This window comes from Aeromicrobium sp. 50.2.37, assembly GCF_024655735.1.
Lineage (GTDB): Bacteria > Actinomycetota > Actinomycetes > Propionibacteriales > Nocardioidaceae > Aeromicrobium.
Genome location: NZ_JANLGG010000028.1, coordinates 1 through 40,422, shown reverse-complemented (window position 1 = coordinate 40,422; position 40,422 = coordinate 1). Strand labels below are relative to the sequence as shown.

The 40,422-nt window shown below is 72.1% G+C and carries 40 protein-coding genes and 1 tRNA gene; 15 read left to right on the top strand and 26 right to left on the bottom strand.

All coding sequences use genetic code 11. The features are described 5' to 3' along the window. Positions 1-195 precede the first annotated feature (195 nt). From NUV38_RS14280 to NUV38_RS14265, 4 genes are all read left to right on the top strand, one after another. Positions 196-2,388 (top strand): carbon starvation CstA family protein, encoded by a 2,193-nt coding sequence (locus NUV38_RS14280; protein WP_257729760.1) that lies wholly within the window; start codon positions 196-198, stop codon positions 2,386-2,388. Further along, the gene (locus NUV38_RS14275; protein WP_257729759.1) at positions 2,385-2,570 is read left to right on the top strand and encodes a CstA-like transporter-associated (seleno)protein; all 186 of its coding nucleotides are present in this window, start codon (positions 2,385-2,387) and stop codon (positions 2,568-2,570) included. The genes NUV38_RS14280 and NUV38_RS14275 overlap by 4 nt, the downstream gene beginning before the upstream one ends. A gap of 76 nt (positions 2,571-2,646) precedes the next feature. Then, on the top strand, positions 2,647-4,035 hold the full coding sequence (locus NUV38_RS14270; protein ID WP_257729758.1) for an APC family permease: 1,389 nt from the start codon (positions 2,647-2,649) through the stop codon (positions 4,033-4,035). A 31-nt stretch (positions 4,036-4,066) separates the two neighbouring features. Then, positions 4,067-4,531 carry a universal stress protein gene (locus NUV38_RS14265; protein ID WP_257729757.1) on the top strand — a complete coding sequence of 155 codons (465 nt, stop codon included), beginning with the start codon at positions 4,067-4,069 and terminating at the stop codon, positions 4,529-4,531. A 4-nt stretch (positions 4,532-4,535) separates the two neighbouring features. Here NUV38_RS14265 and NUV38_RS14260 read toward each other — a convergent pair whose 3' ends face one another. The 3 genes from NUV38_RS14260 to NUV38_RS14250 all read right to left on the bottom strand — a co-directional run bounded on the left by NUV38_RS14260 (position 4,536) and on the right by NUV38_RS14250 (position 7,797). Continuing rightward, positions 4,536-5,093: an antibiotic biosynthesis monooxygenase gene (locus NUV38_RS14260; RefSeq protein WP_055961209.1), complete on the bottom strand. Its 558-nt coding sequence runs from the start codon at positions 5,091-5,093 to the stop codon at positions 4,536-4,538. A 9-nt stretch (positions 5,094-5,102) separates the two neighbouring features. Then, complete coding sequence (locus tag NUV38_RS14255; RefSeq protein ID WP_257729756.1) at positions 5,103-5,840, bottom strand: phosphatase PAP2 family protein; 738 nt, start codon at positions 5,838-5,840, stop codon at positions 5,103-5,105. A gap of 157 nt (positions 5,841-5,997) precedes the next feature. Continuing rightward, complete coding sequence (locus NUV38_RS14250; protein ID WP_257729755.1) at positions 5,998-7,797, bottom strand: DUF853 domain-containing protein; 1,800 nt, start codon at positions 7,795-7,797, stop codon at positions 5,998-6,000. A gap of 49 nt (positions 7,798-7,846) precedes the next feature. Here NUV38_RS14250 and NUV38_RS14245 point away from each other — a divergent pair, with 49 nt between their 5' ends. Both NUV38_RS14245 and NUV38_RS14240 read left to right on the top strand, forming a co-directional pair. After that, positions 7,847-8,149, top strand: coding sequence for a type II toxin-antitoxin system VapB family antitoxin (locus NUV38_RS14245; protein ID WP_257729754.1), 303 nt, complete (start codon positions 7,847-7,849; stop codon positions 8,147-8,149). Then, positions 8,146-8,670: a LytR C-terminal domain-containing protein gene (locus NUV38_RS14240; RefSeq protein ID WP_257729753.1), complete on the top strand. Its 525-nt coding sequence runs from the start codon at positions 8,146-8,148 to the stop codon at positions 8,668-8,670. The genes NUV38_RS14245 and NUV38_RS14240 overlap by 4 nt, the downstream gene beginning before the upstream one ends. 56 nt (positions 8,671-8,726) lie before the next feature. Here NUV38_RS14240 and NUV38_RS14235 read toward each other — a convergent pair whose 3' ends face one another. Beyond that, positions 8,727-10,217 (bottom strand): potassium/proton antiporter, encoded by a 1,491-nt coding sequence (locus NUV38_RS14235; RefSeq protein WP_257729752.1) that lies wholly within the window; start codon positions 10,215-10,217, stop codon positions 8,727-8,729. Positions 10,218-10,311: 94 nt separating this feature from the next. On the opposite strand from NUV38_RS14235, the gene NUV38_RS14230 reads away from it, so the two are divergent. Further along, positions 10,312-11,187: a S9 family peptidase gene (locus tag NUV38_RS14230; protein WP_257729751.1), complete on the top strand. Its 876-nt coding sequence runs from the start codon at positions 10,312-10,314 to the stop codon at positions 11,185-11,187. Here the strand turns inward: NUV38_RS14230 and NUV38_RS14225 are convergent. The 4 genes from NUV38_RS14225 to NUV38_RS14210 form a co-directional block, all read right to left on the bottom strand. After that, positions 11,129-11,725 (bottom strand): hypothetical protein, encoded by a 597-nt coding sequence (locus NUV38_RS14225; protein WP_257729750.1) that lies wholly within the window; start codon positions 11,723-11,725, stop codon positions 11,129-11,131. The two genes, NUV38_RS14230 and NUV38_RS14225, sit on opposite strands and share 59 nt — an antisense overlap. Before the next feature lie 504 nt (positions 11,726-12,229). After that, positions 12,230-12,607, bottom strand: a complete 378-nt coding sequence (locus NUV38_RS14220; RefSeq protein WP_257729749.1) for a hypothetical protein — start codon at positions 12,605-12,607, stop codon at positions 12,230-12,232. Continuing rightward, a complete protein-coding gene (gene aroQ, locus NUV38_RS14215; RefSeq protein WP_257729748.1) occupies positions 12,604-13,059 on the bottom strand; it encodes a type II 3-dehydroquinate dehydratase in 456 nt (151 codons plus the stop codon). Before aroQ ends, NUV38_RS14220 begins: the two co-directional genes overlap by 4 nt. Before the next feature lie 28 nt (positions 13,060-13,087). Continuing rightward, complete coding sequence (locus NUV38_RS14210) at positions 13,088-14,431, bottom strand: glycoside hydrolase family 16 protein (protein ID WP_257729747.1); 1,344 nt, start codon at positions 14,429-14,431, stop codon at positions 13,088-13,090. A gap of 205 nt (positions 14,432-14,636) precedes the next feature. Between NUV38_RS14210 and NUV38_RS14205 the strand changes: the two genes are divergently transcribed. Both NUV38_RS14205 and NUV38_RS14200 read left to right on the top strand, forming a co-directional pair. Further along, positions 14,637-15,023, top strand: a complete 387-nt coding sequence (locus NUV38_RS14205) for a universal stress protein (protein WP_257729746.1) — start codon at positions 14,637-14,639, stop codon at positions 15,021-15,023. Then, positions 14,990-16,387, top strand: coding sequence for an FAD-binding oxidoreductase (locus NUV38_RS14200; RefSeq protein WP_257729745.1), 1,398 nt, complete (start codon positions 14,990-14,992; stop codon positions 16,385-16,387). Before NUV38_RS14205 ends, NUV38_RS14200 begins: the two co-directional genes overlap by 34 nt. A 179-nt stretch (positions 16,388-16,566) precedes the next feature. On the opposite strand, the gene NUV38_RS14195 is transcribed toward NUV38_RS14200, so the two are convergent. Beyond that, complete coding sequence (locus NUV38_RS14195) at positions 16,567-18,258, bottom strand: acyl-CoA dehydrogenase family protein (protein ID WP_257729744.1); 1,692 nt, start codon at positions 18,256-18,258, stop codon at positions 16,567-16,569. 74 nt (positions 18,259-18,332) lie between these two features. On the opposite strand from NUV38_RS14195, the gene NUV38_RS14190 reads away from it, so the two are divergent. Continuing rightward, complete coding sequence (locus NUV38_RS14190) at positions 18,333-19,097, top strand: PaaX domain-containing protein, C- domain protein (protein ID WP_257729743.1); 765 nt, start codon at positions 18,333-18,335, stop codon at positions 19,095-19,097. On the opposite strand, the gene NUV38_RS14185 is transcribed toward NUV38_RS14190, so the two are convergent. Further along, on the bottom strand, positions 19,061-20,227 hold the full coding sequence (locus NUV38_RS14185; RefSeq protein ID WP_257729742.1) for a DUF4185 domain-containing protein: 1,167 nt from the start codon (positions 20,225-20,227) through the stop codon (positions 19,061-19,063). The two genes, NUV38_RS14190 and NUV38_RS14185, sit on opposite strands and share 37 nt — an antisense overlap. A 33-nt stretch (positions 20,228-20,260) precedes the next feature. Between NUV38_RS14185 and NUV38_RS14180 the strand changes: the two genes are divergently transcribed. Next, entirely contained in the window at positions 20,261-21,247 is a 987-nt protein-coding gene (locus tag NUV38_RS14180; protein ID WP_257729741.1) for a hypothetical protein, read from the top strand. Between the two features lie 8 nt (positions 21,248-21,255). Here the strand turns inward: NUV38_RS14180 and NUV38_RS14175 are convergent, their stop codons facing one another. The 9 genes from NUV38_RS14175 to NUV38_RS14135 all read right to left on the bottom strand — a co-directional run bounded on the left by NUV38_RS14175 (position 21,256) and on the right by NUV38_RS14135 (position 28,306). Continuing rightward, entirely contained in the window at positions 21,256-22,329 is a 1,074-nt protein-coding gene (locus NUV38_RS14175) for a hypothetical protein (protein ID WP_257729740.1), read from the bottom strand. Positions 22,330-22,376: 47 nt separating this feature from the next. Next, entirely contained in the window at positions 22,377-23,165 is a 789-nt protein-coding gene (yidC, locus tag NUV38_RS14170; protein ID WP_257729739.1) for a membrane protein insertase YidC, read from the bottom strand. A 51-nt stretch (positions 23,166-23,216) separates the two neighbouring features. Next, the gene (locus NUV38_RS14165; RefSeq protein ID WP_257729738.1) at positions 23,217-23,492 is read right to left on the bottom strand and encodes a hypothetical protein; all 276 of its coding nucleotides are present in this window, start codon (positions 23,490-23,492) and stop codon (positions 23,217-23,219) included. A gap of 39 nt (positions 23,493-23,531) precedes the next feature. Next, complete coding sequence (locus tag NUV38_RS14160) at positions 23,532-23,810, bottom strand: helix-turn-helix domain-containing protein (RefSeq protein ID WP_257729737.1); 279 nt, start codon at positions 23,808-23,810, stop codon at positions 23,532-23,534. Beyond that, complete coding sequence (locus NUV38_RS14155; protein ID WP_257729736.1) at positions 23,807-24,211, bottom strand: VOC family protein; 405 nt, start codon at positions 24,209-24,211, stop codon at positions 23,807-23,809. Before NUV38_RS14155 ends, NUV38_RS14160 begins: the two co-directional genes overlap by 4 nt. A 161-nt stretch (positions 24,212-24,372) precedes the next feature. After that, positions 24,373-26,664, bottom strand: coding sequence for a catalase (locus tag NUV38_RS14150; protein WP_257729735.1), 2,292 nt, complete (start codon positions 26,662-26,664; stop codon positions 24,373-24,375). A gap of 187 nt (positions 26,665-26,851) precedes the next feature. Further along, positions 26,852-26,938 (bottom strand) — tRNA-Ser (locus tag NUV38_RS14145). Positions 26,939-26,981: 43 nt separating this feature from the next. Further along, positions 26,982-27,968 (bottom strand): permease prefix domain 1-containing protein, encoded by a 987-nt coding sequence (locus NUV38_RS14140; protein ID WP_257729734.1) that lies wholly within the window; start codon positions 27,966-27,968, stop codon positions 26,982-26,984. Then, positions 27,965-28,306 carry a PadR family transcriptional regulator gene (locus NUV38_RS14135; protein ID WP_257729733.1) on the bottom strand — a complete coding sequence of 114 codons (342 nt, stop codon included), beginning with the start codon at positions 28,304-28,306 and terminating at the stop codon, positions 27,965-27,967. The genes NUV38_RS14140 and NUV38_RS14135 overlap by 4 nt, the downstream gene beginning before the upstream one ends. Positions 28,307-28,400: 94 nt before the next feature. On the opposite strand from NUV38_RS14135, the gene NUV38_RS14130 reads away from it, so the two are divergent. Continuing rightward, a complete protein-coding gene (locus tag NUV38_RS14130; protein WP_257729732.1) occupies positions 28,401-29,030 on the top strand; it encodes a nucleoside/nucleotide kinase family protein in 630 nt (209 codons plus the stop codon). A gap of 4 nt (positions 29,031-29,034) precedes the next feature. On the opposite strand, the gene NUV38_RS14125 is transcribed toward NUV38_RS14130, so the two are convergent. After that, entirely contained in the window at positions 29,035-29,880 is an 846-nt protein-coding gene (locus NUV38_RS14125; protein WP_257729731.1) for a hypothetical protein, read from the bottom strand. A 16-nt stretch (positions 29,881-29,896) separates the two neighbouring features. Then, positions 29,897-31,048: a MalY/PatB family protein gene (locus NUV38_RS14120; RefSeq protein ID WP_257729730.1), complete on the bottom strand. Its 1,152-nt coding sequence runs from the start codon at positions 31,046-31,048 to the stop codon at positions 29,897-29,899. 179 nt (positions 31,049-31,227) lie between these two features. Here NUV38_RS14120 and NUV38_RS14115 point away from each other — a divergent pair, with 179 nt between their 5' ends. Then, the gene (locus NUV38_RS14115) at positions 31,228-32,310 is read left to right on the top strand and encodes a dipeptidase (protein WP_257729729.1); all 1,083 of its coding nucleotides are present in this window, start codon (positions 31,228-31,230) and stop codon (positions 32,308-32,310) included. A 31-nt stretch (positions 32,311-32,341) separates the two neighbouring features. Next, positions 32,342-34,054, top strand: a complete 1,713-nt coding sequence (locus NUV38_RS14110) for an AMP-binding protein (protein ID WP_308219702.1) — start codon at positions 32,342-32,344, stop codon at positions 34,052-34,054. On the opposite strand, the gene NUV38_RS14105 is transcribed toward NUV38_RS14110, so the two are convergent. Both NUV38_RS14105 and NUV38_RS14100 read right to left on the bottom strand, forming a co-directional pair. Continuing rightward, positions 34,051-35,142: a hypothetical protein gene (locus NUV38_RS14105; protein ID WP_257729728.1), complete on the bottom strand. Its 1,092-nt coding sequence runs from the start codon at positions 35,140-35,142 to the stop codon at positions 34,051-34,053. The two genes, NUV38_RS14110 and NUV38_RS14105, sit on opposite strands and share 4 nt — an antisense overlap. Positions 35,143-35,204: 62 nt before the next feature. Next, the gene (locus NUV38_RS14100; RefSeq protein ID WP_257729727.1) at positions 35,205-36,446 is read right to left on the bottom strand and encodes an ATP-binding protein; all 1,242 of its coding nucleotides are present in this window, start codon (positions 36,444-36,446) and stop codon (positions 35,205-35,207) included. Positions 36,447-36,578: 132 nt separating this feature from the next. Here NUV38_RS14100 and NUV38_RS14095 point away from each other — a divergent pair, with 132 nt between their 5' ends. After that, on the top strand, positions 36,579-37,799 hold the full coding sequence (locus tag NUV38_RS14095) for a S9 family peptidase (protein ID WP_257729726.1): 1,221 nt from the start codon (positions 36,579-36,581) through the stop codon (positions 37,797-37,799). 279 nt (positions 37,800-38,078) lie between these two features. Here NUV38_RS14095 and NUV38_RS14090 read toward each other — a convergent pair whose 3' ends face one another. From NUV38_RS14090 to NUV38_RS14080, 3 genes are read right to left on the bottom strand one after another with little or no spacing between them, the layout of a single operon-like run. After that, positions 38,079-38,381, bottom strand: a complete 303-nt coding sequence (locus tag NUV38_RS14090) for a DUF2277 domain-containing protein (protein ID WP_257729725.1) — start codon at positions 38,379-38,381, stop codon at positions 38,079-38,081. A gap of 40 nt (positions 38,382-38,421) precedes the next feature. Next, a complete protein-coding gene (locus NUV38_RS14085; protein ID WP_257729724.1) occupies positions 38,422-39,030 on the bottom strand; it encodes a CE1759 family FMN reductase in 609 nt (202 codons plus the stop codon). After that, positions 39,027-40,133, bottom strand: coding sequence for an LLM class flavin-dependent oxidoreductase (locus NUV38_RS14080; protein ID WP_257729761.1), 1,107 nt, complete (start codon positions 40,131-40,133; stop codon positions 39,027-39,029). The genes NUV38_RS14085 and NUV38_RS14080 overlap by 4 nt, the downstream gene beginning before the upstream one ends. Positions 40,134-40,422: the final 289 nt, after the last annotated feature.

Genomic DNA, 40,422 nt, shown 5'->3' with positions numbered 1-40,422 from the left:
AGCCGACGTGCTGCGGTTGCCGATCCACCGATGCGCGTCCAGATGTTGCTCATCCACCGATGGTGGGCCGCTCGTCGCCGGGACGGTGCCGCTCGGCGCGACGCAACGTACGCAACTGGCGTGAGCGGCGTCACCCGTGGTCCGATGGGTCGGCGCGGTGGTCTCGCGCGCCGTCACGCGTCCTGAGGGGGAACCATGAGCACCCGAGCTCCGTCCGCACCGAGCCCCGCCGACACCGGCGGCAACCGGCTCCGCACGATCGTCGTCTGGTCGGCCGTCGCCCTCGTGGGAGCGGTCTGCTGGGCCGTCCTCGCGCTCTCGCGCGGCGAGGACGTGTCGGCCCTGTGGATCCTGTTCGCCGCCCTGTCGTCCTACGCCATCGCCTACCGCTTCTACGCGCGCTTCATCGCCCGCAAGGTGCTCCAGGTCGACGACACCCGCGCCACGCCGGCGGAGCGCCTCGACAACGGCGTCGACTACGAGGTCACCGACCGCCGCGTGCTCTTCGGCCACCACTTCGCGGCCATCGCCGGTGCCGGACCGCTCGTGGGACCGGTGCTCGCCGCCCAGATGGGCTACCTGCCCGGCACGATCTGGATCATCGTCGGCGTGATCCTGGCCGGCGCCGTCCAGGACATGGTCGTCCTGTTCCTCTCGATGCGTCGCGACGGCAAGAGCCTCGGCCAGATGGTGCGCGAGGAGATCGGCGTCATCGGCGGCACGGCGGCGCTGATCGCGGTCTTCGCGATCATGATCATCATCCTCGCGGTTCTCGCGCTCGTCGTCGTCAACGCCCTCGCCGAGTCGCCGTGGGGCGTCTTCTCGATCGGCCTGACCATCCCGATCGCCCTGTTCATGGGCTTCTACCTGCGCTACATCCGGCCGGGGCGCGTCCTGGAGGTCACCGTCATCGGCGTCGCGCTGCTCCTGCTCGCGATCGTCGGCGGTGGCTGGATCGACCAGACCGGCCTGGCGGACACGCTGACGCTCAGCAAGGAGAGCCTCGTCGTCGCGCTGGTCGTGTACGGCTTCGTCGCCTCGATCCTGCCGGTGTGGATGCTCCTGACGCCCCGCGACTACCTGTCGACGTTCATGAAGATCGGCGTCATCGTCCTGCTGGCCGTCGGCCTCGTCATCGCCGCACCCACCCTGCAGGCCGACGCGGTCACGAGCTTCGCCACCGACGGCGACGGCCCGGTGTTCGCGGGCAAGGTGTTCCCGTTCGTGTTCATCACGATCGCCTGCGGCGCACTCTCGGGCTTCCACGCACTGATCGCCTCCGGCACGACGCCGAAGATGATCCAGAAGGAGACCCACGTCCGGATGATCGGCTACGGCGGCATGCTCATGGAGTCGTTCGTCGCCATCAGTGCCCTCATCGCCGCGGTCGTCATCGACCAGGGCTTCTACTACGCCATGAACGCTCCTGCCGGCGCGACCGGCGGCACGCCCGAGGGGGCCGCGGCGTTCGTCAGCCAGCTCGGCTTCACCTTGTCCCCGGGCGACCTCACCGCGGCCGCGGCCTCGATCGAGGAGTCGACCATCATCTCGCGCACCGGCGGCGCCCCAACCCTCGCCTTCGGTCTCTCGCAGATCTTCTCCGACGCGTTCGGCGGCGGGCTCCGGGCGTTCTGGTACCACTTCGCGATCATGTTCGAGGCGCTGTTCATCCTCACCGCGGTCGACGCCGGCACCCGCGTGGGTCGGTTCATGCTGCAGGACACGATCGGCAACGTCTGGACCCGCTTCGGCGACGTCTCCTGGCGTCCTGCCGCGTGGGCCGCCAGCGCGGTCACCGTGGGCGCCTGGGGCTACTTCCTCTGGATCGGCATCAGCGACCCCCTCGGCGGCATCAACCAGCTGTTCCCGCTGTTCGGCATCGCCAACCAGCTGCTCGCCGCGATCGCGCTCACCCTGTGCGTCACGCTGTTCATCAAGCACGGCAAGGTGAAGTACGCCTGGGTCCCGGGCATCCCGCTCGCGTGGGACCTGATCGTGACGATGACGGCCAGCTGGCAGAAGGTGTTCAGCGACAACCCCGCCATCGGCTACTTCGCCCAGGCCGACCGCTACCGCACCGCACGCGACTCCGGCGAGGTGCTGGCCCCGGCCGCCGACGCGAGCCAGATGGACCAGATCATCCGCAACTCCACGACCAACGGCGTCATCCAGGCCACCTTCGCCCTGCTGGTGATCGTGATCGTGGCCAACGCGGTGGTCATCTGGGTGCGGGCGATCAAGGCCGGGTCGCTGCCCACGACGGAGGTGCCGCACACCCCGTCGCAGATCGTCGCACCGGCCGACTTCATCGCCACTCGCGAGGAGAAGGAGGCCGTGGCCGCGTGGGAGAGCAAGCGCGATCTCTCCCGGACGGGGGGCCAACGATGAGCACTCTCGTCCGGCGGCTCTCCGGCCTGCGACGGCTCGTCCGCGAGTTCACCGGCGAGGCGGCGTGGGACGACTACCTCGACGCGTGCGAGCGCGACGGGGTGGAGCCCACCACCCGCCGGGCGTTCGAGCGGCACCGCGCCGACCAGGTGGAGCACGCCCCCATGGCGCGCTGCTGCTGATCCGACCCCGGCTGGGGTTGCGGACCTGCACGGGCGGGGCCACGATCATCGGACCACGCGATGCGGGAGGGGCGTCATGTCCGAGCGGACCGACACCACGCCGGGGGGCCAGCAGGAGGAGCTCAAGCGCTCCATCTCCGGTCGCCTGCTCTTCTTCTACGTGCTGGGCGACGTGCTCGGCTCCGGCATCTACGCGCTCATCGGGGTCATGGCGTTCACCGTCGGTGGCGCGTTCTGGCTGTCGTTCGTCATCGGCGTCACGGTCGCGCTGCTCACCGGGTTCGCGTACGCCGAGCTGATCACCAAGTACCCGCAGGCCGCGGGCGCCGCGCTCTACACGCACAAGGCGTTCGGCAACCGGTTCCTGACCTTCATGGTCACGTTCTGCCTGCTGGCGGCGACGATCGCGGCGGCCGGCACGCTGGCGCGGGTGTTCGGCGGCACCTACTTCACGTCCTTCGTCGAGGGGATCCCCGTCACGGTCGTGGCGATCGTCTTCATCGTGGCGCTGTCGCTGCTGAACTTCCGCGGCATCACCGAGTCGGTCTGGACCAACATGGTCATGACCATCATCGAGACGACCGGCCTCCTGATCATCCTGGCCGTCGGCGCGGTCGTGGTGGCCGAGGGCGACGCGAACCTCGAGCAGCCGTTCCAGCTCAACGACGGCAACCCCGCCATCGTCGTGCTCAGCGGTGTCGCGCTGGCGTTCTTCGCCATGACGGGATTCGAGAACGCCGCGAACATCGCCGAGGAGACGCAGGACCCGACGAGGAACTTCCCGAAGGCCCTCCTCGGCGGCATGACGCTCGCCGGCGTGCTCTACATGGTCATCGCGTTCATCGCCTCGATGGTGGCGCCGATCGACGAGCTGGCGGCCAACCGCGGCGAGGACGGCAGCCTCCTGACCGTCGTGCAGGCCGGGCCCATCCCGGTGCCCGAGATGGTGTTCTCGGCCATCGCGCTCGTGGCGGTCACCAACACGACGCTGGTCTCGCTCGTCGCGCAGTCGCGCATCATGTACGGGATGGCGCGCCAAGGGATCGTGCCGCGGGTCTTCGCCCGTACCCACGCCACGCGGCGCACGCCGTGGGTCTCGATCATCTTCACCGCCGGCCTGGTGTGCCTGCTGCTGGCCATCGCCGACGTCGACCGGCTCGCCACCGTGACGGTCCTGTTCCTCATCGTGGTCTACGGCATGGTCTGCCTGGCGGCGATCAGGCTCCGCGGGACGCCGGTCGAGCACGACCACTACTCCGCACCGATGCTCATCCTGTACGCGGGCGTCCTCGCGAACGTCGCGATCCTCGTCCACACGATGATCGACGACCCCGGCTCCATCGTCTGGTGCGCCGCGATCCTCGCGATCGGGGTCGCCATGTACTTCGTCAACGCCTTTGCCATGAAGGCCGATCCGCACTCGTCGGACCCCGAGCCCCTCGACCCCAGCGACCTCGCCGGATAGTCTCCCCGCACCGACCCACTCAGGAGTAGCCATGCACGTGCTCGTCGCCACCGACGGCTCGAAGCAGTCCCTCGAGTCCGCCAAGTACCTGCGCAACCTCGTCGACGCCGAGGCCGTCACGAAGGTCAGCGTCGTCGCCGTCGTCAGCCCCCTGGCCGCGGTCCCCTTCGCCACCGAGGGCAGCAAGGACGGCGGCGGCGTGGAGATGTCGTTCCGCCGCGAGGCCGAGCAGGCCACGCTCAAGGTGGCCGAGACACTCGACGGATGGGGCCCGACGGTCACCACCCACGTCTACAGCGGCTCCCCGGCCAACGAGATCATCAAGGCCGCCAAGCGCTTCGACTCCGGCCTGATCGTGCTGGCCAGCCAGAGCACCCGCACCCAGGCGGTGCTGATGGGCTCGGTCTCGCACAAGGTGCTCAACCAGGCCACGTGCCCGGTGCTCGTGCACCGTCCCGGACCCAAGCCCGCCCGACGCGCCAAGAAGAAGGCGTAGCGCCTCAGGTCCGGTGCAGCCAGGGCGCCAGCAGGCGGGTGATCCACGGCAGCAGCACGTAGGTCATGAGCGGCGTCATGACGCACACGGTGAGCAGCACGCGCCACGGCAGCCACAGGTCCGGCACGAAGTGCGCGCCCAGCGCGTTGGCCGCCAGGCTCAGCGGGAAGAACACCAGGAAGATGGAGACCATCTGCTTCCAGCGCGGTGGTGCCGAGACGGGCGGGCGCAGGTCCTCCACGTCGACGCCCGAGGGCTCGTCGAACCAGCCCTCGATGCCGGTGCGCTTCTCCAGGCGCGACTCGTCGACGATGCCCTGGGCGCTGTCGAGCCACCAGCGTCGCTGGCTCGACGACATCCACACCTCCAGGTCGTCGGCGCTCGCGAAGCGGAACAGCATGTGCCACTCGCTCGAGGTGGGTGCCGGACGCACCCAGCCCGAGCCCAGGAAACCGTCGAAGCGCTCGGCCAGCTCTGACCCGGCGCGCAGCCAGGCGAGCATCTGGTCCTCGTGTGCCGGATCGACGTGGCGCGTGACGGACACGGTGACGGGGACGCTCATGCGCCCAGCCTAGGAAGTCGGTGACCCCACGCGGTCGCCGACCGCTCCCCGCCGGTGCACCACGATCTCCACGACCACCCAGGCCGCGGCGACGACCGCCCAGCCCCCCACGACGTCGAGCATCCAGTGGTTGCCGGTGCCGACCACCACGAACGCCGTCACGAGGGCGTAGACCCCGCCGGCCACGCGCCAGGCACGATGCACCCCGGCGTGCGCGACCACGATCGCCACCCACAGCGCCCAGCCCGCGTGCAGCGACGGGAACGCGGCGAGCTGGTTGGTGATGTCGCCCAGCCCCTTGGGGGCCGATGCGTCGCCGCCCCACCACCCGGCCTGGGAGTGCAGCGCGAGCACGTCGGAGTAGCCCTCGACGAACCGCGGCGGCGCCGTCGGCATGGCGAGGTAGCACGCCAGGCCGGCCAGCGAGGCCACGACCAGGGCCGTCCTGGCGCGTGGATAGAGCCCGGGGCGGCGCACGAACAGCCAGATGAGCACGGCTGCCGTGACCAGGTAGTGCGTCGTGGCGTACCAGTAGCTCGAGGCCACGGCGAGGAGGTCGTGCTGCGCGAGCCAGCTGTTGAGCGCCCGCTCGACGTCGAGGTGCCAGGTCTGCTCGAGGCCCAGCAGGGCGCGAGCCCGGTCGAGCGCCTCGGCCCGGTCGTTGGACGCCAGGAGCCGCGAGGCGCTGTAGCCCACGTAGAGCACGGCCAGCAACGAGACCTCGAGCACCACGAAGCGTCGCGTCACCCGCGATCCACGGGCGAGTCGCGTCCTGTTCACCGCTCCAGCATGGCGCGACTGTCCACGCGCGCACCTCGGGGACGACCCCCGTCCACCACCCACACCACCCCGGGACGGTCTCAGGGTGCGTCGAGGTCGAGACCGCAGGAGCGGCGGAGGGCGGTCAGCGCCGGCGGCCGAAGATCCGCTTGCCGATCTCGCGTGCGATCACGCGGGACGCCTCGTCGAGGGCGGACTGACCGGGCTCGGACCGCCTCGAGCGGGTCGTGCGTCGGGTCCGCGGCGCCCGCCCACCCGGCTCCCGGGCGATGCGGTCGGCCTCGCGCGCCACCCGCTCCGCCTCCTTCGACGCCTGCTCGGCCCGGGCGTCGGCCTCGGCCTGCGCCGCCGCGGCGGCACGGTCGGCGTCGATGGCCTCCGACGCGGACGGGGGGTCGACGGGCGTGCCGTAGCGGGCCATGAGCGGCGAAGCCTGCACCGCGGCGGCGACGTGAGCGGCCGGGGCCGGGTCCATCGAGCCCTGAGGTGCCCGCACCCTGGTCCACGCCACCGGCGTGGGTGCGCCCTTCTCGTTCATGACCGTGACGATGGCCTCGCCGATGGCGAGCTGGGTGAGCACCTCCTCCAGGTCGTACGTCGACGTCGGGTAGGTCGACACGGTGGAGCGCAGGGCCTTGGCGTCGTCGGGCGTGTGCGCCCGCAGCTGGTGCTGGATGCGCGAGCCGAGCTGGGCGAGGACGTCGGCCGGGACGTCCTTCGGGGTCTGCGTCACGAACACCACGCCGACGCCCTTGGACCGGATCAGCCGCACGGTCTGCGTGACCTGGTCGAGGAAGTCCTTCGAGGCGTCCTTGAACAGCAGGTGGGCCTCGTCGAAGAAGAACACCAGGCGCGGCTTGTCGGTGTCGCCGACCTCGGGCAGGGTCTCGAACAGCGTGCTCAGCAGGTACAGCAGGAAGGTCGAGAACAGGGCCGGCTTGTCCTGGACCGACGGGACCTCGAGCAGCGAGACGGTCCCCCGCACCGATCCGTCCTGGCCGTCGGGCACGGTGCGCAGGAAGTCGGCCACGTCGATCTCCGGTCGCCCGAAGAACACGTCGGCGCCCTGGTCGGAGAAGGCGATGAGCTCGCGGAGGATCACCCCGGCGGTGGAGGCCGACAGCCCACCCAGCTCCTTGAGCTCCGGCTTGCCGTCACCGGTGAGCCAGGTGAGCACCGACCGGAGGTCGCCGAGGTCGACGAGGGCGTGCCCCTTGTTCCTGGCGTAGTGGAAGACGAGCGCCAGCGACGACTCCTGCGTGGCGTTCAGGCCCAGCACCTTCGACAGCAGCAGCGGCCCGAACGAGTCGATGCTCGCGCGGATCGGCACGCCCGTGCCGAGCCCGCCGAGGGTGAAGAACTCGGTGGCCGACGCGGTCGGCTGCCAGCTCTGGCCGATGCTCTCGCACCGTGCGGTCAGCTTCTCGTTCGGCGTCCCCGGTACGGCGATGCCCGAGAGATCGCCCTTGATGTCGGCGGCGAACACGGGCACGCCCTGGGCCGCCACCTGCTCGGCGAGCACCTGGAGGGTCTTGGTCTTGCCGGTGCCGGTGGCCCCGGCGACCAGGCCGTGCCGGTTGAGCATGCCGAGCGGGATCCGCACCTGGGCGCCGGGCACCGGGACGTCGGCCTCCACGAGCGCGCCGATCTCCAGCACCGAGCCCTCGAAGGCGTAGCCGCTGCGCACCAGCTCGGCGTACTCGCTCAGGTCGCCCGCGACGGTCGGCTCGGTCTGGGTCGGCTCGGTCTGGGTCGTCTCTGTCTGGGCCCGCTGCTGCTCCTGCTCCGCGGCGGCGCGAGCGAGCTCGTCGGCGCGGCGCCTGGCCTCCGCGGCTGCGGCCTCCGCGGCGGCAGCAGCCTGCGCGGCCTCCTCGGCGGCCTGCTGGGCGGACTGCGGGGCTCCGACCTCGTCCGGGCTGCTCATGCCGGTCAGGCTACCGCTCGGCGACGGCACACCTGTCTACACTGACGAGGTGATCTTTCGGAGGGTGAACGACGGGCGGCCGTACCCCGACCACGGCCTGTCGCAGCGTGAGTGGGCCGACGTCTCGCCCACCCAGGTCCGGCTCGCCGACCTCACCACCACCAAGACGCAGCTCGACCTCGAGAACCTGCTCGACGAGGACTCCACCTACTTCGGGGACCTGTTCGCCCACGTCGTGGCCTGGAAGGGTGAGCTGTTCCTCGAGGACGGGCTGCACCGTGCGGTCCGCGCGGCCCTCCAGCAGCGGGCCATGCTCCACGCCCGCGTCTACACCCTGAGCGGGTCCCGATGAGCGCCCGCAGCGGGGCCGCCGGACCACTCGTGCTGCTCGGCAGCGCCGTGGTGCTCGTCGCCGGACTCTTCGTGGGGTTCCGCCTGCTGACCGCGTCGGCCGAGACGATCGACGCCGGGCCCACGTGCGAGACGCGGGTGGTCGCGGCCGAGGACGACGTCACGAGCAACCTGATCTCCGTCGACGTCTACAACGCCAGCTCCCGTGCAGGCCTGGCCAACCGAGTCAGCATCAACCTCCAGCGTCGTGGGTTCCTGGCCGGCCAGATCGGCAACTCCACGAGCAAGGTCGACGCCGACGTCGCCGTCGTGCTCACCAACGACCGCGACGACCCGCGCGTCCGGCTGGTGGCCGCGCAGTTCGGCTCCAAGGTCCAGTTCGCCGAGCCCGACATCGAGGTCGACGGCGACTCCGTGACGGTGATCGTGGGCGACGACTTCGAGAAGCTCGGCAAGGACGTGCGCAAGACGACGAACGACCGTCGCTTCACGGTCTGCCTGCCCACCGTCCCAGCCGTCTGACCCAGCCGTCTGACCCAGCCGTCTGACCCTGCCGTCCCACCCGCCGCCCGACCCGGTCAGGGTTCCTCGCGGTCCCAGCCCGCGAGCCGACCGTGGCGCCCGACGGCGAGCAGCCGTTGCTCCGTGGCCTCGCGCACGTCGCGCGTGGCCACGACCAGCAGGTCGTCGCCCCGGACCAGGCGGGTGGTGCGGTGCGGCACGAACGGCTCGCCGTCGCGCACCACGAGCGAGACCGACGCACCCTGCGGCAGCCGCAGCTCGCCCACCTCGACGCCCGCGAGCCGTGACTTCCTCGGGACGTGCACCTGCAGCAGGTCCGCCGAGATCCGCTCGAGAGGTGCCGCCTCCACCTCGACGTCGCGCACCTCGTCGTGGAGCACCCCGCACCACCTGGCCAGCCACGACAGGGGTGCGGCCTGGACGAGCGTGTAGACCACCACGGCCACGAACACGATGTCGAAAAGGTCGCGCGAGCCGGGCACGTCGGCGGCGAGCGGGATCGTGGCCAGGATGATCGGCACCGCGCCACGCAGGCCGGCCCACCCCACGAACAGCTGCTCGCGCCATCCCACGCGGAACCAGACGGCACAGCTGGCGACCGAGAGCGGCCGGGCCACGAAGGTGAGCACGGCACCGACGACCAGACCGGTCCAGATGTGCCACAGGGTGAACTCCGAGGGGCTCGCGAGCAGGCCCAGCATGACGAACAACCCGATCTGGGCGAGCCAGCCGACACCCTCCACGAACGAGCGGGTCGCCACGCGGTGCGGCAGCTCGGTGTTGCCGAGCACCAGGGCGCACAGGTAGACCGCCGCGAAGCCACTGGCATGGCCCAGCACCGCGAGTCCGTACGCCAGGACGGTGAACGCGAGCACGATGAGCGGGTAGAGGCCCGAGGCCGGCAGTGCCATGCTGCGCAGCAGCCGGCCCGCCCCGAAGCCGACGATCAGGCCGATGATGCCGCCGACGACGATCTCGAACACGATCAGCCCGGCGAAGCTCGCCACGCCTCCGTCGGCGATCTCGCCCGCGCTGATCGCGGTGACGAGCACGACGATGGGCGCGTCGTTGAGGCCGGACTCCGCCTCCAGCACCCCCTTGACGCGTGGGGTGAGCGGCACGGCTCGCAGCACCGAGAAGACCGCGGCCGCATCGGTGGGGGTGAGGACGGCGGCGAGCAGCACCGCGATCTCCCACCGCAGGTCGAGCACGTAGTGGGCTGCCGTGGCGACCACGAGCACGCTGACCACCGAGCCGAGCGTGGCCAGCAGCAGGCCCAGGCCGATCGACGGCCGCACGTGCTCCCAGCGCGTGGTGAGACCGCCCTCGGCGAGGATCAGGACGAGTGCGCCGAAGCCCATGGCGAGGGCCAGGTCGGCGTCGTCGAACTGCACGCCGAGCCCTTCCTCGCCGATGAGCAGGCCGATGCCCAGGTAGACCAGGAGGGAGGGGAGCCCGGCGGTGACCGAGAGGCGCACGGCGAGGATCGCGGCGATGAGGACGGCCGACCCGACGAGCAGGAACGCGTCGAGGTCGTGGATGTCCATCTCCGGGCCTCCCGCGCTCGCCGAGTGCTGATCCTATCGGCCACCGACGGCTCGTTGACCTGCAGGGACGCGCCGCGTGCGGTGAGATGGGCGGATGCGTCGACGTCGGTTCCTGTCCCTCGGCTCCGCGGTCGTCGGCTCGACGGTGCTGGGCGGAGGCCTGCTCGCAGCCTGCTCCTCCGGAGGCGGCCCCAGTGGCGGGAACAGCGGCGGGGGCGACGGTGCGACGATGGGCTCCGTGGAGCGCATCACCTACGGCACCGACCCCTCGCAGTTCGCGGAACTGACGCGGCCGACCGGCGAGTCACGCGGCGTCGTCGTCGTGATCCACGGTGGGTTCTGGCGGGCGGAGTACGACCTGTCCCTCGGACGTCCGCTCGCGGCGTCGCTCGCGGAGGAGGGCTGGACGGCCTGGAACCTCGAGTACCGACGGGTCGGGAGCGGCACCGGTGCAGGCGGCGGCTGGCCGCAGACACCCGACGACGTGAGTGCCGGCATCGACGCCCTGGCCGACGTCGAGGGGCTCGACCTCTCCCGGGTGGTCACCCTCGGGCACTCCGCCGGTGGGCACCTCGCGGTGTGGGCCGCCGGACGTCAGCGCCTCGACCGCTGGCGCGACGCACGCGTGCCCGTGACGGCGGCCGTCTCGCAGGCGGGCGTCCTCGACCTCGTGGGAGCCGTCCGTGAGGACCTGGGCGCCGGAGCGGTCGAGGGCTTCCTCGGTGCACCGGTCGCCGACGTCCCCGACGCCGACCCCCTGCAGCAGGTCCCCCTCGACGTGCCGGTCTGGTGCGTGCACGGTCGCGCCGACACGAACGTGCCGTACTCGCAGTCGCGCACCTACGTCGACGCGGCGCGGGCCGCAGGTGCCGACGCGAACCTCGCGCCGGTCGACGGCGACCACTTCGTCGTCATCGACCCGCAGAGCGAGGCGTGGGCGTCGACGCTGACCGTGCTCGAGGGGCTGTAGCGACCACGAGCCACGTCCAGCCCGCGGCGAGCAGCACCATGGAGAGCACCCCCCACGGACGGTAGACGTGCTCCTGCCAGAACATGACCGACCCGACGAGCACCAGCACGGCACCGGGCAGTGCCCGCACGACCCCGGCCCGGCTGGCCACGCCGACGGCCAGCGCGGTGGCACCGATGTAGGCGTAGGAGCCGATCGCCCCCAGGTCGCCCGCGACGGGGAACACGATGCCCAGCCCTCCGGCCTCCGCGTCCTTGATGGCACCGCCGGCGATTCCGGCCAGCACGTCGAGGCTCGTGTAGAAGCAGGCGTAGACGTAGGCGAGCACGCCCACGACCACCCCGACCACGCGGTCGTGCGTGCGCGCCACCAGCCACGGCCCGAGGGCGAGCAGCGGGAAGACCGGCAGCAGCACGGTGTGCATCATCTGCCAGTGCGCGGCGTCCTCGACGGTGAGCACGGCCGGGTGGGTCAGCCCCAGGACCGCCGTGAACAACGGCGGCACGGCCACGGCGACGATCATCAGGTAGCGGCTCATCCGCCCACGGTAGGCACGTTCGGCCCCTCCCGCCGGACGAGCGGGCCCGGCCCTGCGGCTGCGCTGCCCTCGCTCGGGCTGGACCTGCGGGTGCGCTGCCTCCACTCCGTGCGGGCTCGGTCTCCGAGAGGCCCCGACGGAGCGGGGGCGCCCGGTGCGGCCGAGCACGCCGCCCCTCGGTGGATCCTCAACCTCAGGACGGCTTTTGCGGTTGACGATCGACCGATGACTCCCCCGAGCGGTGACTTCTCCACCGAATCCCCGCCCGAGCGGTGGATCCTCCACCGTCTCAGCGCTCCGAGGGTGGAGAAGTCACCGGCGGTCCGCGGCATCGTCGTCATTCGGTGGAGAAGTCACCGCTCGGGGGTGGGACAGCGCGACGGCAGCCCGCAGACCCTGCCCGATGCGCGAGATGCCGCCCGGTCGAGGCCTTTTCGGAGACCAACCTGACGACGGACAACAGCAGCGCAGCCCATGCACCACGAAGACCCGGAGCGACGCCGGTCAGGACTGGTCGTCGACCCAGCCGTGGGTGCGGGAGTGCAGCTCCTCACAGACGGCCCGGTAGAAGCGCTCGACCTCGGGGCCGGAGAAGTCCGTGGCCCCGGAGAAGGTGTCGGAGCGGGCCTGGAACCACAGCGCCGCGCGCAGCAGCGCGATGCCAAGGGAGCCGTCGAGGTCGTCCCCGCGCTCCACCGCGTCGAAGGCGGGCCGGTACGCGGTCTGCACGATCGTCGCGGTCGAGGACGACAGGAAGAACGCCGCGTCGAAGGTCTGGGCGAACGCGTGCAGCGCCGACCAGTCCGCGTCAGGTCCGGGCACCCGAACCCGCCGCGAGACCGCCAGCTGCTTCTTGTGCGGGACGTTGCGCGGGCCGCTCACCGGGACTCCAGCTGCGCCACGAGCTCGCGCACGGCGCGGGCGTACCCGTCGACCCCTTCGCCCACCACGGTCAGGGCGGCGACGTCGGTCAGGTACGAGAAGTGCCGGAACTCCTCACGGGCGTGCACGTCGGACACGTGCACCTCGGCGAACGGGATCGCCACACCGGTGAGCGCGTCGCGCAGCGCGACCGACGTGTGGGTGAGCCCCCCTGGGTTGATGACGATGCCGGCGCAGGTGCCCCGCGCGTCGTGGATCGCGTCGATGAGCACGCCCTCGTGGTTGCTCTGCACTGCGCTCACCGCGTACCCGAGCTCGTCGGCCGTGCGCTCCACGAGCGCGACGACGTCGGCGAGCGTGGCGGCGCCGTAGACCTCGGGCTCGCGCGTGCCGAGCAGGTTCAGGTTGGGGCCGTTGACCAGGAGCAGGCGGCGGGCAGGTGCATCGTTCACGTGGTCACGCTATCGGCCCCCGCTCACCTCACTGCCAGACGCGTACGTGGTCGACCTCCATCGTGGCGGGGAGCTCAGTGGCGGAGGTCGGCGCGTTGGCCCCCGTGCCCAGCATCTGGGTGAGGTTGATCGTGTAGTCCTGGTCGAAGGGCTGGCCCTGGAGGAGCTGGCCCACGGGGTCGATCTCGTGGTCGAGGCAGGTCTGACCGTCGTACTCGACCCGGATCCGCTCGCGGTCCCACTCCAGCGCGTAGGTGTGCCACTGGGTGGGGTCCTGGACCATGCAGAAGTAGTTGGTGTAGCCCGGCGACGTCGTGGCGTAGTGCATGGTCGGGATGAGCCGGTCCGGGTACTGCGAGTAGAACTCGGCGATGTCCATCTCGCCCGAGCCGGCGACGTCCCAGTACTTCATCGTCTCCGGGAAGAGCCAGAGCGCGCTCTGCACGCCGGGCTGGGTGGTGGTGGGCATCTTGGCGCGGATCTCGACGCGTCCACGGTCGACGGTGTACTTGCCCCAGGTCGTGACGGACGCCGACGTGTAGCGACTGGTGACGGGCTGGCCGCCGGCGGTGCACGTGACCGGCTCGTCCTTCATCCGCGTCGTCAGGCGCAGGCTGCCGTCCGCGACGCTCAGGTTCTCCGGGCGGTCCACCCAGCAGTCGCCGTACGTCAGGCCGGTGGCCTCGGTCGTGGCGACGAGCCACTTGCTGCTGTCGAGGGCGTCGCCGTCGAAGTCGTCGCTGAAGGTGCAGCTCCAGGCCGAGCCGTCGGTCTTGAGCCGGGTCGGGCCGCACGCGTCCTCGGTGCCTCCCTCCGGGGCCGGCGTCGGCTCGGGTGTGGCCGTGGGCTCCGGGGTGGGGGTGGGAGTCGGCTCGGGGATGGGAGTCGGCTCCGGGGTGGGAGTCGGCTCCGGGGTGGGAGTCGGCGGCGGCTCCGGGGTCGGGGTCGGCGTGGGTGTGGGTGTGGGTGTCGTGGGCTCGGTCTTCTCGGCGGCCTTCGCAGCGGTGATCGCGCGCGAACGGGCGACCGAAGCTGCCGTGCGGGTGGCGCTGTCGATCGCCCGCTTGCGAGCGACCGACCGCGCCTTCGACACGGCGCGGGACCGCGCGACCGACGTGGCCTTCTTCTTGCTCGTGCTCGTGGCCTTGGCCGCGGCCACGGCGCGGGCGGTGCGCCGGACTGTCGCCTTGCCGCGGTAGCCGTCGTAGACGGCGTTCCGGGTGACCGTCGCGGTGGCGGACGCGCTCTTCTTGGCGGTCACCGTGTACCGACGGGCCGCGTCGGCGCTCGGCGCCACGAGCGTGGACATCAACAGGGCGCACAGCACGACGAACACGACACGTACCGCATCCCCCGTGCGTCGCCGTCGCATGACGGTGAGCATGAGTCAGTCTCCCTCTATTTCGGGACATCACCCAACGCTCGGCGTCACTCGTGACCTGTAGCGGCCTCCCAACCACTACGGACGGCTGATGTCCTCGTCGTGACCGGGACTTTAGTCCTTCCCGTTCTCGTCTGCAGCCTCATCGGCAGAAAAGTCCTACGGGTACCGTGGGGGCAGCGCGAAGGAGGAGCGGATGACCACGATCGTCGTCGGATACGTCGCCACGCCCGAGGGTGAGGCCGCCTGGACCTGGGGGGTCGAGCACGCCGCTGCCGTGGGCGCGAAGGTGGTGGTGATCGCCTCGGACACGCCTCACCCCGACGTCACGCCCGAGACGGTCGTCGAGCAGCTCGAGTCACGCCTGGCCGATGCGGGCGTCGAGCACGAGGTCGTGCACTTCGTGGGCTCCAGCGGAGCCGCGGACTCGATCCTCGACAACGCCCGCCGCCACGACGCCTCGCTCGTCGTGATCGGACAGCGACGCCGCTCGCCCGTGGGCAAGCTCGTGCTCGGCTCCACGTCGCAGCGAATCCTCCTCGAGGCCGAGTGCCCCGTCGTGGCGGTCAAGGCGCCGCGCTGACCTCCACCGCGTTCGGCCACCTGCCCACCGAGGTGGTGCAGACCGGCCCCGACGTCGTGGCCGGGTTCGCGCACGACGAGGCCCAGCTGGTCGAGCGTGCGATGCCGGTGGCGGTGCTGTCGCCGCGCACCACCGCCGAGGTCGCGGACTGCCTGCGGGCGGCGCACGCCGCGGGCCTCGCGGTCGTCACACGCGGGGCCGGCACCGGACTGGCCGGCGGCGCCAACGCTCCCGCGGGGTCGGTGGTCCTCAGCACCCGCCGGCTCGACCGGATCGTCTCGATCGACGTCGAGGAGCGGGTCGCGGTGGTGCAGCCCGGCGTGATCACCGCCGACCTGCGCGCGGCCGTGGCCGAGGTCGGGCTCTTCTACCCGCCCGACCCGGGCAGCGTCGCGATCTCCACCATCGGCGGCAACGTGGCCACGAACGCCGGCGGCATGTGCTGCGTGAAGTACGGGGTGACCGGCGACTACGTGCTCGGCCTGGAGGTGGCGCTCGCCGATGGACGCGTCCTGCGCACCGGTCGGCGCACCGTGAAGGGTGTCGCCGGCTACGACCTGACCAGTCTGCTCGTCGGCTCCGAGGGCACGCTGGGCGTGATCACCGAGGTCACGCTCCGCCTGCGACCCGCTCCCCCGCCGCCCTCGACCGTCGTCGCGACCTTCGCCGACCTGCAGGGCGCGGGACGTGCGGTCGAACGGCTCGCCGCCGACGCCGTCGACCTCTCGCTGCTCGAGATCCTCGACGCCACGACGCTCGCGGCCGTCGACGCGCACACGCACATGGGGATCGACGCCGCCGCGATGCTGCTGGTGCAGACCGACCTGCCCGAGGCTCGGGCCACCGTGGAGGCCGTGCGCAGCATCTGCGACGCGGCCGGCGCGGTCGACGTGGCCCTCACCACGGACGCGACCGAGGGCGCGCAGCTGCTCGAGGCCAGACGCCAGGCTCTCCCCGCCCTCGAGCGCCTGGGCGACTGGCTGCTCGACGACGTGTGCGTCCCACGGCGGGCCGTCGTCGACCTGGTCGCCGGGATCCAGCGCGTCGCGGCTGACGAGGGCCTGACGATCGGGGTGTTCGGGCACGCCGGCGACGGCAACATGCACCCCACGATCATCTTCGACCGCCGGGACCCGGCCGGCGTGGCGGCGGCGCACCGCGCCTTCGACGCGATCACCGCCCTGGCCCTCGAGCTGGGTGGGACGGTCACCGGCGAGCACGGCGTGGGTCGGCTCAAGTCCGGCTGGCTCACCCGCGAGCTCGACCCCGTGGCGCTCGACGTGCACCACGCCGTGAAGGCCGCGTTCGACCCCGACGGCCGCCTCAACCCCGGCAGCGTCCTGTCACCCCTCCCCGAACCCTGAGCCCCGAATCCCGAATCCCGAGCCACCGCCGTCCGCGACCGACCCGTCAGAGGTAGGTGGCGCGCGGAATCGCCGTCAGAGGTAGGTGGCGCGCGGATACGACGTACGAAAGCGCGGCAGTCCTACCGCCGGGGGCCGACGAGGCGCGGCCCACCTACCGCTGGGCAGCAGGGGGGCGCTCAGGAGGGGTCGGGCAGCGCGCGCTCGAGGATCGCCTCGGTGTCGACGGACGCGTCGAGGGTGCCGAAGGCCAGGCCGCCCTGGCGATCCAGGCGCGAGGAGCAGAACGCGTCGGCCACGGCCGGGGTGGAGTGCCGCACGAGCAGCGACGCCTGCAGCGTGAGCGCCATCTGCTCGACGAGCTGCCGCGAGCGGAACTCGATGCTGGACAGGTCGGCGGTGGCGGCGGCCAGGTCGTTGCCGAGCCGCTCCGCCGCGGCGTCGAGGCGACGGTCCGCGCCGCTCGCGAGGCCGATCTCGTGCAGGAGCGCGTCGGCGACGCCCGGCTCGCGGCCGAGTGCACGGAGCACGTCGAGCGCGTTGACGTTGCCCGAGCCCTCCCAGATCGAGTTGAGCGGGGCCTCCCGGTAGAGCCGCGGCATGCCCGACTCCTCGACGTAGCCGTTGCCGCCGAGGCACTCCATCGCCTCCGCGGTGAACGCCGGTCCGCGCTTGGTGATCCAGTACTTGCCGATGGCGGTGGCGATGCGCCGGAACGCCTGCTCCTGCCCGTCGCCCTGCTGGGCGCGGTCGGCCGCACCCGCGAGACGCATGGTGAACGCCGTCGCAGCCTCGGACTCGACGGCGAGGTCGGCCACGACGTTGCGCATGAGCGGCTGGTCGATGAGCGTCCGGCCGAAGGCACGGCGGTGCTTCACGTGGTGGCCCGCCTCGACGAGCGCCTTGCGCATGAGCGCCGTGCTTCCCGAGGCGCAGTCGAGCCGCGTGCAGCTGACCATGTCGATGATGGTGCGGACCCCACGACCTTCCTCGCCCACGAGCCAGGCCACGGTGCCGTCGAGCTCGGGCTCGGACGACGCGTTGGACCGGTTGCCCAGCTTGTCCTTGAGGCGGACGATCCGGAACGGGTTGCGCGCACCGTCGGGCAGGATGCGCGGCACCAGGAAGCAGGAGAGGCCGCCGGGCGACTGCGCGAGCACGAGGAAGACGTCGCACATCGGAGCCGACGTGAACCACTTGGCGCCGTGCAGCGTGAAGACACCGGGCTCGCCGGTCGGTCGGGCGACGGTGGAGTTGGTGCGCACGTCGGACCCGCCCTGGCGCTCCGTCATGCCCATGCCCGCGAGCAGGCCGCGCTTCGTCGAGGGGGTCCGCAGGCCCGGGTCGTAGATACGTGACGTGAGCAGCGGCTCGTACACGGCGGCGAGCTCGGGTGCGTGGCGCAGGGCGGGCACCACGGCGTAGGTCATGGTGATCGGGCAGCCGTGACCCGCTTCGGTGTGCCCCCACACGAGGCCGCGGGCCGTGCGGGCCACGTGGGCGCCGGCGCGGTCCTCGGCCCAGGGCGCGCCTGCCATGCCCTCGGCGACCGCGGTGCGCATGAGGTGGTGCCACGACGGGTGGAACTCGACCTCGTCGACGCGGTTGCCGTAGCGGTCGACGGTGCGCAGCTCGGGGTCGAACCGGTTGGCGTCCTCGGCCCACTGCTGGGCCTCGACCCCACCCGCGAGCTGCCCGACGCGACGGACGTCGGCCTCGTTCCAGCCGGCTCCCTCGCGGTTCAGGGCCTCCAGGAGGGCGACGTCGGCGGAGGCGTCGTAGGGCGCGAGGGGCGGGGCCTGGTTGACGTCCTCCGCACCGGTCGGAGCAGTAGCGTGGCCGTCGGCGGCGGGGTACGGCGTGATGGTCATGCACCAAGCATTGCATCATCGCTACAGTTGTCAAGAGAATGCAATGTCGACGATCGCGACCGGGAGGGAGCTCGATGGAGGTCCGTCCCCTCAGCGCGCGGTCGATCGTGCTCAGCCTGCTGCTCGCCGTGCATCCTCCCGAGCTGACGGCCGCCCAGCTCGTCGCCCTCGGCGAGGTCTTCGACGTCCCCGAGTCCACGCTGCGGGCAGCGCTGACCCGACTGGTGGCGACCGGCGACCTCGAGCGCACCGATGGCGTGCATCGGATCGGCGAACGGCTCCGGGCGCGCCAACGGTTCCAGGACGCCGCGCTCGACCCGCCGTACCGCTCGTGGGACGGCACCTGGGAGACCGTGGTCGTGGTGGCCGCCGGCCGCGCGGCCAGCGACCGGGCGGCGTTCCGCCTGGAGATGGAGCAGCTGCGGCTGGCGGAGCTGCGCGAAGGCGTGTGGACGCGGCCGGCGAACCTGGACCGCCCCCTGCCCGACTGGCCCTCGGACCTGGCGCTCGTCGCTGCCTCGCAGCCGACCGACGTGCGCGGGCTGGTGGGCCGGCTGTGGGACCTCGACGCCTGGACGGCCACCGGTGACGCTCTGCTCGCGGCGCTCGCCGAGGAGCGCTCCCCCGCCGACCGGCTCGCCGTCGCCGCCGCGCTCGTGCGGCACCTGCGGACCGACCCCGCCCTGCCCCCGTCGCTGCGACCGGCGACCTGGAACGGTCCGGCCCTCGCGACCGCCTACGCCGCGTACCAGGCGGAGCTGGCCGCGGTGCTGGACCCGATCCGCGAGCCGGCCACCTCACGTCAGGGCAGCGGGACCCGCAGGAACCGCGGCCGGTAGAGGAACGGGTCCTCGGCCACGACCGCGGGATCGGTGTCGTTCTGGCTGTAGGAGACGACCACGCTGCCCTCCTCGGGCAGCAGGTCCGGGTGCGCCAGCGGCATGTAGCGCAACCGCCCCTTCGACGACGACGGGATCGATGCCAGCGGCGGCCCCGCCGTGAAGGGACCGGTCGGCGAGGGCGCGGACCAGATCACCAGGTCGGTGCCCAGGAACTCGTCGCGCTTGCTCACGGCGTACCACCGGCCGGCGCGCTCGAACACGCTCAACGTCTGCGACACACCGCCCTGCGCAGGAATCAGGACCTTGGCGTCCTCGGCCCGGCGGCTCCACGACGTGCCGTCCCAGTAGCGCCACCGACCGACGTCGAGGATGTCGTCGGGACGCACCCGCGCCACGCGGAGGTCGAACCCGAACACCAGCCGCTCGCCCGGGTTCGCGGTGCCGTAGAGATAGACCCAGCCGTCGTGGACCGTCGCGGCGGCACCCCACGTGGGCCGCCTTGTGCCGGACCGGTCCGCGCCGACGTCGCGGACCGACAGCAGCTGCGGCGTGCGGCCGCGCGGCACGATGAACAGGGCGATCGCGGGACCGAGGTTGTCGAACGCGAGGTCACCGTCCGGTGCGGAGGCGCCCTGGACCCGTTGGACGGTCACCCCGACCAGGTCGTAGCCGGTGCGCTCGACCTTCGCGACCGCCATCGGCCAGTAGCCCACGCCGTCGGCACGGTCCGGGATCAGCGCGCCCTTGTCGGACGGCAGCACCATCTCGGCGCACTCGTCGTCGAAGACCAGCATCGAGTTGCGCACGAAGCGCTGTCCGTCGAAGTCGGCCGAGCGGAGGGTGTCGCCGAAGACCCAGAGCCGCCGACCGTCCTGCAGCGTGACGTCCGCGCCGACGTCGGCGCCCTCGAACTCTCCGCGTCCCCGCACCTTCGTGACCAGGTCGTTGAGGTCCGCGACCGATCGGATCGGCTCGATCGGCAGGCACCGGGTCTGCTCGGCCGCGTCCACGCGCGCCGGCTCCTCGACGTCGGGGGCGGCGAGCGAGGCGAGGGCCAGCATGGCCACCAGGGCCGGCACCGTGACGGCGAGGACCCGCAACCGCCACGGGGCACGCGGCAGGACCATGCCGTCACGATCTCACGTCGGTAGGGTCCAGCCATGTCCGGACGACGCTGGATCCCGCTGGTCCTCGTCGTGGTTGCGCAGCTCATCGGTCTGGTCCTCGTCTCGGCCCTCGTGGTCGGCGACGACCCCCACGAGGCGCCGGTGACGATCGTCGCGCCGGCCGTCGTGGGGCAGGCCCTCGCCGACCGCACCGACGCCGCGCTCGACGCGTCCACGACGCAGGACCGCCGCGAGGGCATGGACCGGCTCGAGTCGGGAGCCGCCACGGCCGTCGTGGTCGTGGACCTGGCGACCGAGCGCGACCTGCTGCTGGTCCCTGGGTCGCAGGACCCGCAGCTGACCGCTGCCGTGGTGGCGCGTGTGCGAGCCCTCTCGGCGTCGCTGGGTCGCACGCTCGACGTCGAGGAGGTGCCACCGAGGGCCCCCGAGCTCGATCGGCGTGTGGTCGACCTCGCCCCGCTGGTGGCCGTGGCGGTGGGGATGCTCGGCGTGGCGGCGCTCGCCTGGTGGCGCGGACCGCAGGCACACACGCACCAGGGCGGCATCCGTCGCGCCGCCGCCTCGGTGGCGTTCAGCACCGCGGTCGGGCTCGCGCTCGCGATCGTCGCGGCATCGACCACGTCCGGACCGTGGCTCGGCTGGTGGCTGGTGCTGGGTGCCACGACACTGGCGGCCTGCGCGGTGACGCAGGCCCTGCTCAGCGTGCTCGACGTCTGGGGCCTGGCCCTGGCGGTCGCCGTGCTGATCCTGACCGCGCTGCCGGCCCTGGCCGGGACCGACCCGTCGCAGCAACCGGTCGCCTGGCGCTCGGTGACGTCGTGGCTGCCGCACGCGGCCGGCCTCGACGCCGCCCGCGCCGTGGCCTTCCGCCAGGGGTCGGGCGTCGCGGCGTCGCTCGGCGTGCTCGCGGCCTGGGTGGTGGCCTCGTTCGCCACGTCGGCCCTGGCTCGGCGGGAGCGCCGGCGTGACGAGCGCGCGTCCAGGTCAGACGGCCACGTCGAGCAGTGCCGGACGTCGTAGGGGCACCGTCACTCCGATGCGACCAGCTGCCGGAGGGCGGTGACCACGGCCCCGGCCGCGAGCACCTCGGTGACCCCGGCCCGCACCCGCTCCGTCACGGACTCGGCCAGCCCCTCGATGGCGGCCTCGGCGCGATCACGCGCGTCCTGTGACGGTGGACCGTCCTCGTCCTTCCCCTCACGCAGCATCGCGGCGACCGCCTCCATGGCCTCGGCCGCGGGCTGCCGCAGACGCGGACCGAGCGCGACGTCCTCACGGTCGGCGTGCTCGGTCATCGCCAGCAGGCCGGCGAGGTCGTCGACGACCAGCGAGAGGCGCTCGAGCGCGCGTGCGTGCTCGACCTGGCGGTCGGCCCAGTCCTGCCACCGGCGGGCGCGCCAGTTCACCCGACGCACCTGGGTGGCCTGGGTGACGAGCCGTCCCATGGCCTGCGCGCGCGGACGGATGTCGTGATGCCGCGCGAGCCACTGCTCGCGGTCCAGCGGCGGGTCGCTGCGCAGTGCGTCGGCGAGGTCGTCGAGCTGCGCGGCGAGCGCCTCGCGGGCGGCGGTGATCTGGCGGTCGCCCGGCACCAGGGGCATGGGCGGCAGGGCCGCGTTCACTGCGACCCCGACGGCTGCGCCCAGACCGGTGAGCAGCACGTAGCCGATGAGGTAGTCGACCAGGCCGCTGCTGCCGATGATGAGCACGAACAGGGCTGCGATCGGCACCCAGTCCCCCATGTCGCCGAAGCGCCACCAGCCCGCGGCGAGCGTGCCGAGGAGCACGACGACGGCCAGACCCGGCACGGTCGGCACCACGGCGGCAGCGACGACGGCGAGCGCGGCCCCGAGCAGGATGGCCACGACCCCCTGGACGGACGCCTTGACGGAGTCGGCCACCGTCGCGGAGACGGCGATGACCGCGCCCAGCGGTGCGTAGTACGGGTACTCGTCGGCAGCACCGCCGAGGGGCTGGACCGCGAGCCATGCCAGCACGGCGGCCACCGCCGCCTTGGCCGCTCTCGGCAGGCGGGGGTGGCGCGCGATGCCGTCGCGGACCTGTTCGCGCAGTCGGCTTCGTCCAGCGGGAGAGCTGCTCATGACACAGGTGTTCCCACCCGGCGGCTCACGATGCGCCGGGTCCCCGGTCACTGTCCGTGCCGCTGGGCGGCCCGCGTGCCCGGCGTCGGGAACCAGCGCCAGACCGCGAACGACTGGCCCAACGTCCACACCTGGCTGAAGACCCAGTAGACGAGGAGCCCCACCGGCACGAAGGCGCCCGCGGCCAGCAGCCCGACGGAGGACAGCGTGGGCATCAGACGTGTGGCCTGCTGCACCGCCTCCGGCATGCCGTCCGTCGTCGTGTTGGGCATGACGAAGAGGTGCTGCGTCGCGAACGACACAGCCGCCGCCAGGACGGCCAGGGTCAGCACCACGGCGAGGTGCGAGCCGTCCTGGCCGAGGACGCCGCTGTCGGCCAGGCCCGCGCCGAACAGCTGGGCGCGGTCGAACAGCGCCACCTGGTCGGCGTCCATCGACCCGACCGCCGAGCCGGCGGCGACGTCGGAGATCAGGTGGTACAGCGCGAACCAGACGGGCAGCTGCACCAGCACGGGCAGGCACCCGAGCCTCGAGACCCCGTGCTCGGCGGACAGGGCGCGCCGCTCCTCCATCATGGCGCGCACGCTGTCGGGGTCGGTGCGCCCCTTGTAGCGCTGGGCGATCTCCTGCAGGTGGGGCCGGGCGACCGCCATCCGCCGCGCGTTGCGCACCTGGTGGACCGTGAGCGGCAGCAGCAACCCACGCACCACCACCACGATCGCGGCGATGCTGAGGCACCAGCCGACGGCGCCTCCGGGGTCGGCCCCGAGGTTCTCGGCGAGGGCGTGGGCGGTGGACATGAGGGTGGACAGGACGTGCTTCAACGGGTCGAGCATGGACATCTCCTGGTCTGAGGATCGGATCGGGCGCGTCGCCCGAAGGCGACCTCAGACCAGACCGGGAGCGCGCGGACGCACCGGATGACGCACCGGGTCCGCGATGCGCGACGAGAGCACGGGCACCAGGGCCGCGACCTCGCCGCGGACCACCCCGACCCCGCTTGCTCGGAGCGCCACGACCACGCGCGAGCTCGCGGTGACGAGCACGGCTGCAGCGATCGCGACCGCGACGCCCACCGTGGTGGCGGACTCGCCGGTCGCGGTGAGGCAGAGGACGAACGCGAGCAGTCCGGCCACCCGGCTCAGCATCGCGGTCTCTCGCATGCCGTCAGCATAGTGCCCGATTCGCGGCACCCGACCGGTCTAGACCTCCTCGCCCCAGCGTCCGAGCGCCTCGATCGCGTCGCGCAGGGCGAGTCCGCGCTCGGTCAGCTGGTAGGCCCGGGTGTTGTGCTTGAGGGGCAGGCGCGTCAGGACGCCGGCTGCCTCCAGCTCGCGCAGACGTGTCGCGAGCATGTTCGTCGGCGCCTGGAGGTCGCGCTGCAGGTCGCCGTAGCGGCGGGGACCGTCGAGCAGGGCCTCCACGACCAGCAGGGCCCACCGGGACCCGACGACGCCGAGCGCCGCGGCGAGATAGCTCACGCCTCGGGGTCGGCGTCCGGCTTCATCCAGAACGGCGAGTAGTGGTAGCCGTCGAGGTCGTCGAACTGGCGCTGGTACATGAACGGGTAGTCGTCGATGTCCCCGATCCGGCCCCCCGCGCCGGCGGCCCGCTCCACGAGCGCGTCGACCTCCTCGCGGCTGCCGAGGTCGAACGACACGGTGACCTTCGAGGGGGTGTCGGCGCCACCGACCAGCTCCTCGACACCGCCGACGGCCGCGTACATCTCGCGGCTGCCGAGCATCACGTACTGCGCGGACCCGATCTCGAAGCACGACACGTTGTGGTCGGACATCTCCCGGTTGAGGGTCCAGCCGAGGGCGGCGTAGAAGGCCGTCGCACGCTCGACGCTCTCGACCGGGCACGTGATGAAGAGGCTCATGCCGTTGATACTTGCAAAATACAAGTACGCCGTCAAGCGTCGACAAAAGGGCCCGTTCCCCGATGACGCGACGGCCCGACCAGGTGCACTGGTCGGGCCGGCGCGCGTGCAGGCCGGCGCGCCGCGATGTCTCTCGTCGTCCCGGCGGCCTCACGCTCCGCTCATCCCTCCGGGAAGCGCTCCCAGACCCGGTGGGCGCCGAGCATCGTCGTCACCTGCTCCAGGACATCCGCCGGGGTGTCGCCCACGTAGACGCCGGCGGGCACGGCGGGCAGGCCGCTCGCCTCGAGCGCGACGACGGCGTCGCCCCACCCGCCCAGCGCCTTCCCGTGGCGGTATGCCTCCGACACCAGGAGGGCGACGCGAGGATCCAGCGTGCCGGCGCTGGGTGCAGCCGCCTTCGCGTCGGCCGACGGGTCGGCGTCCTTGGCCGCCTGCGGCGCGCCGGCGAGCAGGACGGTGTCGAGCTCGATCGAGCGGACCGTCAGGAAGGTCCGCTGCACCGCCACGGGATCGCCCTCGCCGTCGTCCAGCATCCCGCCGCGGGAGGCGATGACCAGCGGCACCATGCCACCGGCGAAGACCGCGTCGCGCACCTCGCGCACGCCGCTCAGGTCCTCGAGGTCGTCGGGCACGACGATCCCGATCAACCGACCGTCCGTCGGCCAGGTCTCGCCGACCTGCGAGAGCGCCGGGCTCGGGACCTCCTCGGTCAGCGGGAGGGTCGCCTCCGGAGCGGGCAGTCCGAGGCCGTCGGCGACCAGCTCGCACAGGTGGCTGTCGATGTTGGCCAGCGCGAGCAGCTGGCGCTCCTTGATCGCCTGCTCGTAGCACTTGCCCAGCTCGAACGTGTACGCCTGTGCGACGTGGTTCTGCTCCACCGGGGTGAGGCTGAGGTAGAACAGGCGGGCTTGGCTGAAGTGGTCGTCGTAGGTGGCCGGGGCCTCGCGCACCTTGGCCGACGCCTCCACGGGCTGGGGGACGTCGATGAACGCGCTCATGTCCTCGCCGGCGAGGAACGGGCAGCCCCCGTCGAGCGAGTTGGGCTTGTAGGGGGCGACGCCGGTGTGGGCGGCGTCCTGGTGGTAGCCGTCGCGCAGCATGTCGTTGACCGGGGCGTGCGGCCGGTTGATCGGGATCTGGTCGAAGTTCGGACCGCCCAGGCGGGTCAACTGCGTGTCGAGGTAGGAGAAGAGTCGACCCTGGAACAGTGGGTCGTCGGTGGCGTCGATGCCCGGCACGAAGTGGCCCGCGTGGTACGCCACCTGCTCGGTCTCGGCGAAGTAGTTGCCCGGGTTGGCGTTGAGCGTCATCGTGCCGATGACCTGCACGGGAGCGAGCTCCTCGGGCACGAGCTTCGTGGAGTCGAGGAGGTCGATCCCCTCGAACATCTGGTCCGGGGTGTCGGGGAAGACCTGCACGCCGAGATCCCACTCGGGATGGGCGCCGGACTCGATGGCGTCCGCGAGGTCGCGGCGGTGGAAGTCGGGATCGACCCCGGCCGCGATCTGCGCCTCCTCCCACGTCAGGGAGTGGACGCCCAGGCGCGGCTTCCAGTGGAACTTGACCAGTGTGGTCTCGTCCGCCGCGTTGACCAGGCGGAAGGTGTGGACGCCGAAGCCCTCCATCATCCGGTACGACCGGGGGATGCCGCGGTCGGACATGTTCCAGATCGCGTGGTGCTGAGCCTCGGTGTGCAGCGAGACGAAGTCCCAGAAGGTGTCGTGGGCGCTCTGCGCCTGCGGGATCTCGACGTCGGGGTGCGGCTTGCCGGCGTGGATGACGTCGGGGAACTTGATGGCGTCCTGGATGAAGAACACCGGGATGTTGTTGCCGACGAGGTCGAAGTTGCCCTCCTCGGTGTAGAACTTCACGGCGAACCCACGGGTGTCGCGCACCGAGTCGGCCGAGCCGCGCGAGCCCAGGACGGTCGAGAACCGGGTGAACACCGGCGTGGTGGCACCCTCGGCCAGGAACGCGGCGCGGGTCAGCCTGGACGCGGTGCCGTTCGACCGGAAGACACCGTGGGCGGCCGCGCCGCGGGCGTGCACGACACGCTCGGGGATCCGCTCGTGGTCGAAGTGCATGATCTTCTCGCGCAGGTGGTGGTCCTGCAGCAGCACGGGCCCGCGAGCACCCGCCTTGAGGGAGTGGTCGGTCTCCCGCAGGGGCACACCGGTGGCCGTGGTCAGGGTCGGACCCTGCTGGGCAGCCGACTTCTTGCTGTCGCGCGACGGCGCACCGGTCGGCGAGTGCGGGATCGGACCGTGCTGGGTCGGCTTCGGCGGCAGCGGGTCGTGCGGCTCGGTCGGCTCCTCGACCGTCGGCGTTCCGCTGCCCGGCGTACCGGGGATCACGGGTGCGGCACCGGCGACGGTGGACTTCACCTCGTCGACGACCTCTTCGGCGATGTCTCGTGCCTTGCCGGCGAGTCCGGCCTTCTTGTCCGTCATGGTGCCCTCCCGTGGTGCTGCGGTGTGCAGGTGCGCTCGACGTACCCGTGGCCGGGCGGAGGCAAACTCGAGGGGGACCGGCGGTGGCGGTGGGAGCCGTCGCTCCTTCGTCGCTCCTCCCACGTTCCCAGCACTCACAGATGACGAAGGGCCCCGAGCGCAGACGCTCGGGGCCCTTCCTCATCGGCGGTGGCGGTGGGATTTGAACCCACGGTGGGTTTGACCCCACACATCATTTCGAGTGATGCACCTTCGGCCGCTCGGACACGCCACCGCGGGGTACCTTACCGGACCGTCGCGCGGCGACCGCAGCGAGGTCAGCGGGCGATCGGGGCCGTGCCGGAGGCCAGCGGGGTCGCCTTGTGGGCCTTCCACGCGGCGTCGCCGACCTCGGCGACGATGGTCACGAGCGCACCCACCACGATGCCGAGGTTCACGTACTCGAGCACCTGCGAGCTCATGCCCACAGCGTCGACGAAGGCCGGGTTGAGCAGTGCCTCGTCCCACGCCAGCCAGGCGACCGGCAGGGCGAACGCGGCGGACACGACGGCCATGGCACCCACGAGCGGCCACGTCCAGCGACCGACCCGGTAGCGCCACACCTCGAGCGCGATGTTCAGCAGGAGCACCCCGATGAGGAACGGCAGCCAGCCGGACCACAGGTCGGGGTCGAGCACCGCGACGTCGTCGCCGTCCGGCCCCTGCACCCAGCTGCGGAAGTTCTGGCCGATCAGCACCATGATGAAGAAGGCGATGAACACGATCGAGGCGACAGTGTCGACCAGGGAGACGTCTCGCGCCTGGGGAGCCTCGGGCAGCGAGTCGACCGTCCAGCCGGGCAGGCCCGGGTCGACATCGACCCGTTCGAGGATTGCGAACGTGAGGGTCGTCCAGAAGGCCACGTGCAGCGCCACCTGGATCCCGGCCGCGACGCCGTCGCCGATCGCCGACCCTGCGTCGGGCTCGGTGATCAGGCTGACCGCCGCCACCACGACCGCGACCGTCGCCGGGATCCAGGCCAGCAGCCTGAGCAGCAGCCGCCAGTAGGTGAGGAAGTAGCGCGGGCCGATCAGGTGCAACGGCCGGTCGGCGTACTGCGCGGCGAGCAGGCCCGGGTCGCCGAGCTCGGTGAGCACACCTCGCTCCGCGTCGGCCTCGGGCTCGCCGGCGTCCGTGCGCGCATCGACCATGTCGGCGATCGAGGCACGCAGCTCGCGGCCGATGTCGTCGCGTCGGTCCTCGGGCACCGAGCGCAGCACGGCGTGCACGTAGCGGTCGGTCAGGGTGGTCGTCTGGCTGGTCATGGCAGATCCCCTTCCGTGAGGGTCTCGATGGAGGTGCGGACGGCGTCGAGGTCGGTCAGCAGCGCGGCGAGGAGCTGCTCGCCGTCGCGGCTGGTCCGGTAGACCTTGCGGGGTCGGGACTCGGTGGTGTCCCACTCGCTCGTCAGCAGGCCCTGGTCCTCGAGGCGCCGCAGCAGCGGGTAGAGCGTGTTCGCATCGACGCTGAAGCCGGCGTCGGCGAGGGTCTGCAGCAGGCCGTAGCCGTAGCCGGGCTCGCGCAGGGCGGCGAGGCTCGCCACCACGACGGTGCCGCGGCGCAGCTCCTGCAGGTGGGTGCGGAGGTGGTCGTCCCAGGTCATGCCGCCACATTACTGTGTGCCACACAGTATGTCTAGATCGCACATCATCGTGCCCCGGACGCCCGTCGGTGGAAGATGCGGAAGAATGCCGGACGTGGACCTCGACGACCTCGCCGCGCGCGTCGCCCGGCTGGCCGACGCCGCGGCGGGACGCCGCGTGCTGGTCGGCGTCGTCGGTGCCCCGGGCAGCGGCAAGTCGACGCTCGCGAAGCGGCTGGCCAACCGGCTCACCGCCGAGGGCATGCCTGCCGTGCGCGTGCCGATGGACGGCTTCCACCTGGCCGACGTCGCCCTCGCCGAACGCCGCCTGCTCGACCGCAAGGGCGCCCCGGAGACCTTCGACGCCCACGGCTACCTGAACCTGTTGCGACGCCTGCGCGCCGAGACCGGCCACGACGTGCTGGCCCCCGGCTTCGAGCGGGACCTCGAGCAGCCGATCGCCGCCTCGATCACCGTGGCACCGTCGCACCGCGTCGTCGTGACCGAGGGCAACTACCTGCTCGACGACGCCGACCCGTGGCCCGCCGTGCGCGCCGAGCTCGACGAGGCCTGGTTCGTCGACCTCGACGACGCCCGCCGCCGGTCGCGCCTCGTGGACCGCCACGTCAAGCACGGCAAGACGCGTGAGGCGGCGCAGGCGTGGGTCGACGAGGTGGACGAGCCCAACGCGCGGCGGGTGCTGGCCCGGAGCGGGACGGCCGACCTCGTGGTCCCGTCGCCTTGACCGCTCAGCCGGGCGCGGTCCGTCCAGGGAGCCCCGCCACGGTGGCCGCCCACTCGATCGACCGGCTCGTCCCGAGCGCGGTGCGCTGAGCGGGCCGGGTGACGTGGTCGATCAGCAGGCGACGCAGCACATCGGGCCGGTCGGTCAGGTAGGCCGACGGGATCGGGATCGCCCGACCGCTGCGGTCCGTGGTGTCCACGCACCACCACTCCCCCCGACGCACGCGCTCGAGGCCGGGCGTCCGCTCCAGGCCGAGCGGACCGACGAGCTCCAACGACTCCCACGGGACGCGCGTGTGGGCCGGACCCCACACGTGCTCCACTCCCTGGGCCGTGAGGAACAGCCCACCCGCCTGCACCCCGCGTCGGGCCAGCCAGAGGTTCGGCACGAGCAGCAGGATGACGAGTCCGGCGCCGATGAGCGTCCAGGCACTGCTGTCGCCGAGCAGCCAGGCCACGACCTCGCCGACCACCACGATCGAGAACGCCGCGACGACGGCCCACGGTCGCGCGAGGGCCCACCCCGGCCGCAGCCACGCGGTGGCCGGGAGCCCGGAGGGAGCCGTGGCGAGCACCGGCCCGGCGTCGGCGTGCGGCGCACGGACCCACCGCCCCACGGCGTCGACGACCACCACCCAGCCGCTCCAGCACGCGAGGCCGAAGACCAGCGAGAGCAGCGGGCGCCCCACGGCGACGGTGACGGCCCAGACGACGGTGAAGAGCAGCGAGTAGAGCGTCGAGAACACCAGCAGCAGCCCGGCGCGCCACGTGCGTCCGGCGTCCAGGGCGCGACGGACGATGCCCGGCCCGTTGCGCGCGCCCCAGGCGGCCGGTGCGATGAACTGCGCCATCGGTCGAGCCCCGCCCTCAGCCGAGCACGGCGCCGACCCGCTCGACGGCCTCGCGCAGCACGTCGGGCGGGGTGGCGTAGGTCAGTCGCGCGCGCCCGTCGCCGACTCCGGACGCGCCGCCGAACGCGAGCCCCGAGGCCAGGGCGACGCCGACCCGCTCGAGCAGCACGGCGGCGGGGTCGTCGCCGAGGTCGTACGCGCGGAGGTCGAGCCACGCCGTGTAGGTGCCGGGGCCGGCGAGGAGGCCGGCGCGCGGGAGGTGCTTCGCCGCGAGGTCGCCGAGCAGCGACCGGTTCTCCGCGATGTCGGCGCGGAGGGCGTCGAGCCAGGGTCGGCCGTGGGTGAGCGCCGCGACGTGCGCGATGGTGCCGAGGTGGCTCGGACCGTGGCTCACGATCTCCGGCACCGAGGCGATCTCGTCGACGGTGACCGCACCACCGGCCACCACGGCCGCCTTGGCGCCGGCGAGGTTGAACGCCTTCGACGCCGACAGCACGGCGTACGCGTCGTCGGTGCCGTCGACGGAGAGGTAGGGCACGAAGGCGTCGTCGTCGGTGGAGACCGCGGCCAGGGGTGCGTGGATCTCGTCGACGACCACGCGGACCCGATGCTCGCGCGCCAGCCGGGCGACGGTGCCCAGCTCCTCGGTGGTGTGCACGACGGCGGTGGGGTTGTGGGGGCTGCACAGCAGGTACGTCGCGCCGGGGTGCTGGGCGAACGTGGCGGCGAGTGCGTCGAGGTCGAGGCGGCCGTCGTCGCCGAGCGGCACTTCGACCAGCGGACGGCCCACGTGGCCGACCGCGTCGAAGAACGGCTGGTAGACCGGCGGGTTGACGATGACCGGCACGTCGGCGCCGCCGGTGAGACGGAGGACCTCCTCGATGCCGACCATCACGTCGGCGACGGCGAGCGTGCGCGCCGGGTCGAGCCCGGTCCAGCCCCAGCGGTCGGCGGCGAAGTCGGCGAGGGCCTCCGCGTACACGCGCGGCTGCGGGTAGCCGGTGTCGCCGCGGGTCACGGCGTCGGTCAGGGCACGCGCCACGGGCTCGGCGAGCGGCACGTCCATCTCGGCCACGAACATCGGGATGACGTCGGGGTCGTGCATCGTCCACTTGATGCTCGTGCGGCGGCGCAGGTCGGCCAGGGTCAGCTCGTGCAGCGGGTGCATGCGGCCAGCCTGCCACCGCTCGGCGCACTCCGCGTCGGGCACTCACCCTGGTTCTCCCCCACTCACCTCGGAGGGCACGCCATGGTGAGTGAGGGATCTCGCCGGGGAGCTCGTGATTCCCATCAGCTGATGGGAATCACGGTCACGGGTGCGCCGGAGCGGGTGTCTACGGTGGGGTCATGGAGACGTTCGGGGACCTGCTGACCGAGGCTGCGGCGCGGGAGGCCGTTGCCGCCGCACCGCTGATCGACGGGCACGACGACCTCGCGTGGGAGATGCGCGAGAGCGCCGGCTACTCCGTCGACGGGCTCGACGTGGACCGCGCTGCCGCGGGCGAGGACCCGGCGTTCCAGACCGACCTGGTGCGGCTGCGCCGCTCGGGGGTCGGCGGCCAGTTCTGGTCGGTCTACGCGCCCTGCTCCGAGCGCGGGGCCGACGCGGTCACGTACACGCTCGAGCAGGTCGACTGGGTGCACCGGCTTGTCGCTCGCTACCCCGACCGGCTCGCGCTCTGCCGCACCGGCGACGACGTGCGCGACGCGTGGGCCTCGGGCCGGCTGGCGTCCCTGCTCGGCGCCGAGGGCGGCCACAGCATCGACGGCTCGCTCGCCGTGCTGCGGCAGCTCGCGAGCCTCGGCGTCCGCTACATGACCCTCACCCACAACGAGAACACCCCGTGGGCCGACTCCGCCACCGACGAGCCCGAGCACGGTGGACTCACCGACATCGGCCGCGACGTGGTGCGCGAGATGAACGCGCTCGGCATGCTCGTCGACCTGTCCCACGTGGCGGCCACGACGATGCACGACGCCCTCGACGTGACCACCGCGCCGGTGATCTTCAGCCACTCCTCGTGCCGGGCCGTCGCCGACCACCCGCGCAACGTCCCCGACGACGTGCTCGAACGGCTCCCCGGCAACGGCGGCGTCCTCATGGTCACCTACGTGCCGCCGTTCGTGAACGCCGACTTCGGTGCCTGGTTCGCCCACCGGGAGGTCGACCCCACCGGCGCCGGGCCCATGCCGCGTGTCACCGTCGACGACGTGGTCGCGCACGTGGAGCACGCCCGCGAGGTCGTGGGCGTCGACCACGTGGGCCTCGGCGGCGACTACGACGGCTTCGAGCTCTTCCCCGAGGGCATGGGCGACGTGACCGGTCACGCGATCCTGCTCGACGCGCTCGCGCGGCGCGGCTGGTCGGCCGGCGACCTCGCCCGCCTCACCGGGAAGAACGTGCTGCGGGTGCTCGACGCGACGTCCTGAGTCGTCCCACCGAGCGCGTGGCAGACTCGACGTGAGCCAGGACACACCCGGCTCGGACGTCACGCCGGCCGGCACGTGGGGGGACACGATGGACCAGCGACTCAGCCAGACCGCGGGCAGCGCCGAGGTGCCGCTGCTGGAGACCACGATCGGCGCCGACCTCGCCGCCACCGTCGCGCGGGTGCCCGACGCCGAGGCGCTCGTGGAGTGCGCCACCGGCCGACGTTGGACCTACCGCGAGCTGGCCGCCGACGTCGAGGTGGTGGCCCGCGGCCTCGCGTCGCTCGGCATCGAGAAGGGTGACCGGGTCGGCATCTGGGCACCGAACTGTGCGGAGTGGACCCTGGTGCAGTACGCCACGGCGCGGCTCGGCGTGGTGCTCGTGAACGTCAACCCCGCCTACCGCGCCCACGAGCTGGGCTACGTAATCGGCCAGTCGGGCATGCGCGCGATCGTCGCCGTCCCCGAGCTCAAGGGCAGCTCGTTCGCCGCCATGATCGACGAGGTCCGTCCCGACCACCCCACGCTCACCGACGTCGTGCTCATCGGTCCCGGCGGGGGTGCCGGGCCCCGGGCGGCGAACGGCACAGCGTCGTGGGACCGCCTGCTCGAGGCGGGCCGCGCGAGCGACCTCGACGTCGACGCCATCGAGGCCACCCTCGACCCGACGGACCCGATCAACATCCAGTACACGTCGGGCACCACCGGCTTCCCCAAGGGCGCCACGCTCTCGCACCGCAACATCCTCAACAACGGCTTCGCCGTGGGCGAGCTGCTGCACTACACGTCCGACGACCGCATCGCGATCCCCGTGCCCTTCTACCACTGCTTCGGCATGGTGATGGGCAACCTGGCGGCCACCTCGCACGGCGCGACGATGGTCATCCCGGCGCCGATGTTCGACCCCGCCGCCACCCTGCGCGCGGCCGCCGAGGAGCGGTGCACGTCGCTCTACGGCGTGCCCACGATGTTCATCGCCATGCTCGCCGACCCGTCCTTCGACCAGCACGACCTCTCCGCCCTGCGCACGGGCATCATGGCCGGCTCACCGTGCCCCGTGGAGGTCATGAAGCAGGTCATCGAGCGGATGGGGGCCGAGGAGGTCTCGATCTGCTACGGCATGACCGAGACGTCGCCGGTCTCCACGCAGACCCGCACGGACGACAGCGTCGAGCGGCGCGTGAGCACCGTCGGCCGGGTCCACCCGAACCTCGAGACGAAGGTGGTCGACCCGGCCACCGGCGAGGTCGTGCCACGCGGCACGGCCGGCGAGCTCTGCACGCGCGGGTACTCGGTGATGATCGGCTACTGGCAGGAGCCGGAGAAGACCGCCGAGGCCATCGACGCCGACGGGTGGATGCACACCGGCGACCTGGCCGTCATGGACGACGACGGCTACCTGAGCATCACCGGACGCATCAAGGACATGGTCATCCGCGGCGGCGAGAACATCTACCCGCGCGAGATCGAGGAGTTCCTGATCACCCATCCCGACGTCCTCGACGCCCAGGTCGTCGGCGTGCCCGACGAGAAGTACGGCGAGGAGCTCATGGCGTGGCTGCGCATGCGCGACGGCGCCGAGCCGCTGGGCGTCGAGGCGGTCAGGGAGTTCTGCACCGGCCGCCTGGCGCACTACAAGGTGCCGCGCTACGTGCACGTGGTCGAGGAGTTCCCGATGACGGTCACCGGCAAGGTGCGCAAGGTGCAGATGCGTGAGGACGCCCGCGCGCTGCTCGGCCTCTAGCGGTCCTCGTCGCGCGGCACCGGCCGGACCCAGGTGTCGGCGTCGATGCCGTAGACCCAGCGGCGTCCGGGCCACTCGGTGAGCGACCACAGCTGCCCGCGCTGGGGCCACCACGTGATGTCCTCGGGGCCGGTGGGCAGCACGCCACGGCGCCGGGTGAGCGCGCCGGGCCTCCCGATCCACAGGTCGCCCGGGTTGTCCTCGCCCGCGCTCGCGGTGATCACCCACGTGCCGTCGACGAGCACGGCACCCTGCATGCGTGGCGCGACCGCGTCGTGCACCTCGATGGGCACGGCCGGCTCGGTCTCGCCCGAGCGCAGCAGGTGGGTGTCGCGGTCGAGCTCGTAGCGGACCATGCGGTGGCTGCCGCCCTTGCGGCCGTACTCGCCGGCGACGAGGTGGTCGACGTCGCCCCGCCGGTCGAGCGACATGAACGAGTAGGTCATGGGCCGGACACCGGCGTTGGTGTCGGCGGCGTAGTGGGTCCGCTGGGGCAGCACGTAGCGGTAGCCGCGGGTGCGCCACCGGTTGCGCACCCGGATCACGTCGTCGAGGGCGAACACGCGGACGCCGCCGGAGCTGCCCGCCACGAACAGGTGCTCGCCGTACCAGACGATGCCCCCGGCATGGACCCGCACGGGGCGCAGCAGGTGCAGGCCGAGGATGCGCCGCGGCGCCACGAGCAGCACGTGCCGGTAGCGCGGCGCGGCCTCGTCGGCGTGGTCGATGACGGAGATGCGCGAGCCCAGCGTCAGCCAGCCGAGGACGCCGTGGGCGTACCAGCTGACGACGACGACCGGGCGGCCCTCGAAGGTGCCCGACTGCGGGTCGGGGCCGTAGGCGTCGGCCGACGTCGTGATGCCCTGCGGCCACCACCGCTGCGACGTCGCGTCGCGCTCCTCCCACTGCATGCCGCCGACCGCGGCCTCTCCCGGGACCTCGGCGCGGCTGCCTCGGCGGTCGAGGTCGGCCAGGACACCACGCAGGCCGACGCGCCGGAACCGTCCGAAGAAGCGCTCGGAGAGCCGACGTGACGCCGGCGCCGGCACGAGCCGGTACGGGACCTGCTGGGAAGGATCGAGGGCCACGTCCCCACCGTAGGTGCGACGCGCCACCGCGCCACCGGACTGCCGCCTGCGCGGCGTCTCCCCTAGGGGCCGTCGGGCGGGTCCGGCCACGGCGTCGTGAGGTAGGCCTCGACCGCCCGGTGGCGGAACGTGTACTGACGTCCCCGGTCGATGATGCCGCGGACGGTGTCGAGTCGCTGGGCGGTCGGGGCTGCCTGCGACGCCGTCTCGAAGCCCATCTCCCGCGCGATCTTCGTCGCGGTGCGGTCCACCGGCTCCATCGCCGCCATCACCTCGACCATCTGACGCTCACGCGCAGGGAGCCGCTGCAGGATGCGCTCGACGTGCGCCGTGGCCTCGTACCGCGCCGCCTCCCACCCCTGGAGCACGTGATCGACCGTGATCACCGGCCCCGTGCCCGCGTACCACGAACGTTCGCCCGCCAGCTGGAACAGGAACGGCTCGCCACACGAGAGCCGGACGACCAGGTCCGCCGCGGCCGGCTCCATGCGCACCACGCGCGTCGATCCGCGCTCGTCGCTCACCTCCCACCCGGGGGTCACGAAGGGGTGCAACGCCATCCTCAGGTCGTCGTCGGCGATGGGCGCGAGGGTGGTGGTCGCGAAGCGGCGCGCGAACGTGGCGCCCTTGCGGGAGCCGGCCATGTCGGCGAACTCGGGGAGGCCGGTGAGGTAGACGGCGACGGGCAGGACCCGCGCGAGTGCGACGTCGCCGGGGGCCCGCACCACGGTCTCGTGGGCGATGACGTCGCCGAGACACACCAGCAGCTGCGACAGCACGGCCTCGTCGGTGATGTTCTGGACCTCGTCGATGTGCACGACCACGGTGACGCCCTGCGCCAGGGCTGCGGCACCGACCTCGACGAGCAGGTCCGTCAGCGCCACGTAGGGCTCCGGCCCCACCGCACGGTCCAGCGTGAGGGAGATGCCGCTGGCGGCCACCTCACGAACCCTCGCGAGCACGTCCTTGATGCGCTGCTCGCGCGCCTCCGCCAGCCCGGCGCGATCGGCCAGGCGCAGCATGGCGGAGGCCACGGCCTTGAGCGGATCGGCCCCCAGGGGGATGCGCAGCTGAGGCGTGACCCAGTCGCCCTCGCGCTCGGCCATCAGGGCGATCCGGCGGACCAGGGTCGACTTGCCGAGACCGGCTTCGCCGAGGATCGTCCTGCCGCGTTCGGGCAGGCCCATCGCGCGTCGTGGGCGAACCACCGACTCCCAGTCCTGCAGCTGGTCGCGGCGTCCCGCCCAGACGGGCGGCACGACGTCCGCGCCGGGGGTGAAGGGATTATCGATCGCCGAACGCACGACCTAATGTTATCGCAACACGCTGCATACGCGATAACCTTTGGCGACAATGGCGACGACCGCCACCCCAGGTGCGTACCCCCTCCCCCGCCGGTACCGTCGGCCGCTGGACGGCGACAGCGAGGAGACGACGTGGAGCAGGATCACGCACGGGGCGGAGCGGTCGTGCGCGCAGTGGGCCGCGGCGTGCTGACCCTCCTCCTGCTCGTGGTGGCCCTGGGCCAGCTGGTGGCGTGGACGTCCCCGACCTGGTGGGTCCCAGCGCTGCAGCTCTGGCCGGTGCAGTACGTGGTCCTCGCCTGCGGCGTCGTGCGCGACGCGCTGGGCGTGTGGAACGTCGTGCTCGCCGTCGCCCTGCTCGTCCTCGTGCTGCGCGGGGCTCGTTGCCGGGGTACCGGGCTTCTGCGACCCGTGCCCGTCCTGGCCGTCGTCGTGGCGGCGTCGTCGCTCGGCCTGTGGTCGTACCAGGTCGTCGACGCCAGGCAGGCCGGTGCCGACGTCGGCGCCTTCGCCCCCGTGGTGCCGTTCCGGCAGGGCACCGTCGACCCCGACCGCAGCGTCACCGTCGGCACGGTCGACGGCACGGATCTCGACGCGGACCTCTACCTGCCGCGCGACACCGACGACGCCGGCGGCGTGCCCGTGGTCGTCTACGTGCACGGTGGCGGCTTCACCAGCGGCGCCCCCGCCCCCAGCCCCTACTACCCGCCGCTGCTCGACCGCGGGTACGCCGTGCTCGACGTCAGCTACCGCCTGGCCACGCCCGATCGCCAGACGTGGGACACGGCCGTCGCCGACGTCGGATGTGCGCTCACGTGGGTCACCACCGAGGGTCCCGGCGTCGGCCTGGACCCCGGGCGGGTGGGCACGATGGGCGACTCCGCCGGTGGCCAGCTGGCCATCAACGCCGCCAACCTCGGCGCCCGCGACGAGCTCGACCCGTCGTGCCGGACGCGTGGCGAGCTGCCGCAGGTCTCGGCCGTCGTGGCCGGCTACCCGGCGGTGGACGGCGCGGCGGCCTACGAGGAGTCGGGGCTGGGACGCGCCTACGGCAACCATTACGTCGGGGGCCCGCCGGAGGAGTTCCCCGAGCGGTACGCGTTCACCGACTCCGTGAACCATCTCGGCCGTGGCAACCCGCCGCTGCTGGTCTACCAGGGCGGTGCCGACCACCTGATCCTGCCCGGACCGGTGCGCGACTTCGCCCGCGCCTCGCGGGAGGCCGGGACCACCACGCGCTACGTGGAGCTGCCCGGCCAGGAGCACACGACCGGCGGCGGCCTCGGCACCCTGTCCTTCGGCGACCTCGTCGGTCGCGACCTCGCGACGCAGTGGTTCGTCGAGCACCTCTGAGGGAATCGGGTCTCCAGGGGGTCGCGCCTTGCCCGCTGCTGGGCATCGTGGGCCTGCGTCGGCGCGGCTCACCGTGGGCGTGGGCTGCGTCGGCGCGGGTGGGCGTGGGGCTCGGTCTCCGAGAGGGCCTCGACCGGGTGACTCCCCCGCGACTTCGGCGAGCCTGCGGCCCCCACCCCGTTCCGACCCACCATCGGTGGATTCTCAACCGCAGCAGCGTTCCTGCGGTTGAGGATCCACCGATGGGGGGCGCGGCCGGAGGTTCGATCGCGCCAAGGCCTACGCCGACCCGACCCCGGTGCGCAGGCGGACCTCTCGCTCCATGCGCTTCTCGTGCCGTGCGCGACCCTTGAGCGCCTCGGCCTCACGGCTCTTGGGCGGCGCCTTGGTCACGAGCCCGTCGAGGAGCGTGCGCGTGGCGGCGGCGATCTCGTCGATGGCCTGCTCGAACGCCGCGGCGTTCGCCTGCGAGGGTCGAGTGGATCCACTGACCTTGCGCACGAACTGCAGCGCGGCCTCGCGCACCTCGTCGTCGGTGGTCGGCGGCTCGAAGTTGTGGAGCACGCGGATGTTGCGGCACATCCTCCGACGGTAGCCCCGGTGGGCGGGAGGCGGAAGGTCCTCAGGCGCCGCGGCTCGGATCGGAGATGCTCAGCATCGTCTCGCTGAACAGGTCGATCTCGTCGTCACGTGTGCGGCCGGTGCCGGCCCCGCCGAGCAGCGACATGAGCTCGCTGACGGCGCGGTCGACGCGCGACGTGAGCGCACCCTCGCCCTCGGCGCTCCAGTCGTGCGGCGACGCGAACACGCCGGTCGGCACGGGCACGGCCTGCAGGTAGGCCATGAGCGGACGCATCGCGTGCTCGACGGCCAGCGAGTGGCGCGCGGTGCCGCCGGTGGCGCCGAGCAGCACCGGCTTGCCGATCAGCTGGTCGGGCTCGAGCACGTCGGCGAACGACTTGAACAGGCCGCTGTACGACGCCTGGAAGATCGGCGTGACGAAGCCGAGGGCGTCGGCCGCGCCCACCTGGTCGATCACGTGCTGCAGGCGCGGCGACGCGAACCCGGTGAGCGTCGCGTCGACGACGTCGTGGGCGAGCGGTCGCAGCTCCACGACCTCGACGGACGCCCCCGGCTCCGCTCGACGGACGCCGGCCGCCATCTGGTCGGCGAGCAGCCGCGTGGTCGACGGCGAGCCGAGCCCGGCGGAGACGATGACGACGCGGGTCATGCGCGCACCTCGCTCTCGCCGGAGGCCTGCGCAGCGTCGCGGGCGGCCACGCGTGAGGCGTGGGTGGGTGCATCGGGGACGCCGGCCGGACGTCGTGCCTCGAACTCCGCGCGCAGGGTGGGAAGCACCTCGCCGATCATGTCGATCTGGTGCAGCACCTCCTTCAGCGGCAGACCGGCGTGGTCCACGAGGAAGAGCTGGCGCTGGTAGTCACCGAAGTAGTCGGCGAACGTCAGCGTCTTCTCGATGAACTCCTGCGGGCTGCCGACGGTGAGCGGCGTCTGCGCGGTGAAGTCCTCCAGGCTCGGGCCGTGCCCGTAGACCGGCGCCTTGTCGAAGTAGGGGCGGAACTCACGCATCGCGTCCTGGCTGTTCTTGCGCATGAACACCTGGCCGCCGAGCCCGACGATCGCCTGCTCGGGCTCGCCGTGGCCGTAGTGGGCGAAGCGCTGCCGGTAGAAGTTGATCAGCCGGATGTAGTGCTCCTTGGGCCAGAAGATGTTGTTGGCGAAGTAGCCGTCGCCGTAGTACGCGGCCAGCTCGGCCACCTCGGGCGTGCGGATCGAGGCGTGCCAGACCATCGGCGGCACGTCGTCGAGCGGGCGGGGCGTGGCCGTGAAGCCGCGCAGGGGTGTGCGGAACTGGCCCTCCCAGTCCACGACGTCCTCGTCCCACAGCCGACGCAGGAGCTGGTAGTTCTCGACCGTCAGCTCCACCGCGCGCGTCGGGTCCTGCCCGAACCAGGAGTAGACGGGGGCGGAGTTGCCGCGCCCGAGCATGAGGTCGACGCGGCCGTCGGACAGGTGCTGCAGAACCGCGTAGTCCTCGGCCAGCTTGACCGGGTCGTTCGTGGTGATCTGCGCGATGGCCGTGGAGAACACGATCCGCTCGGTCTGGGCGGCCATGTAGGCCATGAGCGTCGTCGGCGAGGTGGTGACGAACGGCGGGTTGTGCTGCTGCCCGCTCGCGAAGACGTCGAGCCCGACCTCCTCCGTCTTCTTCGCGATCTCCACCAGCGCCTTGAGGCGCGCGTTCTCGGTGGGCGTCGTGCCGTCGGTCGGGTCCTGCGTGACGTCACCGACGGTGAAGATGCCGAACTGCATGCTGCTCATGGGAGCCTCCTTGCCTCGATACTCCCATCAACTAGTTCAACCTTCAACTTGTTCCCGGTCACGCCGTCCCCGAGATTCCCAGGTCGACCTGGGAATCCCCCGCGACGCACGGAGAACGCATTGGTGCACGGAGTGCTATCCGTGCACCGATGAGGAAACCCGGCGTCGCCGCGGGAGCCTACGAGCAGACCGGAAGGTCCCACGACGCACGGAGAACTCATCCGTGCACGGACTGCTTTCCGTGCTCCGATGAGAAAGCCTGGCGTGGCCGGAGATTCCC

Bases quoted from the DNA above. Each gene is read 5' to 3' on its own strand.
- NUV38_RS14090 (WP_257729725.1), bottom strand. From the start codon at position 38,381: ATGTGCCGCAACATCCGCGTGCTCCACAACTTCGAGCCGCCGACCACC.
- NUV38_RS14140 (WP_257729734.1), bottom strand. From the start codon at position 27,968: ATGACCAGCCAGACGACCACCCTGACCGACCGCTACGTGCACGCCGTG.
- NUV38_RS14230 (WP_257729751.1), top strand. From the start codon at position 10,312: ATGCGTCGACGTCGGTTCCTGTCCCTCGGCTCCGCGGTCGTCGGCTCG.
- NUV38_RS14120 (WP_257729730.1), bottom strand. From the start codon at position 31,048: ATGCACCCGCTGCACGAGCTGACCCTGGCCGACCTGCGCCGCCGCACG.
- yidC (WP_257729739.1), bottom strand. From the start codon at position 23,165: ATGCTCGACCCGTTGAAGCACGTCCTGTCCACCCTCATGTCCACCGCC.
- NUV38_RS14280 (WP_257729760.1), top strand. From the start codon at position 196: ATGAGCACCCGAGCTCCGTCCGCACCGAGCCCCGCCGACACCGGCGGC.
- NUV38_RS14190 (WP_257729743.1), top strand. From the start codon at position 18,333: ATGGAGGTCCGTCCCCTCAGCGCGCGGTCGATCGTGCTCAGCCTGCTG.
- NUV38_RS14080 (WP_257729761.1), bottom strand. From the start codon at position 40,133: ATGCAGTTCGGCATCTTCACCGTCGGTGACGTCACGCAGGACCCGACC.
- NUV38_RS14125 (WP_257729731.1), bottom strand. From the start codon at position 29,880: ATGGCGCAGTTCATCGCACCGGCCGCCTGGGGCGCGCGCAACGGGCCG.
- NUV38_RS14235 (WP_257729752.1), bottom strand. From the start codon at position 10,217: ATGGACATCCACGACCTCGACGCGTTCCTGCTCGTCGGGTCGGCCGTC.
- NUV38_RS14150 (WP_257729735.1), bottom strand. From the start codon at position 26,664: ATGACGGACAAGAAGGCCGGACTCGCCGGCAAGGCACGAGACATCGCC.
- NUV38_RS14165 (WP_257729738.1), bottom strand. From the start codon at position 23,492: ATGCGAGAGACCGCGATGCTGAGCCGGGTGGCCGGACTGCTCGCGTTC.
- NUV38_RS14155 (WP_257729736.1), bottom strand. From the start codon at position 24,211: ATGAGCCTCTTCATCACGTGCCCGGTCGAGAGCGTCGAGCGTGCGACG.
- NUV38_RS14210 (WP_257729747.1), bottom strand. From the start codon at position 14,431: ATGCGACGGCGACGCACGGGGGATGCGGTACGTGTCGTGTTCGTCGTG.
- NUV38_RS14180 (WP_257729741.1), top strand. From the start codon at position 20,261: ATGTCCGGACGACGCTGGATCCCGCTGGTCCTCGTCGTGGTTGCGCAG.
- NUV38_RS14175 (WP_257729740.1), bottom strand. From the start codon at position 22,329: ATGAGCAGCTCTCCCGCTGGACGAAGCCGACTGCGCGAACAGGTCCGC.
- NUV38_RS14250 (WP_257729755.1), bottom strand. From the start codon at position 7,797: ATGAGCAGCCCGGACGAGGTCGGAGCCCCGCAGTCCGCCCAGCAGGCC.
- NUV38_RS14265 (WP_257729757.1), top strand. From the start codon at position 4,067: ATGCACGTGCTCGTCGCCACCGACGGCTCGAAGCAGTCCCTCGAGTCC.
- NUV38_RS14275 (WP_257729759.1), top strand. From the start codon at position 2,385: ATGAGCACTCTCGTCCGGCGGCTCTCCGGCCTGCGACGGCTCGTCCGC.
- NUV38_RS14205 (WP_257729746.1), top strand. From the start codon at position 14,637: ATGACCACGATCGTCGTCGGATACGTCGCCACGCCCGAGGGTGAGGCC.
- NUV38_RS14270 (WP_257729758.1), top strand. From the start codon at position 2,647: ATGTCCGAGCGGACCGACACCACGCCGGGGGGCCAGCAGGAGGAGCTC.
- NUV38_RS14260 (WP_055961209.1), bottom strand. From the start codon at position 5,093: ATGAGCGTCCCCGTCACCGTGTCCGTCACGCGCCACGTCGATCCGGCA.
- NUV38_RS14085 (WP_257729724.1), bottom strand. From the start codon at position 39,030: ATGACCCGCGTCGTCATCGTCTCCGCCGGGCTCGGCTCGCCGTCGACC.
- NUV38_RS14135 (WP_257729733.1), bottom strand. From the start codon at position 28,306: ATGACCTGGGACGACCACCTCCGCACCCACCTGCAGGAGCTGCGCCGC.
- NUV38_RS14225 (WP_257729750.1), bottom strand. From the start codon at position 11,725: ATGAGCCGCTACCTGATGATCGTCGCCGTGGCCGTGCCGCCGTTGTTC.
- NUV38_RS14195 (WP_257729744.1), bottom strand. From the start codon at position 18,258: ATGACCATCACGCCGTACCCCGCCGCCGACGGCCACGCTACTGCTCCG.
- NUV38_RS14240 (WP_257729753.1), top strand. From the start codon at position 8,146: ATGAGCGCCCGCAGCGGGGCCGCCGGACCACTCGTGCTGCTCGGCAGC.
- NUV38_RS14115 (WP_257729729.1), top strand. From the start codon at position 31,228: ATGGAGACGTTCGGGGACCTGCTGACCGAGGCTGCGGCGCGGGAGGCC.
- NUV38_RS14185 (WP_257729742.1), bottom strand. From the start codon at position 20,227: ATGGTCCTGCCGCGTGCCCCGTGGCGGTTGCGGGTCCTCGCCGTCACG.